The sequence below is a fragment of the Streptomyces sp. NPDC093591 genome, assembly GCF_044764885.1.
GTDB lineage: Bacteria > Actinomycetota > Actinomycetes > Streptomycetales > Streptomycetaceae > Streptomyces.
In genome coordinates this window covers 1-40401 of record NZ_JBIWIY010000033.1, presented here as the reverse complement: position 1 = coordinate 40401, position 40401 = coordinate 1, and the positions used below count along the sequence as shown (strand labels likewise).

Here is a 40401-nt window from a genome sequence, read left to right as displayed (position 1 = left end):
GCCGGTGGCCGTTCATCTATGCGGGCACCATCCCGATGCCGGAGCAAACCCCCGGATCAGGTCGAACCCGTACACCATCTCCCTGGACGCAACCCTCGGCATGACCTGGCGCACCGTCAAGCAGTTCGCCGACGCCGCGACGCCAGAGGAACCGTTCACTTGCCAGTGGCAGAACCGGCCCTCAGTCCTCGATTACTACAAGCCCTACCTGGACGACCGCTGGAACGAGGGCTGCACCAACGCGTGGAAGCTGTGGGAGGAGATCGTGCCGCTCGGTTAGAAGGGCAGCTACCAGCGTGTTCGCGCCTACCTGCACGTCAAGCGCACCTCGCCTCGACCGGTGAGCGCCCGGCCGCCCTCGCCCCGGGCCGTCTCCGGATGGATCCTCCGGCACCCGGACACCCTCACCGAATCGGACCAGATCCAGCTCAAGGCCGTCCGGACACACTGCCCCGAACTGGACGCCCTCACGCGCCACGTCCGATCCTTTGCGAGCATGCTCACCGGCCGACAGGGAGAGCGTCTACCTGACTGGCTCGACGCCGTCCGGCAGGAGGACCTGCCCAGCCTCCATACGCTCGCCGCTGGCTTCGACCGGGACCGCGATGCTGTCATCGCCGGCCTCACCCTGCCTCGGAGCTCGGGCGTTGTCAAAGGCCATGTGAACCGGATCAAAATGCTCAAGCGCCAGATGTTTGGCCGCGCTGGCTTCTCGCTCCTGCGTAAGCGAGTTCCACTCGCTTCGTGAGGGCAGCTGCTGCGGTCAGACACCTCGACGGTTCTCGGCTCTGCGGATGGTCACCACGGACAAAACCGGGTCAGTAGGCGGCACCAGCTCTCCGGAGGAGACCTCTACAAGGTGCGCCGGAGCATCACCATGTTGCAAGGCGGTCACGTACTCGATGATCTGAGCGTGGGAGAGCACGGGCACTTTTTGGTGCAGGGTATGCATGGCATGCACCCTCCCGCGAGCGTCTGCCACCGCCCGGACCTCATCGTGCAGATCGTCCACTGCGGTCCGCGTGACCTGCCTTCGAATACGGACTCGGTAGTCCGCCTCCCACGCGTCCGTTACTGCGGAGACGACACCGATCTGGTGCAGGCTTCCGTCGACGCGGTCAACAAGGTACGGCCCATTCCCGGCCAGCGCGAAGTCTGGATTCCGAGTGCGCAGATACTCCTCAGATGTCCAGGAAACGATCCATACCAGCTCGTGCTGCTTTACATGCGAAACAGCCATGCGCATCGGGTCAAGCCCAACCGACAGCTCCCGCTGGTAGTCGTGTTCCAGCTCTTCCTCAACGATCTGAACCGCGGCATCTCGCTCAATCACTTTGTCAGCATCCCGTACGGCTCGGATGGCTTCCACCAGGTTTCCTGCTCGCTTCACGGCTTGGCAGACCACCGTTGACGTACGTGAACGGTGCCAACAGGTGCTGCTGATTCTCCGAGGGATGGGGTAGCGACGATCACTTACGGTGCCCCGCCACAGAAGTTGAGCCAGAACCGGAGAACGGGCAGCACTTCGGCAGCGGTTTGGGAGGCAGCCGAGCGCTGGTGAACGATTTCAGGTGTTCACGAGTTGCGGCAGTGCTGGGCATTTCCTGGCGGGCAGGCGCCCTGCCGCTCCCGGTCACGTGTCCGGGCTTTCGGAAGAGGCTTCAGGCCGGCAGGGAGGCGAGCCAGTCGGTCAGGAGCCGGTTGATCTCGGCGGGGCGTTCTTGCTGGAGCCAGTGGCCGCAGCCGTCGAGGATGTGGGAGGAGACCAGGGCGGGCAGGGTGGTGGGGTATGCCTTGATCGCATCGTCCATCCACGTGGTGGAGGCGTCCAGGCCGCCACCGATGAACAGGGATGGCTGGGTGATGGGGGCGCCGTCGAAGTCGGCGAGATCTTCCCAGTCCCGGTCCATGTTCCGGTAGCGGTTGAGCGCCCCGCTCATGCCGGTCCGCTCGAACTCCCCGGTGTAGACGTCCAGGTCGTTCTCGCTGAGCCAGATGGGCAGCCGGCCGGTGGGGAAGCGGTCGCGCAGCCTCCCGCCTCGGCTGACGAAGTGCGGGCCAGGTGCGTTGGGCGCGGGCATGGTGTCGGCGGACAGGGCGGCGTAGAAGCCGGCGAGCCAGCCGCGCACGTCGGGCTCGATCTCGGCCTCGGCCCGGCCGGGTTCCTGGAAGTAGGAGACGTAGAACTCCTCGTTGCCGCCCAGCTGCGCGAAGACCTTGCTGGGCCGCGGCCCGCCGCGCGGGGCGTAGGGGACGCTGAGCATCCCCACCGCGCGGAAGACGTCCGGCCTGACCAGGGCGGAGTTGGCGGCAATGGCCGACCCCCAGTCGTGGCCGACGATCACCGCGGACTGTTCGCCCAGGGCGTGCACCACGGCGGCGTTGTCCTCCACCAGCTCCAGCATCCGGTATGCCTCGGTGTCGCCGGGCTTGGAGGAACGGCCGTAGCCGCGGACATCGATGGCGGCCGCGCGGTACCCGGCTGCGGCCAGGACCGGCAACTGGTGGCGCCAGGAGTACCAGGATTCCGGGAAGCCGTGCACGAGCAGCACCAGCGGCCCGGCGCCTTGCTCCACCAAGTGGATCCGGCCTGCGGGCGAGGAGACCAGCCGGTGAGTGACTGCCGTGGCCTGCTTCGACATGACTGCTCCAAGATCCTCGATCTGCCATGCGCCGAGATCGGTACCGATCATGCGGGTAACGGCGCGGGCGTGGCGAGTCTTGTTGCCGGTTCGGCAAAGCGGTTCTGGGCGGTCTGCCTCAGCGTTCCGATGTTCCTCACGGTCCCGGGACCGTGAGGGCCGGACGGGTGCCTCCCGTTCTCGTGAACGTCGACGGCGTCCGGTACCAGCTGCCTGCCCGGGGGGTGAACAACTGCACCAGCTCGGTTCCACCAGCGTGACGTTCAGCGTCTGGCGGCTGCCCCACCCGGCGCAGAACGACCAGCCCGTCTAGGGATGGCCGCGCCGGGCCCCGGTGAGCAGGCCGGCGAACGTGCTGCCGGCCGCCTGGGCGAGGTTGGTGGTACGGCCGGTGTACTGAAGGCGCCCGTGATCGTCGTCGTACCTGCCGGGCAGCAGGCTGCGGGGGTGCGGCCACCGGGCCGGTGACCGCACCGGCGATCGCGTCGGTCGTCTCGCGCGCCTTGTACGTCACCAGCCCCTGACCGACGGCTCGTAGACGCCGTCCAGCCGCTTATGGACCACCCCTTCCATGCCGACCGGCGCCCACGGCAGCCACTCACGGACGACGCCGGCCTCGGTGGTCGATGGGCACAGCGCCGCCGCGCCGACACCCTTCGCGCGGCGGACACCGGCTCCGGCGCGGCCCTGCGCCGCCGGTACGTCCACCGGGTCGTGTCCGTCCCCGGCAGCCGTACGACATCGAACGCCACGAAGTGCGCCGGCCACTCCTGCGCCGCCCGCCCCGCCCCGGCACCGCGCTGGGCAAGCCGGTTCTGCAACCGCTCGAACGCGAGCCGGCCCGCGGCGTCCCGTACGGCAGCTGCACGGTCTGGGCCCCGGCCTCCGAAAACGCCGGCCCCGTCTCGGTGCCGCGCCTGGAGCGCAGCACCACCCGGCCCGCCTCGACGCAGACCAGGGCCCTGAACCCGTCCTTCTGCAGACTTTGATGTGTCTGATGAGATGTCAGCTCGCTGTCTGGGCCACTTCGAAACCGGCGCATGATCGGCGAGCAGCTCAGCATCACCGAGGCCCGCCACCGCTTGGCCCGGCGGATCTTCTTCGGCCGGCGCGGCGAACTGCGCCGGCACTACCGCCAGGACATGGAGAAACCAGCTCCTTTTCCGCCCCGCGCGGGTCGGCCGCCGACTGCTGCGCCAGCCGTCGGCCGGTGAGGACGCCGGCCAGGCGTAGCGGAGCGTTGCCCAGGGCAGAACAGTTCACGTTCCGTAGCGGCCCTGGTGCGCGCGTGAGAGGGCGGCGGCGCCCTGGCAGGCGAGGGTGGCGGCGTCGTCTGCGTACTGGGGGATGTCGTCGGGCCATTTCGAGGTCGGCTGGAGGATCAGCAGCGAGACGGCGCCGTGCAGGCACGCGCAGATGGCCCGGGTCAGCGCCGTCACATCGCCGTGGAGCACGCCGGCGTCGGCGCATCGCTGCACCGTTTCCCGCAGGAATCGGAAGCAGGCGTCGGCGACCTGCTCAGTGGCGGCTGTCGCGGGTCCCGTGGCGACCAGGCGGTAGCGCAGGGGATGGTCGAGCCCGAACCTGATGTAGGCGACACTGCGCTGGTGGAGTTCGGCGAGCGGGTCGGTGGTCTGGGCGCTGACGTTCTGCATCCGGCGGCCGAGCTCGTCCCAGACCCCGAGGCACACGGTGTGCAGCAGTTCCAGTCTGTTGTCGAAGTGCAGATACACCGAGGGGGTGCTGACCCCGACAGCCTGTGCCACCGCGCGGATGGTCACGCCGTCCTCGCCGGCGTCGTCGAGCAGCGTGCCGGCCGCTTCGATGAGCTCGTCCCTGAGCCGGCCGCCGTGCCCTCGCTTGGCGCGACTGCGCCGGCGGCCTTCGGTTGTGCCGGCGCGGCCGTCGGCCGTGGTCTGGCCGGGTCCCTTGGTCATGGCGCCTCCGGATAGTCATGGCGCCTTTGGAGGGCGACGAGTTGGGTGACGCGGGCGCACAACCGGTCCTTGTCATCCCTGATGTCGATTTCCACGGCGACCGTTGACCTGCCGACGTGCAGCGGGCGGGAGGTCGCGAAGGCGCCGGTGCCGTGTACGGGCCGCAGGAAGTGGGTGGTGGATTCCATGGTCGCGGGGACGGTGCCGGCGCTCCCGTTCAGCGTGGCGCACACGGCGCCGGCTACATCGGCCAGCCCCATCAGTGCCCCGCCGTGCATCGCGGCGCCGACGGTGGACTGCTCGGCAGTGTAGGCGAGTTGCGCGGTGACAGCGTCGGCCTTGAGGGCTCCGAAGCGTATCCCGAGCGTCCTGGCGAACGGCGCCAAGGTGTAGACGTCTTGCTCGGTGATGGTCATCGCGGCCCCTCAGGTTGTCACCGTTAAGTTAACGGTGACATGTTATGTGGGCGTCACGGGCCGTGTCCACGTCTGTCGCGCGAGGCCGCAGGGCTGTGCAGGTTTCCGGTGCCGATCACAGGCGTGCTGAGAGACGCCGAGCTGCCACTCGGATGAGACAGCTTCAAGTGTCAGGAGAACCGCCCAGTTTGGGCCCGCCCGCCCAACCCGGCCGCAGATCGGGCCTGGGCACCGGCGTGGTCGGCATCGGCTCCGGCAGCGTCCACGTCACACCGGATCCCTTCCACCGAGAACGTGTTGCCCGTGCGCGTCGCCTGGCGCAGGTGCAGTCCTGCGAGTCGGCCGAGGTCTTGCGCTGGCTGCGCGACGGTACAGACGAGGAACGCATCACCGCCTGGCAATGATGCAGGCGAGCCCTGAACTGCGGAACTTCGAAGCCGTCCTCGCCGCCATCACCCACCCGCGCAGCCCTGGCCGGCCAGCTCGCGGATGACCCGGACATGGGCAGGCCCTCGAGTCTTCCCGGCATCCTCACTGTGATGGTCGATGGCGAACTATTCGAGGACTGCCCCGATCTGGCCGTCGGCTACATCCGCGAGCCGGACCGGATCCAGATCCGGTCCGTGAACAGGGCTTCGGACGCTGAGCCCGCCGCGGACGCCCAGGACGAGGAGCCGGGGCACGAACATGAGGCGTCTGCCGAGCCTGCCGCCAACACGGTCACCGTACGGGAGGTGGCTGATGCCTGGCGGCGCGTCACCGGCTGGCTCCAGCGCAACGCCTCCGACTCCTACGCTGCGCTGCGCGCCGGCGCGAGCCCCGCCGCCATCGCCGCTCTGGAAGAGGACCTCGGCATTCGGATACCCGCCGAGCTGAGCGCCCTGTGGCTTCTGAGCGCGGGCGATGACGAGGCTAATGGCTGGGGATGCCTTCCGGGTAACAAAGCTCTGATGACTCTGGACGCCGTGGCCGCCGCCTACCGGCTGAAGACGGAGGCCCAAGCCGACGACGAAGCCCGCAACGCCGACCGGCCTGAAGACGAGCGGATCACGGTCTGGAAGGCCACGTGGATTCCGGTCGTCGCCTTGGGCCCGGCTGACAGCACCACTTGTGGGGGTCGACGATGAAGGAGTCGGCCTGCTCGATGCCGTCGTAGAGGTGTCGGACGGCGGGGGCGGCCAGGCCGGCGCCGCCGTATGCGCCGTCGACGTGCAGCCACCAGTCGTTCTCGCGGGCGACCTCACCGATGTCGGCGATGTCGTCGACGATGCCAAGGTTGGTCGAGTCGGCCGTGGCGACGACGGCGAAGACACCGTGACGCCGCTCCGGCGCAAGCCGCTCGACGGTGGCCCGCAGCGCGGTGCCGGTCATGCGGCCGCGCTCGTCGCCCGGTACGAGGACGGTGTCCACGTCCATGACCACGCGCAGGGCGTGGGTGACCGAGGAGTGCGTCTCCTCGGTCACGCAGACCGCCCAGCGCCGGGGCGTGCGGGATCGTCGCCTCCTGGCTGTTTCGCGGGCGGCGATCAGGGCGGACGGGGTCCCGACGGTGCCGCCCTGGACGAAGGTGCCCCCTGCGGTGTCCGGCAGGCCGGCCAGGTCGGCGATCCAGCGCAGTGCCTGGTTCTCGGCGAACGCGGCGCCCGCGACTTCGAGCCACGAACCGGCGTACACGCTCGACACGCCGACGAGCATGTCGAAGGCGGCCGCCAGTTTGGTCGGGGCACCGGGGATGAAGGAGAGGTAGCGCGGGTGGTCGACGGCGATGCAGGCCGGGGCCAGCACCTCGGTCCACAGCCGGACCGCCTCGGGGCCGCCCAGGCCCGCCGCGGTGATCGTCTTTCCGGCGGCGGCATCCAGTAGTTCCGGGGCGACCGTGCCGTTCAGCGGCACCTGGGAGGCCAGCCGCTCCACACTCAGCTGCGCCAGCTCCCGGACCGTCTCCTCGACAGCGGGCGTGAATTCATGCACGCGACATCCTCAAGGAGCGCGATCGGGCGGGAGGGGTGACGCATCCGGGCCCCGGGGACGGACGCGCAGAGGTGCACTGTTTCCCCTCCATGCCTCGCTGTCCCTGGGCACACCGACATTCCGCCACGACCGAATGTCCTCGTCCACCGCGTATTCCTGGACGCAACGTCCGCGATTCACGGACACCCGCCCTACCCTGGACGCACGGATCTGAGATGGCTGCGTGTCCTGGTCGAACTGGCCGACCACGGCACACTGCGGGCCGCCGCCGACGTCACCGGCTACAGCACCTCCGCCGTCTCCCAGCAGCTCGCCGCCCTCCAGCGCTCCTTCGGCGTCGTACTCGTCGAGCCTGTCGGCCGCACGCTCGCTCTCACCCCCGCCGGCCGGGCGTTCCTGCCCCACGCGCGCACCATCCTGGCCACGCTCGACACGGCCCGCGGCGACCTCGCTCCCCAGGGCCCGCTGACGGGCCGGGTCCGACTCGCCGGCTACGCCACCAGCCTCGCCCGCCATGTGATCCCCGCCGTCACCGTCCTGCGCGAGCAGCACCCCGGCCTGAGCATCGCCATGGAGGAACGCGAACCCGCCGAGGTGCGGGAACTGCTCTACCGGGACGAGATCGACATCGGCGTCGTCTACGACCTCAGCCTCGTCCCCCGCGGCTTGACGGCCACCGCCTACCACCAGGTGCCGATGGAGCTCGCCGTCGCCGCCGCGGACGACCGGACACCCGAGGAGATCATCGCCGACCCCGCGACGAACTGGATCGCCAACTCCCGCGCCGGCGACGACGACAGACTGATCCACCACGTGACCGCCCGCTACGACATCAGCCCCCGGATCGCCCACCACGTCGACAGCCTCGACCTCGTCCTTCACCTCATCGCCGCCGGCCTGGGCACCGCCCTTGTCGCCGCCGACGGCCCCCGCCGCCCCGACGTGCGCCACCTGCCCCTTCACGGCCTGGCCGGCACGCGGCGCAGCTATGCGCTCACCCGGCCGGGGCGCGAGAAATGGCACGCCACCGCGGCCGTCATCAGCGCTGTCGCCGCCTTTTCAGGCTGTGAGGACCCGCGCGCGAAGCTGCCACCAAGCGGCATGTAGCTTCGCGTGACGATCGTTGCGCATGGCTACTCGTGGACTATTTATCACCTGGTTCGCCGCTCGTTAACGGCACCAGCGCTCCGCTCGTCGCGATACCCGGGATCGCGGTCATGGCCGCATCTGTTCGCGCGAGCGGGAAGTGCCTGTTGCCAGGGGTGCTGGTGGTGATGGCCTGCTGCTGGGGACGGATGGACCTGGGGGCATGCCGGCCGACAGAACGCCGCCGATGTCCGGCATGACCCACGAGGCCCAGCGGCCCGCCCTGCCCTTCCCTCCGGAACGCCGGTATGCCGGTGGGCGCCCGGTCAGCTGTGCCGTGAGTCATGGTGTGCGGTCTCTGCCGCGCCCGCGGCGATGAGGTGGCCGGCCTCGGCCGCGATCTTCCGCAGCCAGATGTGGGCGGGGTCGCGCTCGTGCAGGGGGTGCCACCACAGTGATTCCACCAGCGGCCCCATCCCGAAGGGCAGGTCGACGACGTCCGTACCGCTGCCGGAGGGAGTCAGGCGGGCGGCGCGTTCGGGGAGCACGCCCACTCGGTCGGTGCCCGCGATGAGGTGGGGCACGGAGAGGAAGTTCTCGGTGGTGATCTCCACGCGCGGATCGATACCCCGGGCGTGCAGCATGTTCAGCGGCGCGACGGTCAGCCAGGGGGAGTGGTAGGGCAGCACCCACGGGCGTGCCGCGAGCTTCTCGGGGGTGGTCTGCGAAGGCGTAGCGGTGTCGGACGAGACGACACAGACCCAGCGGTCCTCGTACAGGTCGAGTGAGGGGAGTTCCGCCAGCAGGCCCTGCGGGAGCAGGATGCCGTCGACGGTGCGCAGGTGCTCCTGCCCGTGCCGGACGAGCTGCGGCGTGCTGTGCTGGAACCGCAGCCGCACGCCCGGCGCCGCATCGCCCACCAGCGCGGCCAGCGTCCGTCCGAAGACCGCCACATGAGCGTCGGTCCCCACCAGAGTGAACTCGTGCTCGGCGTGGGCGGGATCGAAGTCGGGGCGGGTCTGCAGAACCCGGTCCACCCAGCCGAGCGCCTGCGGCATCTGCTCGGACAGGCGCTCGGCCAGTGGGGTGAGCTCGTACGTGTTTCCCACGCGGGTGAGCAGTTCGTCGCCGTAGTGGCGGCGCAGCCGGGCCAGGGCGGTGCTCAGGGTGGGCTGGCTCAGACCGAGCCGCCGGGCCGCCCGGGTCACGCTGCGTTCCTGCAGCAGCACGTCCAACGACACCAGCAGGTTCAGGTCCAAGCCCATGGCGTCCGTCCTTCGCGCGGTGGGAGTCCGAGGGTATCGGTATCCCCAATGACCCCCATAGGGGATTCCGGATTCCCGATGCCCTGATGGGCGGTCAGAGTGGAGCACGCGGGCAGGCCGAGAATCTTCCGACGAGCCGCCGTCCAGGTCCTGCCCCGCCCATCCGGCTTCCTCATGCAAGGAGACGAGTGTGTCGTCGTTCCACGTCCTCATCACCGGCGGAGGCATCGGCGGGCTCTGCCTGGCCCAGGGCCTGCGCAAGGCCGGCATCAGCTGCGCCGTCTACGAAAGAGACCCGGCCGTCCTGGCCTCCGGCTACCGCCTGCACATGAACGGGGACGGCGGCCGGGCCCTGCGGCAGTGCCTGCCCGAGCCGCTGTACGAGCTGTACATGCAGACCTCCCGCACCACCCCGCGCCGCGAACTCCTGGTTGAACTGGACCACCTCGGCAACGAGTTGGGCACCCGCCCCCACATCGGCCCGCCCAACGACCCCGAACGACCCCACACGGCGGTCAACCGGCGCACCCTGCGCCAGATCATGGCGGCGGGCCTCGAAGACATCCTCCACTTCGGCCGCACCGCCACCGGCTGCGAAGCGGACGACGCGGCGGGTTCCGACGGAGGTGGCGGCGTACGGCTGCTGTTCGAGGACGGCTCGTCCGTCACCGGCGATGTCCTGGTGGCCGCCGACGGCATCAACTCCGTCATCCGTACACAGCTCCTGCCCGACGTGCCGGTCGTCGACACCGGCATGCGCTGCCTGTACGCGTTCGCACCGCTCACCGACGACCTCGCGGCCGTGCTCCCCGACGCCGTGTACGACGGGTTCACCCTGGCTTCCGGCCCGAACGGCGCCCTGTTCGCCTACGGCGTCTTCCAGCCCCGTCGGCCGGTCGCCGTCGCCGTCGCCGACCTGGCACCCGGCGCGGCCGTCGACCCGGTCGCCCCCTATGTCATGGCCGCCCTCTACACCCCGGTCGACAGCGGACTCGTCCCGGGCGACGAGGAGCTGCGGACTGCCTCGGCCCCCGCCCGGCACGACCTGATGCGGGCGGCCGTCCGTGGCTGGCACCCCGGCCTGGTGGCGCTGACCGACCAGGTCGACCCGTCGTCGATCCGGCCGGTGTCCGTACGCCGCCTGGAGCCGGCCGAGCCCTGGCCCACCAGCCGGGTCACCTTCCTCGGCGACGCCATCCACGCCATGCCGCCCACCTTCGGCGCCGGTGCCAACACCGCCCTGCGGGACGCCGCGTCCCTGACCGGAGCGCTGAGCGGCGTCGTCCACGACGGGGTGCCGCTGCTGGAGGCGATCGCGGCTTATGAGGCGGACATGCGTGCCGAGGTGTTCCCCATCCTGCGGGCCGCCGCCGACCCCCGCGCCACCGATCCCGACTTCCTGCCCGACGACCTGACGGTCGCCGGGCACTGACAGGCCATCACCCCTCGTACCCCCTGACACCCGTACCCACAGCGAGGAGACGATCATGATCGACGAAGACATCGAGTTCGCCCTGCCCGGCGGCCCGACGCTGCGCGGCAAGTTCTTCAAGCCCGAGAACAGCCTCGTCAGCGCCTCTCCCCTGCCGGTCGCCATTCTGCAGAGCGGCCTGGGCGGCCCCGCCGAGTCCCTCTACCCCTCGGCCCGGGGCTTCACCGACGCCGGCCTCGCCTGCCTGCTCTACGACCACCGCAACACCGGCTACAGCGACGGCGAGCCGCGCCAGTTCTTCGACCCCTGGCAGCAGTGCCGCGACCTGCGGCACGTCATCACCCACCTGACCCTGCGCGACGACATCGACGCCGACCGCATCGGCCTGTGGGGGATCAGCATCGGCGGCGCCAACTCCCTGTTCACCGCCGCCATGGACCAGCGGGTCAGGGCCGTCGTCAGCGTCATCCCGCCGGTCAGCGGCTGGTCCGCGCGGGGACTCCAGCCGGCCGGCACCCTCGCCGAACTCGACGAGCTCATCCCGGCCGACCGCCAGGCCCAGCTGCGCGGCGAACCGGCCGCCACGATCAGCCTGCACGGCACCCCCGAACCCGGCCGCCCGGTCATGTTCAGCGACCAGGAGGGGATCGAGTTCGTCGAGAACATGATCCACGGTCTGCCGAGCTTCCGGAACGAGATCACCGTCTCCACCCTCGACCACCTCTACGAGATGGAGGTACGGGCCTACGCCGAACGCATCGCCCAGCCCACCCTGATGGTCCTCGCCGCCCAGGACACCGTGGCCCCTGTGGAGGAGGCCCGTGAGATGTACGACCGGATCCCCGAGCCGAAGGACGTGATGGAGTACCCCGGCCAGCACTACGAGATCCTCTCCCACCACTTCGAGGAGATCATCAGCCGCACCGCCCAGTGGCTCGCCAAGGCCCTGGACCGCTGATCCCCGTCACGGCCGGTCTCGCCGCCGCACGGCCGACCGACCGGTCGCACGGACGTGTCGAACGACGATCGCTCCCTCGGCCCACCACCTCGGAGTCGCCCCATGCCCGAGTCCCTCGCCCGTGTGGCCACCGGCGCCGCACCTCGCTACGCCAAGCAGTTCGCCTCGCACTTCGGCCGGAAGATCCCGGTCGAGGAGACACCCGACGGCGGCCACCGCCTGACCTCCGACAAGACCGACGTCGTACTCCATCCCGCCGACGACCACCTGCTCGTGGAGGTCACCGCCCCGACTCGCCGACGCTCACCGCCGTCCAGGACGTGGTGGGCGGCCATCTCGAACGCTTCGGCCGTCGCAACGAGCTGACCGTTGCATGGGCGGAACCCGTACAGGACTGACGACAACCGGCCCTCGCACTGCTCCACATCCCCAACCCTCAGCCACACCGTCTGAGCTCCCCCCACACACCAAAACCAGGAGACCTTATCGGCGTCCCTGCCCCTGCACGTCCATTCGGCCGTCTGAGAGGGAACCCGGCGATGTCCCAAACGAGCTGGAGGCGTCATCGCCCGCGCGAAGGGCGAGCCAGTCCATGTCGAGACGATCGTGATCCTCCGCATCGAGGGCGCACAGGCAGCCATCACTGTCGACGACGGCAAACGACCCCTTCGTGAGGTCCTATCTGCCATTCCGTGAAGCCTCAGCTTGGTGACTCCAGCCGAATCCACCACCCGGCGTAGCCATCACGGAAGAGCGGTCACAACCACCTGGAGTGCTCAGTCACAATTACTGTGACTGAGCACTCCACCTGGCGGGACTCGTCAACTGAAGCGCTCAATTAGAGAGCTCCCGACCAGCCAACAGCGAGTCAAGGCGTCGCCGCGCGGAAGAGAGCGAGGAGGGCCTGAGACGGCGCAGTGTCTGCATCGAAGAACTGCGTGGCCAGCGAGGGCGGGACGGCTGTTCCGTGCATCCGGATCTCGTGGCAGCTGAAGCAGAACGCCGCCTCAAAGAGGGCCAGATCGAGGGAGTCCTCATACGCGCGAATGCTCCAGCCCGGCGAGAAGCCACAGCGGTGCTGTTCGCCGCTGGGCAGTGTCCCGATCAGGGTCAGGGCGTCGGCTGCTTCGTTCCCAGCCCAATAGGCGACCGCCGTGCCGGGGTATGGGGCGCCCCGTTTGACCGGGAGGGCGGAGACCCGTACGACCTCGATCAACACGGTAGCGGCCACAGCTTCGGCGGGGATCTGCATGAGAAGAGTCTCCCTGCCGAATTTGCGTAGGCATCGCGTTCGATGAGACTGATCGGCATGCAGTCAGCGCACGCACTCACCCACTGGGACAGCCCTTTCGTCAACTTCCGCCACTTCGACTTTGAGGACGGCCGGGGGCACGGATACCGATGGGTGCACGTCAAGCGCTTCCACTTGCCGACGGACGCCTCCACTGACCGCGACCTGCTCTCCGCTCTCATCGCGCACCCTGAGTTCCGTGACACCTATGACGGCGCCGGTCTCTGGCTCGAACCACGGCACGGCCAGTGGTGGTCGGATCGCATCACACCGGACACCTATGCGGTCGCCGACGAAGCGATTGCGAGGGATGTGATCGACACATGGGCCACTCGCGGAGCCGATCTCCCCGCCGCTCTGGAGACACGGCTGCACGAGGTGGTCTACCAGCCGATTCGCCAAGCAACGAGCCGGTACACGCTGGGCGCCCTGCCCGACGACGCCCATCATGACTACGGCCCCATCCACACCGAGTTCCACGAGCTCGTCCTCATTGATCGCAGCCTCGGCGTCCTGGCCCTCGTAGTCGCCGCCGACGACTGAAGGCCGAGGTTTCCGCTTGGCCTGCTGTGACGCTCAAGAGTGCGCCGCACGGACGACAACCCCGGCTTCTGCCGCCACGTCGGCTGCCAGATCGTGTGCAGCCCCGACGTCGCCGACGAGATCGCCGGGCGGCTGCGCGAGGCCATCGGCGAGATCCTCAACGACTACACCGACGACGACGCGCGGCATGCGTCGGCGCTGAGCGGGAACATGATGCTCAGCCTCGGCAGCCTGCGAGCCGCCTCTTCTTCATCCCGAACATTCCAGCGTTTCCCGGCCAGGCCCTGGCTGACTGCGTGCTCGCCCCGCTGGGTCTGCACAGCCGCATAAAATGCATCCCCGCACTCGTCGGGATCCCCAGTCACAAGCCCATGGGCTTCCAACGCCACATAGTCGAGCGATTCCCACCCGGGCCAGTCATCACCCCAGGTCCTCCAAGTTCGCCCCGCCAGGCGCAGGACCTCAGGAGTGTCAGCCAGAGCATCAGGGTCGAGCACCGCTCGCCCGAAAGCGTCTTGGCCCAGCCCAACCATCCAGAGGCCGAAGTAGCAGAAGTCGTCATCCGAACACCGGCCGCCGAAGATCCGCTCCGCTGCAGCCACCAGCTCCCAGGTGAAAGCCTGACGGGTCACCTGGTCCAGGCACATCTGGAACTCAACGATCTCTCCCAGCGGCCTGCGCGACAAATCAGAACGAAGCCATGCAAGTCGCGCATTCCTGCCCTCTGCCTGGCGGCGACACGTCTCTACAAGTTCCCAGAACGTTTCAAGATTCACGAAGAGCACCCTGCCAGGCACCGCTGACAACGGACCGGCCGCCCCGGCGCCCTCACCACTTCTGCGAAAGCCAGATCGTTTGAGGCCGCCACCGGCTTGCAGTCCCAGAAGATCTGGCACCTGTGCAGGTCAGCTTCACGCCAACTGCCACCTGCGCTGCGACAGGACACAGGTCGAAGCGCTCACCCTTGAGGCTGACGAAGTGCCCAGTCGCGGTCGCCCGGCGTCGGCTCGGTTCGCCAACGAGCCCGTAGGACTCCGTCGTTGTCGGGCATGACAGCAGTGCACAGAGGCACAGATTCACCCGCGTATACAGACAGGAGCGCGGCGGCATGAGCACGGGATATCCGGGCGGCCAGTTCGGGGAACTCGTCCTCTTCGGCGATGGCGCTGCGGATGTTGCCGTCGTCGTCCTGCCACACGCCTTCAACGAGGCCATCAGCGGGCAGGGCTCTCAGGACGGCGTCGATGTCGGTGGACAGGGGCGGCCAGACGGCGAGACGGGCCCGGGGAGCCAGTCCAGCGCGAACGGGGTCGATGGTGTCGCTGGTGAGGTGGTGCCATCGTGAGGCACCTTCGAGATACGTCTCTTCCAGAATTCCTGCTTGGCCGGTGACGACTGCCCTGTGCAGGTCGGCCCAGAAGTCGTCATCGCCGGGACGCTGGATGACCTGATCTTCCTCCTCGGCCTCGAAGGCGTACGGGGAGGCGTCCAGGCGTTCTGGGAAGAGTCCGAGTTCCCGGGTGCGGGCCAACGCTTCCTCGCAAGGCCGACTGCTGCTGATGTAGAGGTACTGGTCCCATCCCACATGGACCGCGAACGCGCCTTCCGCCTCCAGCCGGCACCAGGCTCCGTTGTCGCGCAACATGGCGCGCACCAGCTGCAGCCCGATTTCGAGCGGTACTTCTGCCCCGTCGTGAAAACCGGTAGGGCCGCCAGGGAAGATCCCGTCCAACCCAAAGCCGTCCACCGGAGGCTCCACACCGAAGTGCGCCAAGGACGGGACCTGTGGTTCACGTACGGCCAGGTGATCGACGCCGCTGTCCCCGGCGAAGGCCGCGACCGCCTGAAGATAAGACGCCTCGACCTCGCCGTGATCGCTGACGGTGTCCTCACTGCCGGTGTAATGCCCGTGTTCGTCACGGTCGGCAGGGTCGTACTTGGTGACGCGGTAGACGTAGGGGAGCTGCACCGCCCCATCATCCAGCACGCTTGTGTCGCCCCACGAGGAAATGCCATGGGAGGTGAGACAGAGTCGTAGGGCAACATCCTGAGACAGATCAGGAACCTGCTCGTCAGCGCAATGCTCTATGACACGAGCCGCAAGGTCCTACATCATCTTGTGGGATCTCGGATTCCGTGTCGGAATCTCACGGTCAAGGTCGGATCGCCGTCGGATCCGATGCCAGCCGTGAGACAGCCCAGGTGTCAGAGGTCGACCTTGGTCAATGCCGTCAGCAGCGGACGCTGGTGGTAGGCGGCTTTGAATCGTTCGAGACAGTCGGCGAAGTCCGAGCCGGCTCGTTGATGCAGCTCTTTGAGTTCGGCCAGCATTTCGGCGGCCCGAGTGTATCTGGCGTAGTCGGACCGTCGGTCGATGGTGAGTTCGGCTGCCCGTAGCAGGATCGGGATCGCGTCGGCCGGATGCTGGCGTGCCCGCGCACGCCCGATGTGCGCCAGCTCACGGCCATCGAGATCGTATGCCCGCGCCACCTCCCAGGCTTGGTCGACGTCGCCGACAGCGAACAGGAGGTGGACCAGCGATGCGGCGGCGTCGGGGCCATACCGCGCCGCCTGGTCGCGTAGGTGAGCGAAGGCGCGGTTTCTCGCGTACTCCACGGCGTTCAGGGGTTCGGCGGCAGCCAGCAGCGCACGATAGTGGCGCTCTCGCAGCTGAAAGTAGCCTTGATGGGGAACGCTTTCGAAGATGTTCCAGCGGATCCTTGCCGCGTCCCGGTGTCGACCATGCAGCTCATACAGCTCGGCGAGCAATCCGTCGTCCCCACCGCCTCTTTGCTCAAATGCTTCCAGACAGGAGAGGGCCCGGTTTTTCGCGTACTCCACCGCATTCAGGGGTTCGGCAGCGGCCAGCAGCGCACGATAGGTGTGTGGGCGGGGGAAGCTTTCGAAGATGTTCCAGCGGATCCTTGCCGCATCTCGGTCTCGACCGCGCAGCTCATACAGCTCGGCGAGCTCGACGTCGCCCTGGTAGTTCCCCCGCTGCAGGCCCTCCAGCCAGGAGATGGCTTTGCCGACCCGTCCCGCCGAACGTAGCGCCTGGGCGATCGACACGTCACTACCATGAGTTGGATTCTCGGCGTAGAAAGCGCTCAGGACCTCGACATCCGGCTCAAACGCCAGCAGGAATTGTTCGCGGATGTAGGCGATCGCACCATGGCTGTTCACCGGCTCATCGTCATCGATGTCCTCGGGCGGCAGGTTCCGGTGTATCTCGTCCAACCGCCGCCGATACGTGGCCACCCCCCGGGTTCCGAGCGCTTCGACCAGGTCGGCGACTTCAACGAAGAAGTGCTGGGTCTCCTCCAACTGAAGATCGAGGACCCAGCCGGCTAGTTCGTCGGGGTCCATCGCCTCGCCCACACATGCCTGGACAAGGCCCGCGGTGGTCCGCTCCGCAACGTCCAGGAACACCTGACGGTCCTCCTGGGTGTCGAAATCTGCCCGATTGTGCCCCAGGCGCCGCAGCAGTCGTTGATACAGCGGCCTGGTTACCGCCGGGTGGTCGATGGTGACCTGCTCCAAAGTGAGCAGAAGGTCCTCCGCGTCATCCGCCCAGCAGTCCAGGTTGGCGCTGCGCAGCATCGCCCCGCCGAGCGCGTCCACCCGGGAGAGCAGCGCTCCCGTATCCGGTGGTGGGCTTGTCACGTCCACAGCCATCACCGCAGCAGCCACGCAGTGCTCACAGAAGGCACCGTCCCGCCCCACCGGGCAGGAACACTCACCGATCAGCAGGCCGTCGGCACCGGTCAACCGCACCTGATAGTCGTCGTCCCCCACCGTGGCCACTACATGATCCGCGAACACCTTCAGTGGACCGGTCTGCTCATACAGCTCAAGACCAAGCTGGTAGCGCTCGGTGTCAGCACGTGCCACCACGTCGTCATTGGTGAACCAGACCACTCGCATATCCAACCAGCTCGGGCAGCCGCAGGCTGCGACTACTCGGTTTTGATTGGCCAGGGGACTGCTGCAGAGTTCGGTGACACCTGACCTGGCTTGCTGAGAGGCGGCCTGGAAGGATGTTGCAGTGCCCAAGCCGTATCCGAAGGAGTTCCGCGAGGACGTCGTGCGGGTCGCACGTAACCGCGAGCCCGGCGTCACGCTGGAACAGATCGCCGCCGACTTCGGGGTCCACCCGATCCCGCTGTCGAAGTGGCTGCGCCGCGCTGACATCGACGAGGGCGCCAGGCCCGCAACGGCGTCGGGTGAGTCGGCCGAACTGCGCGAGGCACGCAAACGGATCCGGCTGCTGGAGCAGGAGAACGAGGTGCTCAGGAGGGCGGCGGCGTATCTGTCGCAGGCGAACCTGCCGGCAAAATGATGTACCCGCTCGTCCGCGAGCTGGCTGCCGCCGACGCCCCTTACCGGGTGCCGGTAGGGGTGACGTGCCGGGTGCTGGGGCTGGCCCGCCAGCCCTACTACCGGTGGCTGGCCTGCCCGGTCACTGATGCCGAACTGGCCGAGGCATACCGGGCCAATGCACTGTTCGACGCGCACCGCGACGACCCGGGGAGTTCGGCCACCGCTTCCTTGTCGACGAGGCCCACGCCGCGGGCGAGGTGATGGCCGAGCGGACCGCCTGGCGGATCTGCCGGGACAACGGCTGGTGGAGCGCGTTTGGAAAGCGAAGCGGTCGCGGCAGGAACGCCAAGGCCGGGCCGCCGGTCCACGACGATCGAGTGCGGCGCATCTTCACCGCCGACGCCCCGAACCGGCTGTGGCTCACTGACATCACCGAGCACCCAACCGGCGAGGGGGAAGCTGTACCTGTGCGCGGTGAAGGACGTGTTCTCGGGCCGCATCGTGGGCTATTCCATCGACGACCGGATGCAGTCCCGCCTCGCGGTCACCGCTCTGCAATCCGCCGTCGCCCGCCGCGGCCAGGTGGCCGGGTGCATTGTGCATTCGGATCGCGGCTCTCAGTTCCGGTCACGGAAGTTCGTGTCCGCTCTCGTCCGGCACGACCTGGTCGGCTCGATGGGCAGGGTCGGGGCGGCCGGCGACAACGCGGCCATGGAGAGCTTCTTTGCACTGCTGCAGAAGAACGTCCTGGACCGTCAAGTCTGCGCCACCCGGCAGGACTTGCGGACCGCGATCGTGACCTGGATTGAACGCACCTACCACCGACGCCAGAGACGCCTGTCCCGATTGACCCCCGTCGAGTACGAGACCATCATGACCCCACCCGCAGCCCTGGCTGCATAACTCCGCTGTCACCTGATCACGCAGCAGTCCCCGTCCCTGGAACGTAAGGCCAACTAGCGGGGTTGTGACCGCGCTTGTGTGAAAGCTACGGCCGATGAGCCTCGGCCGTGTCGTCGAAGGATGTGGCCGCAACCAGCATTCCGAGACCCCGTGGCACCGGAACGGCCCCCCTCGCCGCGGGCGACGGCCCCTTCAAAGTCCGGCGCCGCCAGTTTTACCCGACCACCTCGCCGTCGACGGCTGCGTGACCGGGACCTACTGCGGTCGGCCCGGCTGGTGGGCGGGCTGATCATTCCGTTCGGCGGCGGCCTGGGCAGGCAGTGGCAGCGTCCAGGTGTAGGCGTCCGGGTCGAAGGAGTCCAGGCGCTGGACGAGCCTGGCGGTCGACCAGGGCCAGCAGAAGGTGTTGATACCCGGGAGACCGAAGTAGTAGCCGGTGCCGCCGGCGTTGTAGACGGTGCCGCGTAGCGCCTCGTGCAGGGCCTGCTGGTGGGCTGTTTCGGCCTCGGGCTTGACATCCAACGAGGAGGCCCCGCTTGAGCGCAGGTGGTTGAGGGCGGTGGTGACGTAGCGGAGTTGGGCTTCGAGGACGGTGGGGACGGCGGTGGTGCCGGTGAGCAGATTTGGGCCGATGAGCAGGAAGAGGTTGGGGTATCCGCTGACGCTGGTGCCCAGGTAGGCCCGGCGGTTGTCGGCCCAGGTCTGGGCCAATGTGCCGTCGGTGCCGTGTAGTTGGGGGGCGAGGGGGATGTCGCCGATGTGGTATCCGGTCGCGAGGACGATGATGTCGGCACGCGTGCGGGTGCCGTCGGCGCCGATGACGTCGGAGCCCTCGACGGCAGTCACGCGGGTGGGATGCAGCCGTACGTTGGGCCGGGTGAGGGCGGCGTAGTAGGTGCCGGAGGTGATCAGGCGGCGGCCGCCGAAGCGGTAGTCGGGAGTAAGAGCTCGGCGCAGGGCGCGGTCCCGTACCGAGGCACGCAAATGGAAGCGGGCCAGGGCCTCCAAGGGCCGTAGCAGGTGGGGGTGGCGCAAGGGGACGCCGATGGCTTCCTGGGTCCAGTGGTGCAGGCTGCGTAGTGCGTGGCGTGCTGCCGGGTGGTGCTCGAAGAAGCGGTGGAGACCGGGAGGGAGGGGGTAGTCGGGTTTCGGAAGTACCCACTGCGGTGTGCTCTGGAAGACGTCGACATGGGCCGCCTTCGGCTGGATCTCGGGCAGGAACTGGACGGTGGAGGCTCCGGTGCCCACCACGGCTACCCGCTGTCCGGTCAGGTCGGCTTCGTGGTTCCAGCGCGCGGAGTGAAAGGCAGGGCCGGGGAAGGTGTCCAGGCCGGGGATGTCAGGATGGCGGGGCCGATGCCAGGGGCCGGTGGCGACGATCACGGCGCGGGCGGTGTACGTGCCCGACGTGGTCTGTAAGTTCCAGCAGTGCGCGTCCGGCGCCCAGCGGATGCTCAGCACCTCGGTGTCGTAGCGGATCGCCGTGGCCACACCGTGCGTTGCCGCGGTGGTGTCGAGGTAGTCGAGAATCTCGGACCGGTCGGCGAATCCCCGGCTCCACGCGTGGGGAGCGAATGAGTATTCGTACAGCAGCGACGGTACGTCGCAGCCGCATCCGGGATAGGTGTTGTCCCGCCAAGTCCCGCCGAGGCGGCCGGACTTCTCCAACACTACGACGTCACCGAAGCCGGCCCGGCGCAGCGCGATCACGGCGGCCACGCCCGAGAGGCCGGCCCCAATGACGACGACTTCCGCTTCATTTCCTGTGCTGTCGATGCTGTCGTCGGCCACCGGCGCCCCCTGCCTGCCTCGTGAGCGACCCGGCGCTGATACCGAGCAGCCCCCAACCACTTACTCAGAGCAGCCGATCGTATGGTTCACCGTGACCATCTATGGTGATACAGGCCGTTAGACCCTCATAAGAGTGATTTTTCTCAGTGAGGTAAATATCGGCGAGATTTCCTGTGTTTGGCTGCCGGTCATGACGATGAGGGACGAACTGCCCAGGTCTCGCAGCCCGCACACCGCCGTCGACGAGCCGGGGCGGCATCTGCCCTACCCCAGTGGCTGGTTCTGCCTGGCACGTTCACGAGAACTGGCCCCCGGCAAAGTCCTGACCCGCCGCTTCATGGACGAAGACATCGTCCTCTATCGCACCCGTGACGGTAGGTCCCGCGCGGTGCGTCCCTACTGCCCACACCTGGGCGCTCATCTCGGGGCGGGCGGCACCGTGGAAGACCAAAACCTGGTGTGTCCCTTCCATCGCTTCGCCTTCGCCCCCGATGGCACCTGCGTCGGCACGCCCGACGGCCCGCCACCGCGCGCCCGCCTGCAGCAACACACCATCAGCGAGCGCAACGGCTTTCTCTTCGTCTGGTACGCACCGGACGGTGCCGCACCCTCCTGGGACGTCCCCGACACCGCCCAGGACGGAGTGGTTCCGACGGCCGCCTGGAGCACGGAAGTCCGCACCTACGCCCAGGAGATCATCGAGAACACCCTCGACTACCGGCATCTGCCCGTCCTGCACAAGGTGGCCGTGGAGGAACTCGCCGCACCGGTGACCGAGGGCCCCCTCCTGCGCATGCGTCTGCGTCTCGGGCCGGACCGGCCTCCCGCTCTCAAGCGGAAGATCCAGGCAGACCATGCGTTCCTCATGGCGGGGCTGGGATATCTCCGGGTCGAGCTTCCGCTGCCCTCGCTCGGACTCGTCAGCTACCTGTGGGCCATGCACACACCGACCGGGCCTCGTCGTACCCGCATGCTGGTCGCGGCTGCTTGTGCGGATATCAGCAAGCAGGACGCCACCGAAACGTCGCTCCCACTGCGTGGCCTGCACCGGGCCTTCGCCCGCGCGGTGCTGCGCACCGCAGTCAGCAAGATCCATCAGGACCTGGGGATCTGGAACACCAAACGCTACGAGCCACGGCCTCGCCTCGCGGCGAGCGACGAGGCCATCGGCTTGTTCCGCCACTGGGCCCGACAGTTCTACCCGGCTTCGTGACGGAGACAGCGTCTCCACCGGCCCTGGCGACGATGACCCCGCACCCCGAAGGCGGCAGCGTTCCGCAAAACGGCGTAGTCATCACGGAAGCGCGGTCACAGCCCTCCAGGTGGCCACTTTGAGAGCCGCAGTTGGCCGGGAGTAGCGATCGATTCAGATAGCTGATCCCGGGTTTCGATTAAATCGACCGCGATGCCGGGCTCAGCGGCTGTACTGGGCTACGCATGGCGGATGACCTCGTACATGGTCGCGGAAGCAGGCGCCGGATGCGGAACGCTGTTCCAGCCGATCTCTTCCGCGCGCCTTTCGATCGCCTTCCGCGCGGCTTGGGCGGCAGCTTCATCTTCGAAGAAGGCAATGCTCAGCCCGTTGCCGGTGACGGGATCAATGAGGTGATAGCTGCCGTGGACGCCGGGCACGCTGGCGGCGGCGTCCAGCACCCAGTCACGGTCGTCGGTCGGCATCGGTTCCCATACGGCCACGCGCGCGATCATCGCTGTCCCCTATTCGTCGGTGTGTCCAGGCTGTCGCAGGCAGGGTTCCCAAGCATCGATTCCGGGGCCAACCGTGACACTCGGCGTGGCGGCCTGCCTCAGTCGTCCGTGGGCAGCCCTACGCGCAGCGACCACTGCCCGGTGAATTCGTCCAGGTCGATCCGCAACGGCTCCAGCGCATCGGCCTCCTGGACGTCGGCCCGGATGATGCGGCCGGTTCCCAGATGCAGTGACACCCGCAGCTGGCGGCCGATCCGGTTGGGCACCTCCATGCCCATGAGGGGGAGCGACAGCATGGCGCCGGCCTTCAGCACGAAGGGCGGTTCAACGCTCTGGCCGTCGGTCTCGAACCGCACGGGTGCGGAGAAGGTGACTGCGGGGTTGAAGATCAGCTCAGTGCGCCGGGCGCGTTTCCATCCCACGCGCTGTACGGCCCGCAGCCGCCACAGGGCCCGCCGGAGGCGGTGGCCCGGGATGTCGCGCCAGATCGAGTAGCCGACGATCGTCACGTCCGGGCGGCCCACGTTCGACACGTCGGTGCGAACCCACCAGTGGCCGTCGTGCTTTTGCCGGGTGGATAAGACCTCGACGCGGCCACCGGTGAGGCGGTGGCTCCATATCTGCCAGCCGAAGCCGGCCGCGCCGGTGACGGCTCCGAAGACAGCCAGCGCATTCGTCCAGTTCATGATCCGGAGCGTAGAGAGCCCCGAGCACGGCCGTGCGGCGATCAGCAGATCCTGCCGCGCCTGCCTAGGCGCGCGTGCTGACGTAGCGCACGGTCCGGCCCCAGTCCTCCTGCACCGAGGCCAGGCACCACTGGCACAGCGGGCTGCCGCCGCTGCCGTACTTGTGAGTCTTGCGCTGGCAGGTGGCGCAGGGGCCGACCTCGTCGCCAGGGCAGGTAAGCGCGGACGGGCCCGGCTCGGTGATCGGCGGGGGAGTGGTCATCGGGGGTCCTGTCCTGAACGGCGGGCATGGGCACCAGCCGTCCGGGCCTCAGGATATCCAGGCGCATGGCACGACTGTTCGAGCCGCGCCCGGGCGTCGGTGGAACTCTGGATCGGAGGCGGCTCGGGGAACCGGGCGGCGGGTTGCCGCGGGTCGGCCAAGTCGAGGATGTGCAGTTGGGTGTCGGGCTGGCAGTGACTGCACGCTCCCAGGCCGGCGGCGAGTAGCCGGCGGGCTTCGTCGCGGCTGACCGCGCGGCGGCGCTTGCCCGCCATGTGGCAGTCGCCGGCGTGGACCTGGACGGGGGTGCGTTCGGCTGGAACACCGCGCCTTCCGCGAACTCGTGGAGCTGGACTATCTGCTCTACGCCCAGGCCTTCCTCGACGACGACCAGCGCAACGCCGCCGTGTCCAGCACCTTCGACATCCTCTGGCTGTCCTGGGATGACGCCCTGGCCAGCCAGGACACGCGCCGCTACGCCTGGAACGTCCTGCGCACCACGGTCATGGCCCGCACCCCGCACCGGGACGGACGGCCCGAGCTGGGGATGGCCGCCTTCGACACCGCCGCCCCCTCAGTCCCTCACCGATCCGGCCGAGTGCATGAACCAGATCACCGAGAGCCTGGAGCTGTTCGCGGCCATGAGCCGCCTGCCCGGCAGCCAGCTCGACGTCATGGTCCTGCGCCGGCTGTGGAATCGCCCGCCCGAGACCGTCTCCGCCCTCCTGGGCGTGGCGCTGGAAGCCGTCCGCTCCGACGAACGTCACGCCACCCGCTTCCTGGAGAGCGTCCTGTGCCCGCCGCCCCGACCGAAGGGAACACCCCGTGACCGGCATCGAAGAACTCCTTTCCAGAGCCCTGCTCGTGCGCAAGCGCACCCTGCCGCGCGACATCGTCCCCTCAACCGCCCCGTCGCCCGCACCCGATGCCGCCCATACCGTCCAGAACTCCCCGGGCGGCAGCCGCCAGGCGGCGGCCGAGGACCTGCGTGCCCTGTGCGAAACCCTCGTCTCGCACACCCCGCCGGGCACCGTCGCCAAGTTCGTCACCGACCAGGTCCCCGAACCTCGCGCCGCCCTGGTCCTCGCGTGTGTCCTGCAGCTGACCGACACCGACGAGGGCGCACGCTTTTGGTGGCAGTACGCCGCCGGCGCCGGACAAGCCGCCGCCGCCTACTGCCTCTACCTCCACCACCTGGCCTTGGGGGAGCGGGACACCGCCTACTTCTGGCACCAGCAGACCGACGACGTCCAGCGCCCGCCCCAACCACCCGCGTTCGACGACGGCGGCACCTGGCACCCGGCAGACCACCGCATCACCAGCACGAACACCACCCACTTCATGCGGATCCTGCACCACCTCGCCAAGCAGACCGTCCGCTCCCGGCCCGCCGGGGTCAGCAAGCTCATGGCCTACATCCCGACCGCCGTCACAGCCGGCTACCTACGCGAGCCCGACACCGAGCTCCCGCTGCCCGGCCACGAGTTCGCCCGCCGCATCAACGGCCTCCTCGCCGCAGCCGACCGACCCTCCATCTGGGACAGCCGCCCGGGCCGAGGTCGTCTGCGGCGCGGTAGACGCGCTTCGTCCCGGGAGACCGCACCGGATCCGGCTGCATGCCGCGCCGTCCGGGCCGCCGACGAGGGGCCCGATCTGGATGCCGCGCGCGCTGCGCCGCGAAGGTGCGGGACTCCGCGGCCGTACCACGGCATCCCGGAGCCACCTGTGCGGCCAGGCCATCGACCAGTTGGGCACCCCGGGCGTCGGCGAGGCGCGCACAGCGGTGCCAGCCCTGCCGTTCTTCGGCCGGCAGCCCCTCCCGCGACGGGGTTGCCCAGGTGCTGGCTCAGCGCCGACGCGGCGACCCCCGCGTCCCGGGCCGGATCACCGGCGGCTCACCAGCGAGAGCACCTGGCGAGCTCGGCGGGCCGCAGGCGCCGAGCAGTGGATGCACGGCAGGAGCGCGTGGCGGGCGTTACCGGGGAGGACACCAGCCCGGGCGGGAGCGCGTTGTTTCTCCGGCTCCGTACCGGGCTGTCTCCGGGCGTCCCGGTCAGCCGATCAGGCGCGGCTCCCCGACCTCGGCCGCGTCGGCTTCCAGGCCGTGCTTGGTAAGGATCTTCGCGAGTTCGCCACTGCTTCGCAGGGCCGCGATGTCCTCGTTGACGGCCTTCAGCATGTCCTCGTGTCCCTTGGGCATCGGGAAGGTGGACTGGGCGGCCTCGACGGAAGCGGCGACCTTGTCGAAGGGCTCGGCCTTCTCGACCTTCAGGTTCTTGCCCTTGGTCGTGTACACGGCGGAGCCATAGCTGTCGACGCACACGTCGAGTCGGCCGGCCTGGAGGTCCTGGTAGCAGTTGACGCCCGAGGCGTAGGTCTTCAGCTTGCTGCCGAGGTAGTCCTTGAGATCCGCGACCCACAGGTAGCCCTCCACCGTGCCGACCGTGAGTCCCTTCGACTTCAGGTCCGGGATGGTGGACACCCCCTGCTCCGAGACGAGCGCCATGTCGTCGAGGTAGATCGGGTCGGACAGGTCGAGCACCTTCGCCCGTTCCGCTGTGCGGTACCAGTCGCCGGCCGCGAGGTCGGCCCGCCCGGCCTGCGCGGTCGGGATGACGGCGGCGGCACCGGCTGCCTTGACGGACAGGGTGAGGCATTCCATCTTCGCGATGGCCTTGAGGATGTCCCCGTCGACGCCGGTGAGGTCGTTGCCCTCGACCTTGCTGAACGGCGGGATGTCGAAGCTCACCACGGAGAGGGTGCCGTCCGCCATCGTCTTGAACTCGTGCTTGGGCTTGCAGTCCTCGCTGACGGTGGTCGTGGACGATTCGCCGCCACAGCCCGAGAGGGTGGCCACGGCCAGGAGCGTGAGGGCGGCCATGGCTGAGGGGAACTTGCTGTTCATGTTTCTCCCTGGTGTTTCCGTGACCGGGTGAACGGCTGTGCGTTCCTGTCCCGGGGGTTCTCAGACGTGCCGGGCGAGCCGGCGCTCGACGCGCTCGGACAGCCAGCTGGCGGGGACGGTGATGGAGAGGTACATGAGGCCCGCGAGGGAGAGGACGCTCAGGTACTTGAACGTGGAGGAGCCGTACGAGTACGCGGCACCCAGCAGTTCGGGCACGGCGATCGAGTAGGCGAGCGAGGTGGCCTGGAAGATCAGGATGGACAGGCCCATGAGGGAGGGGATGGCGACGCGCAGTCCCTGGGGGATCACGATGAAGCGCAGTACGGACAACCGGCTCATGCCGAGAGCGTCCGCCGCTTCCAGCTGGCCCTGCGGAACGGACTGCAGACCGCCGCGGATGATCTCACTGGCGTAGGCACCGGTGGTCAGGGCGAGGGCGAGCATCGCGGAGACGAAGGAGCTCAGTGACAACCCCTGCTCGGGCAGGCCGAAGTAGACGATCTGCAGCATCACCAGGGCCGGTGTGCCACGTCCGACCTCCACGAGGGCGATGACGGCGTAGCGGACCGGCATGACGCGTGACGCCGATCCGAGGGCCAGCAGGAGTCCGAGCGGCATGCCGAGCGCGAGGCTGCCCGCGACCAGTTGAGCGCTGATCTTGAGCCCGTCCAGCAGCTGCGGGAAGGCGTCCGTCCAGTCGGTGAGGAAGCTCATCGGGCCACCCTTCGCTGCAGGCGCCGGTCGACGGAGCGGGACAGTGCCGCACAGACCGCCGACAGGACGATGTAGACGGCGGCCGCGACGAGGAACGGCTTGATGGCGTCACCGGTCGAACGCGACCGTTCGTTCGCCCAGTAGAGGACCTCGGTGACGCCGAGGGTGAAGGCGACCGACGAGTCCTTGAACAGGCCGATGCCGTATGTGGCCGTCGCCGGCACGGAGATACGGAAGACCTGCGGGGCGATGATCTTGCGGACGATCGCCACACTGCTCATGCCCAGGGCCCTGGCGGCCTCCCACTGGCCGTGGTGCACCGCGGCGAGCCCGCCGCGGTAGATCTCGGCCATGTAGGCGCAGGAGATCAGGCCCATGCCGAGGATCGAAGCCTCCAGCGGCTCGATCCCGGGCAGCGAGGTGCCCAGGCCGAAGTAGATGATGAACAGCCACACCAGCGGCGGGATGCCCCTCAGAACCTCGATCAGGGAGCGCGACAGGAGGCGCAGCAGCGGCCGGTGGGACACCCGGGCTGCGACGAACGGCAGGCCGCCCACGATGCCGATGCCGAGGCTCGCGCCGGTCAGCAGCAGCGTCGTCGGTACGCCCTTGAGCACGGTGAGAACCAGGTCAGACCCCATCGCGGTCCACCGCCCTGAGGAACTGCCGGGTCCGGGCGTGCGTGGGCGCCGCGAAGATGTCGGTCGGCTTGCCCTCCTCGATGACGGCCCCGTCGGCCATGACGACGAGGTGGTCGGAGACGTCGCGTGCGAACTCCATCTCGTGGGTGACCACCACCATGGTCATGCCGTCGTCGGCGAGTTCCCGCATCACCGTCAGCACCTCGAGGCCCAGCTCGGGGTCGAGCGCGGAGGTGGGCTCGTCGAAGAGCATCACCTCGGGGTCGAGGGCCAGGGCCCGCGCGATGGCGATGCGCTGCTGCTGGCCTCCCGAGCACCGGTTCGGGTACTGGTCGGCCTTCTCAGCCAGCCCGACCCGCTCCAGTAGTGCGCGACCACGCTCGCGCGCTTCCGCCGGACTGCGGCCGAGCACCTGCTCCTGGGGCAGCGTGATGTTGCGCAGCACCGTAAGGTGCGGGAACAGGTTGAACGACTGGAAGACCATGCCCACGACGCTGCGCAGCTTGGCGAGATCCCTGGACTTGATCTGACTTCCGGCGTCGATACTCGTGCCGGCGACCACGATCCTGCCGCTGTCGGGCCGTTCGAGCAGGTTGACGCAGCGCAGCAGCGTGCTCTTTCCGGCCCCGCTCGGGCCGATGATGGCGGCGACCTCGCCCTGGGCCACGGACAGCGACACATCGTCGATGACCGTGTGGTCACCGAATCTCTTCACGACGTTTTCGAGCTCGATGGCCTTCTTCTTGCTTGCCAAGGTTCTTATCTCCGATTTGGGCCATCCGGTGGACCGGTGGCCGGCCCAGCACTGGGGGCGGGCTTGGCGGACAGGCCGAACCACTCGGGCCTGAGGTGTAATACCTCACTGAGCATCGGGGGCGTGCCAGTCACTGTCAAGGGTCAGGACGGCGTACTCGGCGGGGGGTGCCCGGCTCGGAGGCGTCAGGCTCCGTCTTCCGCCCGGCCGGCCCAGATGCCGCGGCTGTGGGTGAGGTGCTTGCGCATGAGTTCGGCGGTCAGCTCGCCGTCGCCCGATTCGATGGCGTCCACGATGGCGATGTGCTCCTCGCCGGACTGGGTCAGCTCACCCTGGTCCGCCAGCTTCTGCAGGCCCTGCATGCGTGCCTGGTCGCGCAGCTGGCCGACCATCGTCACGAGGCGGCGGTTGCCCAGCAGTTCCAGCAGGCCGAGGTGGAACTGCCGGTCCAGGTCCAGGAAGGCGACGAGGTCCCCCTCGCGTGCGGCGTCGGTGAGCTGCTCGGCGAGCTGCCGGAATCCCGCCATGGGTGCCCGGTCGGCCCGCTCGGCGAGCTCGACCATGGCCGGGACCTCCAGCATGGTGCGCAGACGGAAGATCTCTTCGAGGTCGTGGTCGGTGAGCTCCGGAACCCTGAAGCCCCGGTTGCGGATGATCTCCACCATGCCGACATTGGCCAGGTCCATGACGGCCTCGCGGACCGGCGTGACGGAGACGCCCAGTTCCGAGGCCACGTTGATGACACTCTCCACCCGGCCCGGTTCGATCTGCCCCAGCACGATCCGGGTGCGCAGCGCCTCTCGGGCCTGCTCGCGGAGGCTGACCGACTTGAGTTGCGCACCGCGCGTGAGCGCCCCCGCCGGGCGAGAAGTAGTCATGCCCAATGCATAACACAGAACGGGCCTGCCGTAGCCGTGTGCACTTGCTCTGAGGCGTAAGGTGTAATACCTTACTTCCGCTTTCCTTCCGCGTGGATCGCGGTGGAGGAAACGCCCGACGAGAAAGTGGGTGCCATGAAGGCGATGACCGTCGGCGAGCGGGAGATCCGCGAGGCCGTGACGATGAACGAGGCGATCGATGCCGTACGGCGGGCCTTCGTCGATCTCGCCGCCGGAGAGTTCGAGATGCCCACTCGTACCGCACTGCGGGACGGGCAGTTCCTGGTGATGTCGGCCCATCACCGGTCGACCGCCTCCGCCATGTTCAAGACACTGAGCTTGAACTTCGAGCGCAAGCCCGCCATCGCGGGCACCGTGACGTGGAGCGAGACCGGCCGCCTGGACCAGCTGATCGCGGACGCGGGCCCGGTGACGGCCCTGCGCACCGGTGCCGTCGTCGGCGTCGCCACCGACCTGCTCGCCCCGCCCGAGGCCGGGCGGCTCACCCTGATCGGCGCCGGCGCACAGGCCCCCGACCAGGTCCGCGCCGTCCACACGGTCCGGCCCCTGCGTCAGCTGACGGTGGTGGACGCCGACCTGGGGCGCGCCCGGGACCTCGTCGAAAGACTGGCACCCGAGCTGGCGGGCGTGGAACTGCTCACCGCGACCGATCCGGTGCCGGCCGTCCGGCGGGCCGAGATCGTCTCCTGCGCGACCAACGCGACCAGCCCGCTCTTCCCGGAGTCGGCGTTGCCCGCACAGGTCCACGTCAACGCCATCGGCGCGTACCGCCCCACCATGCGGGAACTGCCCGACGAACTGCTCTCCGGCAGCACGGTCGTCGTCGATGAACTCGATGCGATTCTGGAGGAGTCCGGCGAGATCATCCACGCGCTCGAAGCCGGGGCCATCACCCGGGAAGCCCTCACGGAGCTCGGCAGCGCGCTGACCGCCCCCACCGCCGACCACGGCAAGCGGACCGTGTTCAAGTCCGTCGGCGTCGCCGTACAGGACTGGGCCATCGCCCGCCTCCTGGCCGACAAGTTCCTCGCCTGAACCGGCGATCCGACTGTGATCCGCGATCCGCGGAAGGACAAACGATGACAGACAGTGCGGTGATCGTCGGTGCGGGTGTGATCGGACTCGCCATCGCTCACCGGCTCGCCCGGGACGGCCTGGCCGTCACCGTTGTGGACGCGGCAGGCCGCGGGGCCGCGAAAGCCTCTGTGCACAACGCTGGGTGGATCGTTCCGATCATGTCGGCTCCCGTGCCGGCGCCCGGGATGCTCGGAAAGGCCCTGCGGTGGATGGCGCGCAGGGACAGTCCCCTGTACGTTCGCCCCTCTCCCCGCCCCGAGCACGTGCGTTTCATGATCGGTATGCTGCGCCACTGCAATCGCCGGGCTTTCGAGTGCGGTGTCGAGGCACTCGCCACCCTCAACGCGCGCACGCTGCAACTCTTCGACGAGTACGAGAAGGACGGCATACGTTTCGAGCACCACCGCGCGGGCCAGCTCCTGGTCTTCACCACCCGGCACACCATGGACGAGTACCGGTTGGCGACGGCCCCCATGGAGCGGATCGGTCACATTGCCGTCCCTCTCTCCGGGGACGAACTCCGGGACCTCGAGCCGGCGCTCGGCAAGCAGGTGCTGGCCGGCCTTCACTGCCCGCAGGAACGGCACGTCGACCCTGCGAGTCTGGTCAGGAGCCTGGAAGACCGCTGCCGGGAACTCGGAGTCCGGTTCCTGCACGAGAGCCGGGTCACCGGCATCCGGTCCAGTGGCCGCATCGTGACCTCGGTGTTCGCAGGGAGCCACGAGGTCCCCGGAGACCTCTTCGTCCTCGCGGCCGGAGTGCACACGGGCCCGCTGTCGCGGCTGGCCGGACACCCCCTGCCCGTCCAGCCCGGCAAGGGATACGGCTTCGACGACACCAGCGGCTCGGTGACGCTGCGGCACTCGGTGTACCTCGGCGAGGCGAAGGTCGCCGTCACACCCCTTGCGGACCGGCTCCGGTTCGCCGGGACGATGGAGTTCGGCAGCTCCGACGCCACCATCGACCGGCGCCGCCTGCGGGGCATCGCCGGCTCCGCCCACGCCTACCTGCCGGACTTTCCCTTCGAGCCGCAGCCACGGGGCTGGACCGGACTGCGTCCGATGACACCCGACGGACTGCCGGTCATCGGACCGCTGCCGGGCAAGGACAACGTGCTCGTCGCGAGCGGACACAGCATGCTCGGGGTGACCCTGGCACCGGCGACCGCGGATCTGATCTCCGCGGAGGTCGCCGGGGGCCGTCGGCGAGCGGACGCGGCCGGCACGGCTCTCCCCTTTTCCCCGCAGCGCTTCACCTCGCGGCGGGGCCGGACCCCGGCGGTCGGTTGAGTCGAGCGGCCTTCCCCGCGGGGAGCGATTGGCCAGTGGGCCCTCACCGGCGATGAACCGTCATACCCAGGTGTGACACCGGAGTCGGCACCCGGGTGTGACGGGTCGATCCGTGCCCGCGCTCTGGCGTCACCGCGCCCTGACCGACCAGGACCGGATTCGCATGGAGCGCGCGCATGCACCAGACCATCGACTTCGACCACATCAGCCGGCTCGACTCGCCTCACCCGGAGTCGTTCGGCGGCCTGGTCGGGACCGAGCGGGGTGTTGGCGGCGACCAGGCCGGCCAGGTCCTCGAGCTGGCACACGGTGTCGACCTGGTCGGGGTTGACGAGCGAGCCGTCGGGGTTGCCGCTGAGGTCGGTCAGCAGGCCGCGAGCGATGAGCCGGCGGACTGCGAACGCGGTCACGTTCGCCTTCTCGCCGTGTCCGGTCGGGTTCGGTGTGCCGAGTGCGACGGCGATCCGGTTCGCGGCGACGCCGCCCGCGATCGGCTCGTGCGGGATCGAGGCCCGGATCGCGTCGGCGTCCATCGCCTCCAGGGCGGCCCGCGACCACGGGTAGGAGGAGGCGTCCGGAGCCGGGATGAGGCCGGTGTGCCGCGCCCACCGGAAGGCCGTGATCGGCACCCGCAGACGTCCGGCGGCCTGGCCCTCGTCGTACTCGGTGCGTCGTGTCATGGGGGATCTTCCTCTCTCGGGGTCCGCCCGAAGCGGGCGAACATGACCGTGACAGAACACCTGAAAATCTGTCAATAGACTTTAAATCGAGGCAAGTTGGACTTTCTCGCTTAGATCTGCGCCCGCGTACGCGAGGGAGAAATTCACCCTGCGGCGTCAACTCGACAGCGGGTAGCGTCCCGGCCATGAGCGACCTCGACGCCGATGAGGCGTGGGAGCGGCTGCGGTCCAGCCGCTCCGATCCACCGGCCAGAGCCAATACCGGCTCCCGCCGCAAGACGTACTCGGCAGCCCTGGAGCAGGCTCAGCAGCTGTTCCGGGCCGCCGCCGTCGTGGGACCTGCCACGAGCCCGGTCCTGGCCTTCTACGGCCTCAGCCAGGCCGGCCGCGCCATCACGGCCGCCGCCTGGTCCCTCAAGGGCGAGGACTGGCGCCTCGACACCCACGGGATCAAGACCACGGGGTTCCACCTGCCCTTCCCCGACATCGAGATCCGCACCGACCCGCCCGGAACTCAGGGCAGCTTCGTGAAGGTCAGCGAGTTCCTCGACTCACCTGTGTGGGAGCAGGACCCGCTGCGCCTGGAAGACGTGCAGGGCGCTGCTGCCCCCGAACCTCCGCTGCCCGCTCACCAAAGGGGACCGGCTCACCCCGCTGTACACAGTCGGGGATGACGCCGGCGTCGGCATGCACGAGCACCCCCTGCTGAGCGTCCCGGTGTGCGACATCCCCGACCGGGTCATCGACGCCGGCACCGGCGAGGCGCTGGCGGACTTCCTGGTCTCGTACCCGGCCGTCGCCCAGCACGAGAGCTACGTGACCACCGGCGCCCTCACCGGCGGGCCGGAGGCGCCTCCGCAGTACACCCGCTACAACTACGGTGGCGGCGAACTGGTGATGAACTGGCTCATGCCCGAGGGCGTGGGCACCGGATTCGACGGAATGGCGACCGCAGTAGAACGGCTCGCTCACCTGCGGACCCTGACCCGCGGCTACGCCGGGAGCCGGTACTTCCTGCCCGTCCTGGGCTCGATGAAGCGGGAACTGCACCCGCTGATGGCCTGGTGGGCCGTGCTGTACACCCTGTCCATGCTCGCCCGCTACGAACCCGCAGCCTGGGGCGCTCTCATCAACGTCGACAACAGCAAGTTCGCGGTCCCGATCGAGCGGCTCCTGGAACACGCTTTCAACCACCTGCCCGTCCTGATCGCGGACACCATCACCGAGGTGAGCACGTGATCGACCTTCTTCGACAGGTCGCAGCAGGGAGCGAAATGCCAGCGACAACGCTCCACTCGGTCAGCCACCCTTGATCCATGGCATGGGCCGGTGGCTCCCTGGTTGGCTGGGGCCCCAGCCAACCGCGGCCCGCCCTGGTTGGCCGAGGCCGATCCCGCCGCCCTCGACGCGTTCGGGCACGACATGGCCTTGGGCGACTTCGGCGGCATGTACTTCTTCGTCTGTCGCAACTACCCGACGCCCCGTACACCCACCGCTACGACTGCTGAGTGCCCGCTTTCAGAGTCCGGTGCGTGATCTTTGGGCGGCTGTGGGCCGTCCTGAGCCGGGGATGTCGGCGCCGGACGCTGTTTCTGTCACTCGGCTGCAGAGCAGCCGTGTGGGCATGCCACTTGGCTGTGAGCGCGCGGCGTGATGGCTACGCCGTTACACGGGATGCTGCCTCGTTTGGAGCGCGGGGTCATCGTTGCCGAAAGCCGGTTGAGATGGTGCCTTCGATGGGGAAGGGTCTGTGGTCATGGAGTTCTTCTGCTATCACCGTGACCGGCCCGGCTCCCTCGCGTTACGCGAGGAGTTGCTGGAGGAGCACTGGGCCTACATGGACCGGTACGCGAAGGAGCTGATCGCCCGCGGCCCCACCTTCGCCGCCGACGGCGAGACACCCACCGGCAGTGTGCACATCGTCGACCTGCCCGATCACGCTGCCGCCCGCGCGTTCGCCTTCGACGAGCCCAACTACCAGGCCGGCGCGTACCGGGATGTGCTGCTGCGCCGGTGGCGCAATCTGCTGGGGCGCACCATGTGGGATTTCCCCGGTGGCCGCACCGATGGCAACCGGTACCTGGTGCTCGGGCTCGGCGAGGGCCCGGCCGCCGACCTTGCCCTGCCGCTCGACCGGGACGAGCTGGTCGCGTACGGGCCGCTGCTGTCCGACGACGGCGACACCTGGCTGGGTACGGCGGTGCTGCTCAGGGCCCCGGATCCGGACACGGCACGAGCCGTCCTGAATCCGGACCGGTACGCGGACATCGAGGTCCACGACTGGGAGTTCGGCGGGCGCCGATGAGCCACGAAGGCGCCGGGTTGATGTCATCTCCGGTCCACATTGACCTGGGACAGGAGCGGTGACGGTGGCGCTGCGGGCGGTTCCGCTGGTGGGCGGGCCGGTGGAGTTACGGGGTGCGTTGGACCTGGAGACCACACAGGCAGGGGTGATGCCGCGCCGGTTGCCCGCGTGGACCAAGGAGCAGTACCAGGACCCGTCGGTCTACGGGGTGACCCTGATGCCTTCGGGGGTGCGGCTGGTGTTCCGCACCGATGCGCGCGCATTGGAGTTCGAGGTACTCACCTCCACCGGCCAGCTCGACTCCGACCCCCACCCTCGCCCGACCGGGATGCTGGAGTTGCTGGTGGACGGCGCCTTGGCCGGGCGTCAGCAGGCGCCGGTGGGCAACGTGCTGCGGATGGCAGGCCCCGGGGCCGTACAGCGACTCATCCCGGGCGAGCCAGCAACCGTACGGTTCGCCGGGCTGCCAGCCGGCATGAAGGGCGTCGAGTTGTGGCTGCCACAGCAGACCCCAACGGAACTGGTGGCACTGCGCGCTGACGGTGACGTGCTGGCACCGCTGCCGGACGGGCGGCGCCGCTGGGTGCACCACGGCAGTTCCATCAGCCACTGCATCGAGGCTGACGGCCCGACCGGGACCTGGCCGGTGGTGGCAGCTGCGCTCGGAGGGGTGGAGGTGATCAACCTCAGCCAGGCGGGCAACGCGCTGCTGGATCCCTATGTCGCCCGGACGATCCGCGATACGCCCGCCGACCTGATCAGCCTCAAGGTGGGCATCAACATCGTGAGCCTGTCCGCCTTCCGACTGCGGACGTTCGGCCCGGCGGTACACGGCTTCCTGGACACGATTCGGGATGGACACCCGGACACCCCGCTGCTGTTGATCTCTCCGGTGAGCTGTCCGGCCCTGGAGGAGGCCCCCGGCCCGACCGCGACCGGCCCGGACGGCAGGCTCGCTGCCCTGGGCGACCCGGCCGATGTGGCCGGCGGGGCATTGTCGCTGGCGGTGGTCCGTGCCGAGCTGGCCCGGATCGCTGCGGCACGACAGGCGTCCGATCCCCACCTCCACTATCTCGACGGACGCGAGCTGCTCGGCCCCAACGAGGCAGATGACCTGGCCGACGGCCTTCACCCCACCGCCGCCGCATACCGCCGAATGGGCAAGCGCTTTGCAGCCCACGCCTTCGCGACCGACGGTCCCTTCCGCTGAGTGAGCTGGGCTCCACACCCCGCACCAGGTGCGGAGCTTCCACGCTCTTCCGGCCGGGATTCAGGCCACTGCTCGCCTTATGAAGGATGGGTTCGTGTGATCTCTTCCACTGGAACGTCGTTGTCGCCGTTGGGGCAGCGATTGCGCGTACTGCTGAGTGCAGAGCGTGTTATGGGTGATCTGCGCCGTTACTTCGGGATCGGTCTGCCGCCCGGCGGGGCGCCGTTCACCGGCAGTCGGTTCGAGCATCTGGCGGGTGGGGGAGACCGGCCGGAGGTTGCCGACCGGATCACGGCGGAGGACCTGGTCGCGGTGCAGACCTTGTCGGTGACTGTTCCGGCGTCCGTCGCGCTGGACATCCTGGAGGGGCGCCTCGGCGCGCGGCTGTCCGGTCTGCTGCAGGCCATTGCCAGGGACATCGATATGGCTGATGCCGAAGCGGCTGCCGTGGCCGACGGTTCGCCCGCGGACCAGGCCTGGCACCTCCTTCGTGACCAGCCCGATGTCGGATGGGTGATCGCGGGGAAGATTCTGGCGCGTAAGCGTCCGCGGTTGCTCCCGGTCTACGACCGAGTCGTCCGCTGTGCCGTCGGCCGGCCGCCGTCCTTCTGGCTCGCTCTCCATGCCGCCCTGCGCGAGGACGACGCCGCGTTGCACCGCCAACTGCTGGAACTGAGGCAGGCCGCGGGGCTACCCGAGACGGTGAGTGCGCTGCGGGTGTGCGATGTGGCGGTATGGATGAACCACCGGGCCGTCGGCCACGCCTGCCCCTGAGGCTGCCTGCCGTCAAAGCGACCCGAAGGGGCGTTCTGGCGTGTGAGGGTGACGGACTTCACCAACCGTCGCCGGGGTGTGTGTGACGTTCGCGTGGAGTGGTCCGGGGACGTGGGGGAGGGGTGTGGACTCGGGACCGGGAGTGCCGCCACCGGGGCGGTTCCCGGTTCGGAGGGGGCGGCACATGGTGGGTGGCCGGTTGGTGGTGGGGGAGTTACGCGTACAGGAGATCGTCCGTGCCGACGGGCGGGTGTCCTACACGGTCGTGGACACGGACTGCACGCTTGTGGCGGAGACGGACGGGTTCCTGCGCACCTGCGCCGAGGGCACGGCCCGTACGTACGCGTATGTGCTGGTGGATCATCTGCGGTGGCTTCGGTTCGCGGGCCTGGACACAGAAACGGTGTCGCTTGAGGATCTGCGGCACTACACGGCGGCTTTGGGGGCGGATTATCCGGGACCGTTCGGCCTGCCGTGGCGGGACGGCAAACGCCCCTACGGGCACAGCGCGTTGAAGACCGCGGCGGCCTGCCTGAAGGGCTTCTACCTCCACCACGCGGCGTCCCGCGCCGGCGGTGGAGCGGCCCATGCCCTACGTCCGCGACTCGTTCTGGCGCGGACGGGAGTTCACCTCGATCGAGCACATGCAGACCGAGGCCGTCACCTGGGCCCAGCAGGTTGCCGGGCGCCGCCAGTGCCGGCCGCTGGGCGGAGCGGCCCCGATGGCCGTGCTCGGCGCGGTCGAGGCCGCTGCCCTGCTCCCGCTGCCGCTCACCCCGTTCACCCTGGCCCGCTGGTCGACGGCCACCGTCGGCCCGGACATCCACATCAAGGTCGGCCGCACCCTCTACTCCGTGCCTGGAGACTGATCGGCCGCAAGGTCGACGTCCGCTCCACCGCCACCATGGTGCAGGTCTTCCTCGACGGCGGCCTGGTCAAGACCCACGCTGCCCTTGACCAGGGCAAACGCACCGACAAGAGCGACTACCCCCCGGAGAAGATCGCCTTCCAGATGAAGACGCCCATCTGGTGCCGCACCCAGGCGTCCGAGATCGGTGACACCTGTCGCGAGGTCGTCGACCAGCTCCTGGAGGTCAACGCGCTCTACCGGCTCCGCGCCGCCCAGGGGGTTCTCGGGCTGCGGAAGAAGTACGGTGACACCCGTCTGGACAGCCGCCTGCGCGAGAGCGATCACGGTCGGCGACCCGTCCTACCGCACCATCAAGGGCATCCTGGTTGCCGGCACTGAGACCGATCCCGAACCCGAGACCAGCGGAGACGCTGGCGCCGCGGCCTTCCTCCACGGCACGCAGGGACTGTTTGGCTCCGTCGCACCCCCGGACACTCCGGAGGACACCCGTGAGGACCAGGTCCACGGCGAAGACGAGGTGGCGGCACGATGAGCGTGATGGACACAGCTGTCCCCGTACTCCTCTGAGCCTCGATCCACCGTGTTAATTCTGATCGCGGGTGGTGGGCGGGTTCCGGGTGTTTCTTCGCGGTGTGGGCAGCGGTGATCGCCGGGTGGCCGTCCGGTGCGGGGTCTCCGAGGTCCTTCGGGTCGTGGGCGGGCATGGCGCTCGTGCGGGTCAGGTGAGCATGCGCTGTCCGGTCGCCGTCCACAGGTCGGTGAAGTCGTCGGTCCAGCACCAGAGTTGGGGCATGTGGAGGGTGAGGCGGCGGGCGCCGGTGGCGATCCGGGCGGGGATGTTGATCAGGTGGCGGCGGATGGTGCCGGTCCGTGCCCTGGCATGGAAGACGGAGGCGAAGTGGCCGGCCGCGCGGGTGAGGTTGTAGGCGGTGGCGGCGAGGGTGAGCCAGGCGGCGTGCACGGTGAACTTCCCCGACGGCAGGTGGGCAAGCGCGGAGTCCTCCAGGTCGGAGAAGACCTGCTCGACCTGGGCGTGTTCGCGGTGCATGGGTTCGGCCTGGGCCAGCACGAACGGGCTGTCGGTGAAGATGACATGGTGGCGCCAGACGCCGAACAGCTCGGCCTGCCCGGCGGGAACGCTCTTGGGGTTCAACCGCTTCACCCGGCGCACGATCAGCCGGGCGGTGGTGTGGAACGCCTTCTTCTTGCTGGTGAACGCGGTGAAGGGGACTTCGGTGATCTCGGCGTCGGAGACCCAGCGTTCCTCGTCGGCGTCCCAGACGGCGGCGGCGTACTGGATCGGCGTCCAGGCGTCCTCGCCGGTGCCCGCGATGGCCTCGCGTATCTTCTTCACCACCGCGACGGCGAGCGAGAACCGCGCTCCGGCGGTGCGGCAGACCTCGACGACCTTGTGGGAGAAGTACGCGGAGTCGGCGCGGACGATGATCTGTGCGGTGACACCCATCGCCCGGACCGTGGCCAGTGCCTCGCGCAGCAGACTCGCCGCGCCCTTGCCGGAGCCTGCCGAGCCCTTGCGCAGTCTCGTGGCCACGATCACCGGCGCGCAGGTGGATGTCTTGACGGTGATGACCTGGAAGTGCAGGCCGCGCTGTTTGGTGTAGCCGAAGCAGGCGCCCTGCTTGGCCGGGCCGTAGACCTGCCGTGAACGCGCGCAGGAAGGCGCCCAGCGTGGAGGGGGCGCGCACCCCGCCGAACAGGCGCGGCAGGCCGCCGTGACGCAGCACGTCCAGGACGTCGATGCTGTCCGCCCCGGCCACCATCCCGCCCACGATCGACAGCGCCTTCGCATCGGCGGCCGTCCCGGCACCGTTCTTGGCGCCGGTCAGCTTCACCTTCTCGGCCACCAGAGCGGGCAGCCCGCACCGCTCGGCCAGCCAGATCGTGGGTACCAGCCCGGCATGCGCGATCAGGTCGGGCTCACCGAACGCGGCGAACAGCCCCGCGGGCCTGTTGAGACTTTCACTTCAGAGGTGCCTTGCCGATCGTGCGTGCTGGAAGCGTAGGAACTCCCATCATCGCAGGTCAGCAGGCACCTCTTCCTATTCCTCTGTCCACAGGCCGACTGTCGCCCGGTGGATCGAGGCTGAGGAGCGCTGCCTTCTTTGCGCTTCGCATGGTTTGAACAGTGGTTGGTTTACCGCGTGGCCCCTGCACACCAGGCCGGGGCGGGCGACGTCGCGGCGGGGCCGTCGGTTTCGGCGACGCGGTGCAGGGAGCGCCAGCGGCCGATTCCGCTGATCTCAGTCGGCCTTCCCCGCCCTGGGTGCCGCGCTGGGCCGGGTCGACGTGCACCTGGTGCAGCCACACTTCGGCGCGGCCTGGCCAGCCGGGCGTGTGAATCCGCAGGTGCACGTCGTGCCCGTGGCTGCGAACCCTCCCGGGCTGATGACGACGCGCGCCTTCTCCGCTTCCCGCTGCTCGGCTGCTCGTTGCGAACCCTCCTGGGCGTGTGCCGGGCAGTGCGGTCGGACGCCTGACCCGCGTCTCTCCACCCTGTGGCATGACCCCGGTTCGCTCGAAGGCGGACGTGCTTCTACGCTTCGACCACGTTCAGTCTTTCGCCGCCGGTCAGGCCACGGGAGGCGGTGGAACGAGGTCACTGGGGTCGGTGTTGGCTCCGCAGAGCACTACGGCGACCTTCTCACCGCTGGCGGGCCGGTAGCTACGGGCGACGGGGCGCTGATCGGAGGATATGTACTCGGGCCGTGCTGGGGCTTCGGTGGCGAGCACGGCAGCAAAGGCGGCCGCGGTGCCGTGCTCAACGGCGATGCGGTATTGGTCCCACAGGATCTGCCGGGCGGCGATCAGCTGGGCGTCGGTGACCAGCACGGAGTGTGTCCGACCGCGTCGAGCCGCTGTCGAAGCGGCCTGCCAGGTACGGCGAGCGCCGAGCGAGTCGGCTGGGACGGGGTCAAGCTCGACATTGACCAGTTGTCCGGCCTCGCTGGCGCCGTTTAGTGCATGGTGATGTTCGGGTTCGACTGTGACGGTGGTGATTCCGTGATGTTGGGCGGCGGCGGTGATACCGGTGAGCAACCCATTGCTGCCGGC

General features: G+C 68.8%; 45 protein-coding genes and 3 pseudogenes. 24 read left to right on the top strand and 24 right to left on the bottom strand.

Annotated elements, in window-relative coordinates:
- A pseudogene (locus ACIREI_RS44630) lies at nucleotides 1-280 on the top strand (hypothetical protein); the annotation flags it as partial.
- A gap of 60 nt (nucleotides 281-340) precedes the next feature.
- Complete coding sequence (locus tag ACIREI_RS44625; protein WP_403346007.1) at nucleotides 341-748, top strand: transposase; 408 nt, start codon at nucleotides 341-343, stop codon at nucleotides 746-748.
- Between the two features lie 15 nt (nucleotides 749-763).
- Here the strand turns inward: ACIREI_RS44625 and ACIREI_RS44620 are convergent, their stop codons facing one another.
- The 4 genes from ACIREI_RS44620 to ACIREI_RS44605 all read right to left on the bottom strand — a co-directional run bounded on the left by ACIREI_RS44620 (nucleotide 764) and on the right by ACIREI_RS44605 (nucleotide 3350).
- Nucleotides 764-1369, bottom strand: coding sequence for a YrhB domain-containing protein (locus ACIREI_RS44620; RefSeq protein ID WP_403346005.1), 606 nt, complete (start codon nucleotides 1367-1369; stop codon nucleotides 764-766).
- A gap of 292 nt (nucleotides 1370-1661) precedes the next feature.
- Nucleotides 1662-2642: an alpha/beta fold hydrolase gene (locus tag ACIREI_RS44615; RefSeq protein ID WP_403346010.1), complete on the bottom strand. Its 981-nt coding sequence runs from the start codon at nucleotides 2640-2642 to the stop codon at nucleotides 1662-1664.
- 309 nt (nucleotides 2643-2951) lie between these two features.
- Nucleotides 2952-3116: a hypothetical protein gene (locus ACIREI_RS44610; RefSeq protein WP_403346003.1), complete on the bottom strand. Its 165-nt coding sequence runs from the start codon at nucleotides 3114-3116 to the stop codon at nucleotides 2952-2954.
- 36 nt (nucleotides 3117-3152) lie between these two features.
- Nucleotides 3153-3350 (bottom strand): hypothetical protein, encoded by a 198-nt coding sequence (locus tag ACIREI_RS44605; RefSeq protein ID WP_403346001.1) that lies wholly within the window; start codon nucleotides 3348-3350, stop codon nucleotides 3153-3155.
- A gap of 47 nt (nucleotides 3351-3397) precedes the next feature.
- On the opposite strand from ACIREI_RS44605, the gene ACIREI_RS44600 reads away from it, so the two are divergent.
- Together ACIREI_RS44600 and ACIREI_RS44595 are read left to right on the top strand one after the other, a co-directional pair.
- A complete protein-coding gene (locus ACIREI_RS44600; protein ID WP_403345999.1) occupies nucleotides 3398-3631 on the top strand; it encodes a hypothetical protein in 234 nt (77 codons plus the stop codon).
- 51 nt (nucleotides 3632-3682) lie between these two features.
- Nucleotides 3683-3856: a Tn3 family transposase gene (locus ACIREI_RS44595; protein WP_403345997.1), complete on the top strand. Its 174-nt coding sequence runs from the start codon at nucleotides 3683-3685 to the stop codon at nucleotides 3854-3856.
- A 45-nt stretch (nucleotides 3857-3901) separates the two neighbouring features.
- Here the strand turns inward: ACIREI_RS44595 and ACIREI_RS44590 are convergent, their stop codons facing one another.
- On the bottom strand, nucleotides 3902-4579 hold the full coding sequence (locus ACIREI_RS44590; protein WP_403345995.1) for a TetR/AcrR family transcriptional regulator: 678 nt from the start codon (nucleotides 4577-4579) through the stop codon (nucleotides 3902-3904).
- Nucleotides 4576-4995: a PaaI family thioesterase gene (locus tag ACIREI_RS44585; RefSeq protein WP_403345993.1), complete on the bottom strand. Its 420-nt coding sequence runs from the start codon at nucleotides 4993-4995 to the stop codon at nucleotides 4576-4578. Before ACIREI_RS44585 ends, ACIREI_RS44590 begins: the two co-directional genes overlap by 4 nt.
- Nucleotides 4996-5495: 500 nt before the next feature.
- Between ACIREI_RS44585 and ACIREI_RS44580 the strand changes: the two genes are divergently transcribed.
- Nucleotides 5496-6122: an SMI1/KNR4 family protein gene (locus ACIREI_RS44580; RefSeq protein WP_403345991.1), complete on the top strand. Its 627-nt coding sequence runs from the start codon at nucleotides 5496-5498 to the stop codon at nucleotides 6120-6122.
- Here ACIREI_RS44580 and ACIREI_RS44575 read toward each other — a convergent pair.
- On the bottom strand, nucleotides 6043-6966 hold the full coding sequence (locus ACIREI_RS44575; protein WP_403345989.1) for a pyridoxal phosphate-dependent decarboxylase family protein: 924 nt from the start codon (nucleotides 6964-6966) through the stop codon (nucleotides 6043-6045). The two genes, ACIREI_RS44580 and ACIREI_RS44575, sit on opposite strands and share 80 nt — an antisense overlap.
- A gap of 42 nt (nucleotides 6967-7008) precedes the next feature.
- On the opposite strand from ACIREI_RS44575, the gene ACIREI_RS44570 reads away from it, so the two are divergent.
- Complete coding sequence (locus ACIREI_RS44570; protein WP_403346009.1) at nucleotides 7009-8073, top strand: LysR family transcriptional regulator; 1065 nt, start codon at nucleotides 7009-7011, stop codon at nucleotides 8071-8073.
- A 305-nt stretch (nucleotides 8074-8378) separates the two neighbouring features.
- Here ACIREI_RS44570 and ACIREI_RS44565 read toward each other — a convergent pair whose 3' ends face one another.
- On the bottom strand, nucleotides 8379-9317 hold the full coding sequence (locus ACIREI_RS44565) for a LysR family transcriptional regulator (protein WP_403345987.1): 939 nt from the start codon (nucleotides 9315-9317) through the stop codon (nucleotides 8379-8381).
- A 190-nt stretch (nucleotides 9318-9507) separates the two neighbouring features.
- On the opposite strand from ACIREI_RS44565, the gene ACIREI_RS44560 reads away from it, so the two are divergent.
- The 3 genes from ACIREI_RS44560 (at nucleotide 9508) to ACIREI_RS44550 (ending at nucleotide 12073) form a co-directional block, all read left to right on the top strand.
- Nucleotides 9508-10749: an FAD-dependent oxidoreductase gene (locus ACIREI_RS44560; RefSeq protein ID WP_403345985.1), complete on the top strand. Its 1242-nt coding sequence runs from the start codon at nucleotides 9508-9510 to the stop codon at nucleotides 10747-10749.
- Nucleotides 10750-10804: 55 nt separating this feature from the next.
- Nucleotides 10805-11707: an alpha/beta hydrolase gene (locus ACIREI_RS44555; protein ID WP_403345984.1), complete on the top strand. Its 903-nt coding sequence runs from the start codon at nucleotides 10805-10807 to the stop codon at nucleotides 11705-11707.
- Nucleotides 11708-11809: 102 nt separating this feature from the next.
- Complete coding sequence (locus ACIREI_RS44550) at nucleotides 11810-12073, top strand: DUF2218 domain-containing protein (RefSeq protein ID WP_403345982.1); 264 nt, start codon at nucleotides 11810-11812, stop codon at nucleotides 12071-12073.
- Nucleotides 12074-12575: 502 nt separating this feature from the next.
- On the opposite strand, the gene ACIREI_RS44545 is transcribed toward ACIREI_RS44550, so the two are convergent.
- Nucleotides 12576-12959, bottom strand: a complete 384-nt coding sequence (locus ACIREI_RS44545; protein ID WP_403345980.1) for a hypothetical protein — start codon at nucleotides 12957-12959, stop codon at nucleotides 12576-12578.
- A 57-nt stretch (nucleotides 12960-13016) separates the two neighbouring features.
- Here ACIREI_RS44545 and ACIREI_RS44540 point away from each other — a divergent pair, with 57 nt between their 5' ends.
- Nucleotides 13017-13541: a hypothetical protein gene (locus ACIREI_RS44540; RefSeq protein ID WP_403345978.1), complete on the top strand. Its 525-nt coding sequence runs from the start codon at nucleotides 13017-13019 to the stop codon at nucleotides 13539-13541.
- Between the two features lie 39 nt (nucleotides 13542-13580).
- Nucleotides 13581-13871 (top strand): hypothetical protein, encoded by a 291-nt coding sequence (locus ACIREI_RS44535; protein WP_403346012.1) that lies wholly within the window; start codon nucleotides 13581-13583, stop codon nucleotides 13869-13871.
- 104 nt (nucleotides 13872-13975) lie between these two features.
- Here ACIREI_RS44535 and ACIREI_RS44530 read toward each other — a convergent pair.
- The 3 genes and pseudogenes from ACIREI_RS44530 to ACIREI_RS44520 form a co-directional block, all read right to left on the bottom strand.
- A pseudogene (locus tag ACIREI_RS44530) lies at nucleotides 13976-14317 on the bottom strand (DUF4240 domain-containing protein); the annotation flags it as partial.
- Between the two features lie 182 nt (nucleotides 14318-14499).
- Complete coding sequence (locus ACIREI_RS44525) at nucleotides 14500-15510, bottom strand: RNA-binding protein (RefSeq protein WP_403345976.1); 1011 nt, start codon at nucleotides 15508-15510, stop codon at nucleotides 14500-14502.
- A gap of 236 nt (nucleotides 15511-15746) precedes the next feature.
- A complete protein-coding gene (locus ACIREI_RS44520) occupies nucleotides 15747-17459 on the bottom strand; it encodes a hypothetical protein (RefSeq protein ID WP_403345974.1) in 1713 nt (570 codons plus the stop codon).
- Between the two features lie 127 nt (nucleotides 17460-17586).
- Here ACIREI_RS44520 and ACIREI_RS44515 point away from each other — a divergent pair.
- Nucleotides 17587-18764, top strand: a pseudogene (locus ACIREI_RS44515) (IS3 family transposase).
- Nucleotides 18765-19019: 255 nt separating this feature from the next.
- Here ACIREI_RS44515 and ACIREI_RS44510 read toward each other — a convergent pair.
- Nucleotides 19020-20555 carry a flavin-containing monooxygenase gene (locus ACIREI_RS44510; protein WP_403345972.1) on the bottom strand — a complete coding sequence of 512 codons (1536 nt, stop codon included), beginning with the start codon at nucleotides 20553-20555 and terminating at the stop codon, nucleotides 19020-19022.
- 133 nt (nucleotides 20556-20688) lie between these two features.
- On the opposite strand from ACIREI_RS44510, the gene ACIREI_RS44505 reads away from it, so the two are divergent.
- Complete coding sequence (locus tag ACIREI_RS44505; RefSeq protein WP_403345970.1) at nucleotides 20689-21768, top strand: Rieske 2Fe-2S domain-containing protein; 1080 nt, start codon at nucleotides 20689-20691, stop codon at nucleotides 21766-21768.
- Nucleotides 21769-21986: 218 nt separating this feature from the next.
- Here the strand turns inward: ACIREI_RS44505 and ACIREI_RS44500 are convergent, their stop codons facing one another.
- The 4 genes from ACIREI_RS44500 to ACIREI_RS44485 all read right to left on the bottom strand — a co-directional run bounded on the left by ACIREI_RS44500 (nucleotide 21987) and on the right by ACIREI_RS44485 (nucleotide 23485).
- Nucleotides 21987-22262 carry a hypothetical protein gene (locus tag ACIREI_RS44500; RefSeq protein WP_403345968.1) on the bottom strand — a complete coding sequence of 92 codons (276 nt, stop codon included), beginning with the start codon at nucleotides 22260-22262 and terminating at the stop codon, nucleotides 21987-21989.
- A 98-nt stretch (nucleotides 22263-22360) separates the two neighbouring features.
- Entirely contained in the window at nucleotides 22361-22948 is a 588-nt protein-coding gene (locus tag ACIREI_RS44495) for a hypothetical protein (protein WP_403345966.1), read from the bottom strand.
- A gap of 64 nt (nucleotides 22949-23012) precedes the next feature.
- Nucleotides 23013-23210 carry a hypothetical protein gene (locus ACIREI_RS44490; RefSeq protein ID WP_403345965.1) on the bottom strand — a complete coding sequence of 66 codons (198 nt, stop codon included), beginning with the start codon at nucleotides 23208-23210 and terminating at the stop codon, nucleotides 23013-23015.
- Nucleotides 23207-23485 (bottom strand): DUF6233 domain-containing protein, encoded by a 279-nt coding sequence (locus tag ACIREI_RS44485; RefSeq protein WP_403345963.1) that lies wholly within the window; start codon nucleotides 23483-23485, stop codon nucleotides 23207-23209. Before ACIREI_RS44485 ends, ACIREI_RS44490 begins: the two co-directional genes overlap by 4 nt.
- A 550-nt stretch (nucleotides 23486-24035) precedes the next feature.
- Here ACIREI_RS44485 and ACIREI_RS44480 point away from each other — a divergent pair.
- Nucleotides 24036-25325 carry a hypothetical protein gene (locus ACIREI_RS44480; RefSeq protein ID WP_403345961.1) on the top strand — a complete coding sequence of 430 codons (1290 nt, stop codon included), beginning with the start codon at nucleotides 24036-24038 and terminating at the stop codon, nucleotides 25323-25325.
- Here ACIREI_RS44480 and ACIREI_RS44475 read toward each other — a convergent pair.
- The 5 genes from ACIREI_RS44475 to ACIREI_RS44455 form a co-directional block, all read right to left on the bottom strand.
- Entirely contained in the window at nucleotides 25264-26115 is an 852-nt protein-coding gene (locus ACIREI_RS44475; RefSeq protein ID WP_403345959.1) for a substrate-binding periplasmic protein, read from the bottom strand. The two genes, ACIREI_RS44480 and ACIREI_RS44475, sit on opposite strands and share 62 nt — an antisense overlap.
- 60 nt (nucleotides 26116-26175) lie before the next feature.
- Nucleotides 26176-26829 carry an amino acid ABC transporter permease gene (locus tag ACIREI_RS44470; protein WP_403345958.1) on the bottom strand — a complete coding sequence of 218 codons (654 nt, stop codon included), beginning with the start codon at nucleotides 26827-26829 and terminating at the stop codon, nucleotides 26176-26178.
- The gene (locus ACIREI_RS44465) at nucleotides 26826-27470 is read right to left on the bottom strand and encodes an amino acid ABC transporter permease (RefSeq protein ID WP_403345956.1); all 645 of its coding nucleotides are present in this window, start codon (nucleotides 27468-27470) and stop codon (nucleotides 26826-26828) included. Before ACIREI_RS44465 ends, ACIREI_RS44470 begins: the two co-directional genes overlap by 4 nt.
- Nucleotides 27460-28224: an amino acid ABC transporter ATP-binding protein gene (locus tag ACIREI_RS44460; protein ID WP_403345954.1), complete on the bottom strand. Its 765-nt coding sequence runs from the start codon at nucleotides 28222-28224 to the stop codon at nucleotides 27460-27462. Before ACIREI_RS44460 ends, ACIREI_RS44465 begins: the two co-directional genes overlap by 11 nt.
- A 185-nt stretch (nucleotides 28225-28409) precedes the next feature.
- Complete coding sequence (locus ACIREI_RS44455; RefSeq protein WP_403345952.1) at nucleotides 28410-29102, bottom strand: GntR family transcriptional regulator; 693 nt, start codon at nucleotides 29100-29102, stop codon at nucleotides 28410-28412.
- Nucleotides 29103-29237: 135 nt separating this feature from the next.
- Here ACIREI_RS44455 and ACIREI_RS44450 point away from each other — a divergent pair, with 135 nt between their 5' ends.
- From ACIREI_RS44450 to ACIREI_RS44405, 10 genes are all read left to right on the top strand, one after another.
- Entirely contained in the window at nucleotides 29238-30158 is a 921-nt protein-coding gene (locus ACIREI_RS44450) for an ornithine cyclodeaminase family protein (protein ID WP_403345950.1), read from the top strand.
- Nucleotides 30159-30202: 44 nt separating this feature from the next.
- Nucleotides 30203-31489: an NAD(P)/FAD-dependent oxidoreductase gene (locus ACIREI_RS44445; RefSeq protein ID WP_403345948.1), complete on the top strand. Its 1287-nt coding sequence runs from the start codon at nucleotides 30203-30205 to the stop codon at nucleotides 31487-31489.
- Nucleotides 31490-31870: 381 nt separating this feature from the next.
- Nucleotides 31871-32053, top strand: coding sequence for a hypothetical protein (locus ACIREI_RS44440; RefSeq protein WP_403345946.1), 183 nt, complete (start codon nucleotides 31871-31873; stop codon nucleotides 32051-32053).
- A gap of 301 nt (nucleotides 32054-32354) precedes the next feature.
- Entirely contained in the window at nucleotides 32355-32843 is a 489-nt protein-coding gene (locus tag ACIREI_RS44435; protein WP_403345944.1) for a YaaC family protein, read from the top strand.
- 13 nt (nucleotides 32844-32856) lie between these two features.
- Entirely contained in the window at nucleotides 32857-33408 is a 552-nt protein-coding gene (locus ACIREI_RS44430) for a YaaC family protein (protein ID WP_403345942.1), read from the top strand.
- A 517-nt stretch (nucleotides 33409-33925) separates the two neighbouring features.
- Nucleotides 33926-34474 (top strand): YciI family protein, encoded by a 549-nt coding sequence (locus ACIREI_RS44425; protein ID WP_403345941.1) that lies wholly within the window; start codon nucleotides 33926-33928, stop codon nucleotides 34472-34474.
- A gap of 58 nt (nucleotides 34475-34532) precedes the next feature.
- A complete protein-coding gene (locus tag ACIREI_RS44420; protein WP_403345939.1) occupies nucleotides 34533-35684 on the top strand; it encodes a GDSL-type esterase/lipase family protein in 1152 nt (383 codons plus the stop codon).
- Nucleotides 35685-35825: 141 nt separating this feature from the next.
- The gene (locus ACIREI_RS44415; protein ID WP_403345937.1) at nucleotides 35826-36458 is read left to right on the top strand and encodes a DUF6308 family protein; all 633 of its coding nucleotides are present in this window, start codon (nucleotides 35826-35828) and stop codon (nucleotides 36456-36458) included.
- A gap of 587 nt (nucleotides 36459-37045) precedes the next feature.
- Nucleotides 37046-37327 carry a hypothetical protein gene (locus ACIREI_RS44410; protein WP_403345935.1) on the top strand — a complete coding sequence of 94 codons (282 nt, stop codon included), beginning with the start codon at nucleotides 37046-37048 and terminating at the stop codon, nucleotides 37325-37327.
- 35 nt (nucleotides 37328-37362) lie between these two features.
- Entirely contained in the window at nucleotides 37363-37707 is a 345-nt protein-coding gene (locus tag ACIREI_RS44405; protein ID WP_403345933.1) for a hypothetical protein, read from the top strand.
- Nucleotides 37708-38047: 340 nt separating this feature from the next.
- On the opposite strand, the gene ACIREI_RS44400 is transcribed toward ACIREI_RS44405, so the two are convergent.
- Nucleotides 38048-39139: an IS1380 family transposase gene (locus tag ACIREI_RS44400; protein WP_403345931.1), complete on the bottom strand. Its 1092-nt coding sequence runs from the start codon at nucleotides 39137-39139 to the stop codon at nucleotides 38048-38050.
- Between the two features lie 779 nt (nucleotides 39140-39918).
- A partial coding sequence (locus tag ACIREI_RS44395; RefSeq protein ID WP_403345929.1) for a pyridoxal-phosphate dependent enzyme occupies nucleotides 39919-40401 on the bottom strand: 483 nt, incomplete at its 5' end.

Coding starts and splice junctions, on each gene's coding strand:
- ACIREI_RS44615 (WP_403346010.1), bottom strand. CDS start 2,642: ATGTCGAAGCAGGCCACGGCAGTCACTCACCGGCTGGTCTCCTCGCCC.
- ACIREI_RS44400 (WP_403345931.1), bottom strand. CDS start 39,139: ATGCGAAGGCGCTGTCGATCGTGGGCGGGATGGTGGCCGGGGCGGACA.
- ACIREI_RS44430 (WP_403345942.1), top strand. CDS start 32,857: ATGCACGAGCACCCCCTGCTGAGCGTCCCGGTGTGCGACATCCCCGAC.
- ACIREI_RS44550 (WP_403345982.1), top strand. CDS start 11,810: ATGCCCGAGTCCCTCGCCCGTGTGGCCACCGGCGCCGCACCTCGCTAC.
- ACIREI_RS44445 (WP_403345948.1), top strand. CDS start 30,203: ATGACAGACAGTGCGGTGATCGTCGGTGCGGGTGTGATCGGACTCGCC.
- ACIREI_RS44470 (WP_403345958.1), bottom strand. CDS start 26,829: ATGAGCTTCCTCACCGACTGGACGGACGCCTTCCCGCAGCTGCTGGAC.
- ACIREI_RS44425 (WP_403345941.1), top strand. CDS start 33,926: ATGGAGTTCTTCTGCTATCACCGTGACCGGCCCGGCTCCCTCGCGTTA.
- ACIREI_RS44540 (WP_403345978.1), top strand. CDS start 13,017: ATGCAGTCAGCGCACGCACTCACCCACTGGGACAGCCCTTTCGTCAAC.
- ACIREI_RS44455 (WP_403345952.1), bottom strand. CDS start 29,102: ATGACTACTTCTCGCCCGGCGGGGGCGCTCACGCGCGGTGCGCAACTC.
- ACIREI_RS44490 (WP_403345965.1), bottom strand. CDS start 23,210: ATGACCACTCCCCCGCCGATCACCGAGCCGGGCCCGTCCGCGCTTACC.
- ACIREI_RS44410 (WP_403345935.1), top strand. CDS start 37,046: ATGCCCTACGTCCGCGACTCGTTCTGGCGCGGACGGGAGTTCACCTCG.
- ACIREI_RS44565 (WP_403345987.1), bottom strand. CDS start 9,317: ATGGGCTTGGACCTGAACCTGCTGGTGTCGTTGGACGTGCTGCTGCAG.
- ACIREI_RS44435 (WP_403345944.1), top strand. CDS start 32,355: ATGAGCGACCTCGACGCCGATGAGGCGTGGGAGCGGCTGCGGTCCAGC.
- ACIREI_RS44440 (WP_403345946.1), top strand. CDS start 31,871: ATGAGCCGGCGGACTGCGAACGCGGTCACGTTCGCCTTCTCGCCGTGT.
- ACIREI_RS44585 (WP_403345993.1), bottom strand. CDS start 4,995: ATGACCATCACCGAGCAAGACGTCTACACCTTGGCGCCGTTCGCCAGG.
- ACIREI_RS44555 (WP_403345984.1), top strand. CDS start 10,805: ATGATCGACGAAGACATCGAGTTCGCCCTGCCCGGCGGCCCGACGCTG.
- ACIREI_RS44450 (WP_403345950.1), top strand. CDS start 29,238: ATGAAGGCGATGACCGTCGGCGAGCGGGAGATCCGCGAGGCCGTGACG.
- ACIREI_RS44500 (WP_403345968.1), bottom strand. CDS start 22,262: ATGATCGCGCGCGTGGCCGTATGGGAACCGATGCCGACCGACGACCGT.
- ACIREI_RS44485 (WP_403345963.1), bottom strand. CDS start 23,485: ATGGCGGGCAAGCGCCGCCGCGCGGTCAGCCGCGACGAAGCCCGCCGG.
- ACIREI_RS44545 (WP_403345980.1), bottom strand. CDS start 12,959: ATGCAGATCCCCGCCGAAGCTGTGGCCGCTACCGTGTTGATCGAGGTC.
- ACIREI_RS44595 (WP_403345997.1), top strand. CDS start 3,683: ATGATCGGCGAGCAGCTCAGCATCACCGAGGCCCGCCACCGCTTGGCC.
- ACIREI_RS44465 (WP_403345956.1), bottom strand. CDS start 27,470: ATGGGGTCTGACCTGGTTCTCACCGTGCTCAAGGGCGTACCGACGACG.
- ACIREI_RS44405 (WP_403345933.1), top strand. CDS start 37,363: ATGGTGCAGGTCTTCCTCGACGGCGGCCTGGTCAAGACCCACGCTGCC.
- ACIREI_RS44495 (WP_403345966.1), bottom strand. CDS start 22,948: ATGAACTGGACGAATGCGCTGGCTGTCTTCGGAGCCGTCACCGGCGCG.
- ACIREI_RS44475 (WP_403345959.1), bottom strand. CDS start 26,115: ATGAACAGCAAGTTCCCCTCAGCCATGGCCGCCCTCACGCTCCTGGCC.
- ACIREI_RS44580 (WP_403345991.1), top strand. CDS start 5,496: ATGGGCAGGCCCTCGAGTCTTCCCGGCATCCTCACTGTGATGGTCGAT.
- ACIREI_RS44590 (WP_403345995.1), bottom strand. CDS start 4,579: ATGACCAAGGGACCCGGCCAGACCACGGCCGACGGCCGCGCCGGCACA.